Origin of the sequence: Runella salmonicolor (genome assembly GCF_024158025.1) — a bacterium.
GTDB classification, from domain to species: Bacteria; Bacteroidota; Bacteroidia; order Cytophagales; family Spirosomataceae; genus Runella; species Runella salmonicolor.
On the sequence record NZ_JAMZEL010000001.1, the window covers coordinates 819,229 to 876,899 of the forward strand.

50 protein-coding genes (2 of these 50 only partly in view) are annotated in these 57,671 nt (G+C 45.6%); 29 read left to right on the plus strand and 21 right to left on the minus strand.

The window, feature by feature from the left end:
* Positions 1–546 carry the 5' portion of a BamJ family beta-barrel-assembly machinery protein gene (gene bamJ, locus NCI00_RS03405; RefSeq protein ID WP_253525014.1) on the minus strand. Its footprint begins 225 nt before the window's first position, so the window shows 546 of its 771 coding nt (coding positions 1–546); it begins with the start codon at positions 544–546; its stop codon lies off the left edge, out of view.
* Between the two features lie 147 nt (positions 547–693).
* Here bamJ and NCI00_RS03410 point away from each other — a divergent pair, with 147 nt between their 5' ends.
* The 10 genes from NCI00_RS03410 to NCI00_RS03455 all read left to right on the plus strand — a co-directional run bounded on the left by NCI00_RS03410 (position 694) and on the right by NCI00_RS03455 (position 7,740).
* Positions 694–1,590: an alpha/beta hydrolase gene (locus NCI00_RS03410; RefSeq protein ID WP_374758829.1), complete on the plus strand. Its 897-nt coding sequence runs from the start codon at positions 694–696 to the stop codon at positions 1,588–1,590.
* Between the two features lie 136 nt (positions 1,591–1,726).
* Positions 1,727–2,188, plus strand: a complete 462-nt coding sequence (locus NCI00_RS03415) for a YHS domain-containing (seleno)protein (protein ID WP_253525018.1) — start codon at positions 1,727–1,729, stop codon at positions 2,186–2,188.
* Between the two features lie 40 nt (positions 2,189–2,228).
* Positions 2,229–2,630 (plus strand): DoxX family protein, encoded by a 402-nt coding sequence (locus NCI00_RS03420; protein WP_253525020.1) that lies wholly within the window; start codon positions 2,229–2,231, stop codon positions 2,628–2,630.
* 72 nt (positions 2,631–2,702) lie between these two features.
* The gene (locus NCI00_RS03425; protein WP_253525023.1) at positions 2,703–3,746 is read left to right on the plus strand and encodes an ATP-grasp domain-containing protein; all 1,044 of its coding nucleotides are present in this window, start codon (positions 2,703–2,705) and stop codon (positions 3,744–3,746) included.
* 74 nt (positions 3,747–3,820) lie between these two features.
* A complete protein-coding gene (locus NCI00_RS03430; protein ID WP_253525025.1) occupies positions 3,821–4,522 on the plus strand; it encodes a Crp/Fnr family transcriptional regulator in 702 nt (233 codons plus the stop codon).
* An 80-nt stretch (positions 4,523–4,602) separates the two neighbouring features.
* Entirely contained in the window at positions 4,603–5,064 is a 462-nt protein-coding gene (locus NCI00_RS03435) for a DM13 domain-containing protein (protein ID WP_253525027.1), read from the plus strand.
* A gap of 77 nt (positions 5,065–5,141) precedes the next feature.
* Entirely contained in the window at positions 5,142–5,858 is a 717-nt protein-coding gene (locus NCI00_RS03440; protein ID WP_253525029.1) for a hypothetical protein, read from the plus strand.
* A gap of 23 nt (positions 5,859–5,881) precedes the next feature.
* The gene (locus tag NCI00_RS03445) at positions 5,882–6,415 is read left to right on the plus strand and encodes a YceI family protein (protein ID WP_253525032.1); all 534 of its coding nucleotides are present in this window, start codon (positions 5,882–5,884) and stop codon (positions 6,413–6,415) included.
* Positions 6,412–6,918 carry a hypothetical protein gene (locus NCI00_RS03450; RefSeq protein ID WP_253525034.1) on the plus strand — a complete coding sequence of 169 codons (507 nt, stop codon included), beginning with the start codon at positions 6,412–6,414 and terminating at the stop codon, positions 6,916–6,918. The genes NCI00_RS03445 and NCI00_RS03450 overlap by 4 nt, the downstream gene beginning before the upstream one ends.
* Positions 6,919–7,005: 87 nt before the next feature.
* Positions 7,006–7,740, plus strand: a complete 735-nt coding sequence (locus NCI00_RS03455; RefSeq protein ID WP_253525036.1) for an NRDE family protein — start codon at positions 7,006–7,008, stop codon at positions 7,738–7,740.
* Here the strand turns inward: NCI00_RS03455 and NCI00_RS03460 are convergent.
* A complete protein-coding gene (locus NCI00_RS03460) occupies positions 7,727–9,640 on the minus strand; it encodes a tetratricopeptide repeat-containing sensor histidine kinase (RefSeq protein ID WP_253525038.1) in 1,914 nt (637 codons plus the stop codon). The two genes, NCI00_RS03455 and NCI00_RS03460, sit on opposite strands and share 14 nt — an antisense overlap.
* Before the next feature lie 180 nt (positions 9,641–9,820).
* Here NCI00_RS03460 and NCI00_RS03465 point away from each other — a divergent pair, with 180 nt between their 5' ends.
* The 4 genes from NCI00_RS03465 to NCI00_RS03480 all read left to right on the plus strand — a co-directional run bounded on the left by NCI00_RS03465 (position 9,821) and on the right by NCI00_RS03480 (position 14,289).
* Positions 9,821–11,197, plus strand: a complete 1,377-nt coding sequence (locus tag NCI00_RS03465; RefSeq protein WP_253525040.1) for a hypothetical protein — start codon at positions 9,821–9,823, stop codon at positions 11,195–11,197.
* 311 nt (positions 11,198–11,508) lie between these two features.
* On the plus strand, positions 11,509–11,862 hold the full coding sequence (locus NCI00_RS03470; protein ID WP_253525042.1) for a c-type cytochrome: 354 nt from the start codon (positions 11,509–11,511) through the stop codon (positions 11,860–11,862).
* 108 nt (positions 11,863–11,970) lie between these two features.
* On the plus strand, positions 11,971–12,702 hold the full coding sequence (locus NCI00_RS03475) for a GDSL-type esterase/lipase family protein (protein WP_253525044.1): 732 nt from the start codon (positions 11,971–11,973) through the stop codon (positions 12,700–12,702).
* Between the two features lie 3 nt (positions 12,703–12,705).
* Positions 12,706–14,289, plus strand: a complete 1,584-nt coding sequence (locus tag NCI00_RS03480; protein ID WP_253525046.1) for a serine hydrolase domain-containing protein — start codon at positions 12,706–12,708, stop codon at positions 14,287–14,289.
* A 103-nt stretch (positions 14,290–14,392) separates the two neighbouring features.
* On the opposite strand, the gene NCI00_RS03485 is transcribed toward NCI00_RS03480, so the two are convergent.
* From NCI00_RS03485 to NCI00_RS03505, 5 genes are all read right to left on the minus strand, one after another.
* Positions 14,393–15,874, minus strand: a complete 1,482-nt coding sequence (locus NCI00_RS03485) for a RagB/SusD family nutrient uptake outer membrane protein (RefSeq protein WP_253525048.1) — start codon at positions 15,872–15,874, stop codon at positions 14,393–14,395.
* 13 nt (positions 15,875–15,887) lie between these two features.
* A complete protein-coding gene (locus NCI00_RS03490) occupies positions 15,888–19,037 on the minus strand; it encodes a SusC/RagA family TonB-linked outer membrane protein (protein ID WP_253525050.1) in 3,150 nt (1,049 codons plus the stop codon).
* Between the two features lie 267 nt (positions 19,038–19,304).
* Entirely contained in the window at positions 19,305–20,156 is an 852-nt protein-coding gene (locus tag NCI00_RS03495; RefSeq protein WP_253525052.1) for a flavin reductase family protein, read from the minus strand.
* Between the two features lie 11 nt (positions 20,157–20,167).
* Positions 20,168–21,409: a fumarylacetoacetase gene (gene fahA, locus NCI00_RS03500; RefSeq protein WP_253525054.1), complete on the minus strand. Its 1,242-nt coding sequence runs from the start codon at positions 21,407–21,409 to the stop codon at positions 20,168–20,170.
* Between the two features lie 48 nt (positions 21,410–21,457).
* A complete protein-coding gene (locus NCI00_RS03505) occupies positions 21,458–22,615 on the minus strand; it encodes a homogentisate 1,2-dioxygenase (protein WP_253525056.1) in 1,158 nt (385 codons plus the stop codon).
* A 318-nt stretch (positions 22,616–22,933) separates the two neighbouring features.
* Between NCI00_RS03505 and NCI00_RS03510 the strand changes: the two genes are divergently transcribed.
* Positions 22,934–25,429, plus strand: a complete 2,496-nt coding sequence (locus NCI00_RS03510) for a glutaminase family protein (protein WP_253525058.1) — start codon at positions 22,934–22,936, stop codon at positions 25,427–25,429.
* Positions 25,430–25,546: 117 nt separating this feature from the next.
* Here NCI00_RS03510 and NCI00_RS03515 read toward each other — a convergent pair whose 3' ends face one another.
* Positions 25,547–27,355, minus strand: coding sequence for a hypothetical protein (locus NCI00_RS03515; protein WP_253525061.1), 1,809 nt, complete (start codon positions 27,353–27,355; stop codon positions 25,547–25,549).
* Positions 27,356–27,601: 246 nt separating this feature from the next.
* Here NCI00_RS03515 and NCI00_RS03520 point away from each other — a divergent pair, with 246 nt between their 5' ends.
* Positions 27,602–28,429 (plus strand): DUF2911 domain-containing protein, encoded by an 828-nt coding sequence (locus NCI00_RS03520; protein ID WP_166557185.1) that lies wholly within the window; start codon positions 27,602–27,604, stop codon positions 28,427–28,429.
* Between the two features lie 141 nt (positions 28,430–28,570).
* Here the strand turns inward: NCI00_RS03520 and NCI00_RS03525 are convergent, their stop codons facing one another.
* From NCI00_RS03525 to NCI00_RS03560, 8 genes are all read right to left on the minus strand, one after another.
* Positions 28,571–30,499 (minus strand): histidinol-phosphatase, encoded by a 1,929-nt coding sequence (locus tag NCI00_RS03525; RefSeq protein ID WP_253525063.1) that lies wholly within the window; start codon positions 30,497–30,499, stop codon positions 28,571–28,573.
* 99 nt (positions 30,500–30,598) lie between these two features.
* Positions 30,599–31,510, minus strand: a complete 912-nt coding sequence (locus NCI00_RS03530) for a universal stress protein (RefSeq protein ID WP_253525065.1) — start codon at positions 31,508–31,510, stop codon at positions 30,599–30,601.
* A gap of 201 nt (positions 31,511–31,711) precedes the next feature.
* Positions 31,712–32,755 (minus strand): MlaD family protein, encoded by a 1,044-nt coding sequence (locus tag NCI00_RS03535; protein WP_253525067.1) that lies wholly within the window; start codon positions 32,753–32,755, stop codon positions 31,712–31,714.
* 1 nt (position 32,756) lies between these two features.
* Positions 32,757–33,515 (minus strand): ABC transporter ATP-binding protein, encoded by a 759-nt coding sequence (locus NCI00_RS03540; RefSeq protein WP_253525070.1) that lies wholly within the window; start codon positions 33,513–33,515, stop codon positions 32,757–32,759.
* Positions 33,516–33,529: 14 nt separating this feature from the next.
* Positions 33,530–34,315, minus strand: coding sequence for an MlaE family ABC transporter permease (locus tag NCI00_RS03545; RefSeq protein ID WP_114067032.1), 786 nt, complete (start codon positions 34,313–34,315; stop codon positions 33,530–33,532).
* Positions 34,316–34,646: 331 nt separating this feature from the next.
* Entirely contained in the window at positions 34,647–35,051 is a 405-nt protein-coding gene (locus tag NCI00_RS03550; RefSeq protein WP_253525071.1) for a GNAT family N-acetyltransferase, read from the minus strand.
* Between the two features lie 85 nt (positions 35,052–35,136).
* Positions 35,137–35,907 carry a tetratricopeptide repeat protein gene (locus tag NCI00_RS03555; RefSeq protein ID WP_253525073.1) on the minus strand — a complete coding sequence of 257 codons (771 nt, stop codon included), beginning with the start codon at positions 35,905–35,907 and terminating at the stop codon, positions 35,137–35,139.
* 62 nt (positions 35,908–35,969) lie between these two features.
* Positions 35,970–37,304, minus strand: coding sequence for a DEAD/DEAH box helicase (locus tag NCI00_RS03560; RefSeq protein WP_253525075.1), 1,335 nt, complete (start codon positions 37,302–37,304; stop codon positions 35,970–35,972).
* A gap of 204 nt (positions 37,305–37,508) precedes the next feature.
* On the opposite strand from NCI00_RS03560, the gene NCI00_RS03565 reads away from it, so the two are divergent.
* Positions 37,509–39,149: a M20/M25/M40 family metallo-hydrolase gene (locus NCI00_RS03565; protein WP_253525077.1), complete on the plus strand. Its 1,641-nt coding sequence runs from the start codon at positions 37,509–37,511 to the stop codon at positions 39,147–39,149.
* Between the two features lie 70 nt (positions 39,150–39,219).
* Entirely contained in the window at positions 39,220–39,576 is a 357-nt protein-coding gene (locus NCI00_RS03570) for a hypothetical protein (protein ID WP_253525079.1), read from the plus strand.
* A 20-nt stretch (positions 39,577–39,596) separates the two neighbouring features.
* On the opposite strand, the gene NCI00_RS03575 is transcribed toward NCI00_RS03570, so the two are convergent.
* Together NCI00_RS03575 and NCI00_RS03580 are read right to left on the minus strand one after the other, a co-directional pair.
* Positions 39,597–40,853 carry an aminotransferase class V-fold PLP-dependent enzyme gene (locus tag NCI00_RS03575; RefSeq protein ID WP_253525081.1) on the minus strand — a complete coding sequence of 419 codons (1,257 nt, stop codon included), beginning with the start codon at positions 40,851–40,853 and terminating at the stop codon, positions 39,597–39,599.
* Between the two features lie 166 nt (positions 40,854–41,019).
* Positions 41,020–41,538, minus strand: a complete 519-nt coding sequence (locus NCI00_RS03580) for a fasciclin domain-containing protein (RefSeq protein WP_253525083.1) — start codon at positions 41,536–41,538, stop codon at positions 41,020–41,022.
* Positions 41,539–41,857: 319 nt separating this feature from the next.
* Between NCI00_RS03580 and NCI00_RS03585 the strand changes: the two genes are divergently transcribed.
* The 9 genes from NCI00_RS03585 (at position 41,858) to NCI00_RS03625 (ending at position 52,932) form a co-directional block, all read left to right on the plus strand.
* The gene (locus NCI00_RS03585; protein WP_253525085.1) at positions 41,858–42,154 is read left to right on the plus strand and encodes a hypothetical protein; all 297 of its coding nucleotides are present in this window, start codon (positions 41,858–41,860) and stop codon (positions 42,152–42,154) included.
* A gap of 87 nt (positions 42,155–42,241) precedes the next feature.
* A complete protein-coding gene (locus NCI00_RS03590) occupies positions 42,242–46,588 on the plus strand; it encodes a CusA/CzcA family heavy metal efflux RND transporter (RefSeq protein WP_253525087.1) in 4,347 nt (1,448 codons plus the stop codon).
* A 9-nt stretch (positions 46,589–46,597) separates the two neighbouring features.
* Positions 46,598–47,725: an efflux RND transporter periplasmic adaptor subunit gene (locus tag NCI00_RS03595; protein ID WP_253525089.1), complete on the plus strand. Its 1,128-nt coding sequence runs from the start codon at positions 46,598–46,600 to the stop codon at positions 47,723–47,725.
* Between the two features lie 218 nt (positions 47,726–47,943).
* Positions 47,944–48,504 carry an RNA polymerase sigma factor gene (locus tag NCI00_RS03600; protein WP_253525091.1) on the plus strand — a complete coding sequence of 187 codons (561 nt, stop codon included), beginning with the start codon at positions 47,944–47,946 and terminating at the stop codon, positions 48,502–48,504.
* The gene (locus NCI00_RS03605; protein ID WP_253525093.1) at positions 48,501–50,078 is read left to right on the plus strand and encodes a putative outer membrane beta-barrel protein; all 1,578 of its coding nucleotides are present in this window, start codon (positions 48,501–48,503) and stop codon (positions 50,076–50,078) included. The genes NCI00_RS03600 and NCI00_RS03605 overlap by 4 nt, the downstream gene beginning before the upstream one ends.
* 130 nt (positions 50,079–50,208) lie before the next feature.
* On the plus strand, positions 50,209–50,655 hold the full coding sequence (locus NCI00_RS03610; RefSeq protein ID WP_253525095.1) for a QcrA and Rieske domain-containing protein: 447 nt from the start codon (positions 50,209–50,211) through the stop codon (positions 50,653–50,655).
* 44 nt (positions 50,656–50,699) lie between these two features.
* A complete protein-coding gene (locus NCI00_RS03615; protein WP_253525097.1) occupies positions 50,700–51,611 on the plus strand; it encodes a DUF5777 family beta-barrel protein in 912 nt (303 codons plus the stop codon).
* 24 nt (positions 51,612–51,635) lie between these two features.
* On the plus strand, positions 51,636–52,184 hold the full coding sequence (locus tag NCI00_RS03620; RefSeq protein WP_253525099.1) for a YceI family protein: 549 nt from the start codon (positions 51,636–51,638) through the stop codon (positions 52,182–52,184).
* A gap of 4 nt (positions 52,185–52,188) precedes the next feature.
* Entirely contained in the window at positions 52,189–52,932 is a 744-nt protein-coding gene (locus NCI00_RS03625; RefSeq protein WP_253525101.1) for a hypothetical protein, read from the plus strand.
* A gap of 38 nt (positions 52,933–52,970) precedes the next feature.
* On the opposite strand, the gene NCI00_RS03630 is transcribed toward NCI00_RS03625, so the two are convergent.
* On the minus strand, positions 52,971–54,713 hold the full coding sequence (locus NCI00_RS03630; protein ID WP_253525104.1) for a GMC oxidoreductase: 1,743 nt from the start codon (positions 54,711–54,713) through the stop codon (positions 52,971–52,973).
* Between the two features lie 342 nt (positions 54,714–55,055).
* Between NCI00_RS03630 and NCI00_RS03635 the strand changes: the two genes are divergently transcribed.
* The gene (locus NCI00_RS03635) at positions 55,056–55,283 is read left to right on the plus strand and encodes a PspC domain-containing protein (RefSeq protein ID WP_166557162.1); all 228 of its coding nucleotides are present in this window, start codon (positions 55,056–55,058) and stop codon (positions 55,281–55,283) included.
* A gap of 118 nt (positions 55,284–55,401) precedes the next feature.
* On the opposite strand, the gene NCI00_RS03640 is transcribed toward NCI00_RS03635, so the two are convergent.
* The gene (locus NCI00_RS03640) at positions 55,402–56,619 is read right to left on the minus strand and encodes an MDR family MFS transporter (RefSeq protein WP_253525106.1); all 1,218 of its coding nucleotides are present in this window, start codon (positions 56,617–56,619) and stop codon (positions 55,402–55,404) included.
* A 241-nt stretch (positions 56,620–56,860) separates the two neighbouring features.
* Here NCI00_RS03640 and NCI00_RS03645 point away from each other — a divergent pair, with 241 nt between their 5' ends.
* Positions 56,861–57,502 (plus strand): hypothetical protein, encoded by a 642-nt coding sequence (locus tag NCI00_RS03645; protein WP_253525108.1) that lies wholly within the window; start codon positions 56,861–56,863, stop codon positions 57,500–57,502.
* A 57-nt stretch (positions 57,503–57,559) separates the two neighbouring features.
* Here NCI00_RS03645 and NCI00_RS03650 read toward each other — a convergent pair whose 3' ends face one another.
* On the minus strand, positions 57,560–57,671 hold the end of the coding sequence (locus NCI00_RS03650; RefSeq protein ID WP_253525110.1) for a UxaA family hydrolase. The gene runs 1,553 nt beyond the window's last position; only the last 112 of its 1,665 coding nucleotides appear in the window; its start codon lies beyond the right edge, outside the window; its stop codon occupies positions 57,560–57,562.

Consider the following 57,671-nt stretch of genomic DNA (forward strand, 5'->3'; position numbering starts at 1 on the left):
ATCCACCAATGTTCCATGATAATGGGTCTTTACCGTATTATTGATGGTAGGTTTGGGGCCTTCTCCCGCTTTCATGACCTCGTACTGCAAGCCGCTGGGTAAAGTAACGATACCAGCCTTCTTCTTATTCTCTGCAAGGAATTTTTCTCCATCCAATTTGTTTCCTTCAAACTTCTTGGCATCTTCTGATTGGCGCTGGGTTTGGAGCTTATTAAAATAATTTCCTAAAATCATTTGCGCCTGGTTGTCATCCAAATCTGATTTGCCACCTTTCAATACATCCTGAATTCCTTTGGCCAGTAAGTTAACATTGATTTTGTCGAGGCCTTGTCCTTTTAGGTTTTGGGCTATGTTCATCCCGATGCTGTACGCTACCGAGTCTAATTCATTGGTCATTTTGGAGGCAACAGCTGGTTTGGCTGGCGTTGCTTTGACAGGGGCTGGTTTGGCGGCAGTCGCGGGTTTAGCGGGTACTTTTTTAGTTTGTGAAAATGTAACAACCGTTGAAATCAACAATACAGATACAGTGCAAGCTAGATACTTCATTAGATAAACAAATTTGGATTGGTTTTAGTAGATTCTTTGAAAATCAGGGTCGCTTTCACAATTAAAACTAAGCAGAATTCAAAAAATCAAAAGTTTCTTTAAACTTTCGTAAATAAACGTAAAATTGATAGAAAAAAGTTTGGAAAAATGAATTATTTGAAATTTATACCCCAATATGGGTTATTTGTATTTTTGTTTCCTACTAACACTTTTACCTTATTGAAACACATTGACTCCCTCTCCGAAATGACCGTTTTGCACGACACCAAGTTTCACTCAACCCATCTGCATCGGCAAGTATCTCTTGACATTCTTCTGCCCGAAGGCTACACCCACACAAATCGTGCGTATAAAGTACTCTACATGAACGACGGGCAGGACTTGGAGCGCTTACAAATGCAACAAGTCATCCAAAAAACGGCGCCTTCCATTGAGCCATTTATCCTTGTAGCCATTCATTGCGGCGAACGAATTCAGGAATACGGAACCGCCTCTCAACCAGATTATAAACAACGCGGCGCGAAGGCCAGTTCCTACACCTTATTTATGTTGGAAGAACTCATGCCTTACATCCAACAACACTACCGCGTCCTCACTGGCCCCCAAAACACGGTTATCTGCGGTTTTTCACTGAGTGGGCTGTCGGCGTTTGATATTACTTGGCACCACCCTGAGCGCTTCGGCAAGGCAGGCGTATTTTCGGGTTCGTTTTGGTGGCGACAACGCGCTTACGAAAACCATTACGACGACCACAACGACCGAATCATGCACCGTTTGGTACGCGAAACCGCCTCTACTTCCATACAACCTCCGCAATTTTGGTTACAGACAGGCTCAGAAGACGAACGAGACGACCGCAACAACAACGGCGTCATTGATTCCATTGAAGACACTCTTGATTTGATTGCCGAACTCGAACGCAAAGGCTACCGTTGGGGCAAAGACGTTTGCTACGCCGAAGTCAAAGGCGGGCACCACGACCAAGCAACGTGGTCGGCGGCCATGCCCGATTTTCTAAAATGGGCTTTCGGCAAACCTCAGTAAACTAGCGACTTGGGATTGAACCGCATTTTATTTTTTAACAAATAACTATTTTCAAGGTTTTGTCATTTGGCCGACATTCGGTTAAGACTTGATGTGTCATTTTTGCATCATCAAACTATCAATTCCGAATAAAGTCATGAAAACAATCTTTTTGGCCACGCTTCTTCTCCTGACCGAAATTATTTTTGCGCAGTCCCCCGCGCTCCGTCAAAAACAGTTTAATTTAGAAAAAGGCCTCGCGCTCTCTGGCTACGACCCCGTCAGTTATTTCCAAAAAAATCCCACCAAAGGCTCAAAGACGTATGTAGTCGTATATGAGGGAGTTACGTATCAATTTTCTTCCGGGGCCAATGCCGAAACGTTTAAAAAAAATCCCGCCGCTTACGAGCCTCAATACGGCGGTTGGTGTGCCTACGCAATGGGCGCAGCCAACGGTGAAAAAGTTGAGATAAATCCCGAAACCTACAAAATCATCAACGGCAAGTTGTACCTTTTTTACAACAAACTGTTCAACAATACTTTATCGGATTGGAACAAAGATGAGGCCCATTTGAAAATAAAAGCCGACAAAAATTGGCAACGTGTTTCTGCTCAATAATATACCCTACATCCTTCCTCACTGAAAAATACCTCAATCCATGAAAACCAAAACCATCCTCTCTTGGCTCGTTCAAATCGTAGCGGCGGTCATTTTGTTACAAACACTTTTTTTTAAATTTACGGGGGCCGAAGAAAGTGTCTACATTTTCTCCAAACTTGGCGTTGAGCCTTACGGCCGAATTGGCTCGGGCGTTATTGAATTAATCGCGGGTATACTTTTGCTCACACCGCGTTATTGCTGGATTGGCGCTATCTTGGGGCTGGGCACCATGGCAGGCGCTATTTTGTCGCACCTTACGATACTGGGGATTGATGTACTAGGCGATGGGGGGCAGTTGTTTGCTTTGGCACTGATAACCTTCAAATGCTGTGCACTCGTCGTAATATTACATTGGTCAAAAGTCATTTCAACCCTTCGTGGATTACTTCCTGCGCATTGAGCCACGCCTTTTTTTTATTGAACATTTGTCCTTTTAACTTGCTTTTAGTGTTAATATTCTCTTATTCCTCGTATGTTCTCAACCCTTCGTTCCCCACTTTGGCTCGTTAAATTAGTGAATTATGAATATTGGACTTGGTGGGTGTTTTTTCTGCCACTTACACCCTATTGGCTCTATTTAGCCCTCCGAAACCGCTCGCTTACGTATTTTACTACTGTTAATACTTGTATTCCCGACGGCGGAGTTTTCGGTGAATCTAAGAACGATATTCTCGCTCAAATTAGCCCTCAATTTTTACCAGCGGGGACGTTTATTCCACAGGGAGAAGCATGGGAAATGGTGGAAGAAAAGCTAAAGAAAGCGAGCATTGCGTTCCCGCTCATCGTCAAACCCGACGTAGGAGGTCGGGGATTTAGGGTGCACAAAATCGAGGATTCCGACCAACTTCAACGCTACTTAAAAGAGACGCCGCAACCCGTTATTATTCAAGAATACGTTGATTATGAATTGGAATTTGGGGTGATGTATGCCCGTTTGCCCGAAGAGTCTAAAGGCAAAATCACCTCTATCACGCAAAAGGAATTTTTGAGCGTAGTCGGCGATGGTCATTCTACGGTGGGCCAACTACTAACCCAAAACACCCGCGCCCGTTTTGCAATGCAGGAATTGCAGGAACGCGTAAAAAACGACTGGAATAGCGTAGTACCGAAAGGTGAGCACCGCTACATTCAGCCCATTGGCAATCATTGTTTGGGGACGAAGTTTTTGAATGCTAATCACCTCATTAATCAACGGCTAGAAAGCGTTTTTGACCAAATTGCCTTGCCGATTGAAGGATTTTATTACGGGCGTTTTGACCTCAAAGTAAGCAACTTAGAAGACTTCTACGCGGGCCGTAACATCAAAATCATGGAACTAAACGGAGCCACATCGGAGCCTGGACACGTGTATGACCCTAGCTATACGCTATGGAAAGCCTATCGGGATATTATGCACAATATGCGAATCGTGGCCGACATCAGCGCCGCTAATATCCGCTTGGGGGTAAAACCTACGCCGTTGGGTAAACTCTTACAAACATCCCGCGAATTTTTTGCCATGAGCGGTCAACTTTGAGCTGCATCTATTTGAGTAAATAGTTCGTATATTTACTGGTATTAATGCCTGATTTACTCTAATCACCTTGTAGGATGACCCCGCAATTTCCCCTCGAAACCCGCTACTGGTACCTCCGCGACCATCAGCTATTCAGGCACCTCGACTCCGCAGAACTCAGGCAAATCTGCCTGATTACCAACTTTAAATCAGCCAAGAAAAGCGAGATTATCTATTTTGCACACGACGAGACCAACCGGGTTTATCTTCTCAAAAAAGGCGTTATCAAGATTGTAGAACTTGATGCCGAAGGCAACGAAACGGTCAAAGAAGTGATTCAAAAAGGAGACCTTTTTGGCCAGATAACCCTTGATGCAACCGACATCGACGAGTTTGCGGTGGCATTATCTGACTACGTGACAGTGTGCAGTTTCAAAATCGAAGATTTTGAAAAAGTCATCCAACAAAACCCTAGCCTCGCCGTCAAATTCACTAAACTGATTGGGTTGCGTTTTCGCCGATTGGAGAACCGTTACGCCAATCTGATGTTTAAAGACGTCCGTACGCGCCTTCTGCTTTTTTTGGAAGAATGGGCCGAAAAAGAAGGCACTCCTACCCCCGAGGGTATTACGCTCAAAAACTACCTGACCCACCAAGACTTGGCCAGTCTGATTTGCAGCACGCGCCAAACCGTAACACAACTTTTCAGTGAATTGAAGCATAGCGGGCTCATTGATTACAACCGCAGCAGTATTGTTATTCCTGATGTGAAGCAACTTCGAAAATTAACCGTATAAAAATTCAAGGAATGTCAGCAAGCCGACATTCCGTTGTGACAAATTCAAACACCTTTGTCATAGAAACAAACTTTAAATCTATGAAAAAGGCACTGTTAATGATTTGTTTGACGCTGGGAGGAATCGCCTGTCAAAAGAATGAAGAGCTCCAACCCGTTTCTCCTGTTTCCCCTACGGGCAATGTAGGCCCTGGAATCAACAAGCCCATTACGTCATTTGATTCTACTGGACAAAAACTAGTGGCGCAGGGGATGTTTATGTCCAACGTCCATCCGACTTCTGGTGGGGTAAAGCTGTACCAAAAAGGGGATAAATATTCCCTTGTTTTCAACGACTTCAAAACCGACAGCGGGCCAGATTTGCGGATTTATCTCTCCGAAGACCGCGTTGCTTCTCGGTTTGTGGAAATTAGCAAAGGCGTAAATCTCGGTAATTTTTTCATTGAATTGCCTTCAGCTCCCGATCTCAAAACCCAAAAGTACATCCTGATTTGGTGCAAACCATTCTCCGTGTTGTTTGGCAATGCAGAACTCAAGCAATGATATTTCTTTCCCAAAAATCAGCCTTGAATCTGGCCATTCAAAAATTCTTTTCTTAACAATTACACCCTATTGATTCCATGAAAAAAGCATTGTTGGTAGTGCTCGCGTTAGCGGCTTTTACGGGCAGTCACGCCCAATTCAGTTACCCAAAAAAAATAACTACGGCCGACGTGGCCCTGTCGGCCATCGGAGGGTTTTCGGGGGCGCTTTCGTACCAACAGCTCTACGGCATCGGCAAAGCCAAGCGATTCAAAGTGGGTTGGGGCGTTCGGTTAACATCGTTTGTGGGGAAAGACATAGACTACATTACCGCCCCCGCCCGCCTCACTTCGGGAGAAACGGGCCCGCAGGTGTTGTTTGTCGAAAATGTACTGTCCAACCTCGATACGCTCAAACTACCGCGCTCCCAAACCAACGCCCTCAATTTGGCCATTCACTTAGAATACAGTTTTCGCAAACTAGACGTAGGCTTCAATATCGACGCCATCGGCGCTACTTTTGGAGCCGAGCAAACAGGAACATTTTTGGCCAAATCTACCGACTCACGTTTGAGCGGTACGCAACAATCTGCCAAGCCAACGGTTTTCAATTTATTGTTGGTCAGCGACAACGACTTGGGCAGTTTAAATTCTGAGTTGTATGCGCGCTATTGGTTCAGTCCCAAAACAGGGATACGACTCGGGGCAAGTTTTCAGTTTACGGAATATACCACTTCCCAAAATCTAACTTTTGAAAACGACCGCTTCCGCAACAAGATTCTGATGCCTTTTGTGGCAATTTCTTTCAAATTATAACTGCGAAATGCTATTTCGGCCCTATGAAAAAAATCTTAATTTTAGTACTTTGCGTAAGTGTCTCGGTAACTGCTGTGAGTCAAGTCTGGCAACCCGTTTCATCTGTTATTGGTTTTTCTGTAAAGATGTTGGGAGTAACAGTGAATGGTTCATTTAAAGGATTGGCCGCAACCTTGAAATTCAACCCTGAAACCCCCACCATGAGCAGCATTGCCGCCAGCGTTGATGCGGCAACGATTGAAACCGAAAATACGCTTCGGAATCGCCATTTACGCGAAAAAGAAGACTTTTTTGAGGTTGCTAAGTACCCAAAAATCAGCCTAAAATCCACTAAAATCGAAAAAGGAACCAACGGCTACATCGGCTACTTTGACATGACCATCAAAGCCATCACTAAAAATGTCAAAGTACCGTTTACATTTTCAGAAACCAATAATAAAGCTACTTTCAGCGGAACCTTTAAAATCAACCGTAAGGATTGGGCCATCGGAGGCAACACCTTCGGCATGTCTGATGATGTTACTATCCGTCTAACTGTTAACGCCATTTCAAAATGACCTTGCTCCAACGAACCAATCTGGACGTTTTATTACAACTGAAAGATTTGCTCAAAATTATTTCTCCAGCGGCGTATTCCGACCCATTGCCCCTACTGCACGGAAGCAGCGTAGGCCAACACGTGAGGCATACCTTGGAGTTTTACCAATGTCTTTTTGAACAGGCACCGCACGGTTTTGTGGACTATGATGCCCGCCAGCGAGACCTACGGTTGGAAAATGACCCTGCCTTTAGCATAACCAAGGTGGAGCAATTGGTCGAAGCCTTAAAAGAACCGATTCCCACCACTCAGATTATCCTAAAGGCTTCGTTTTTGGAAAACGATACCGAAGAAATTCAAACGACTTGGGCCCGCGAGCTGGTATATATGGCTGAGCACGCCATTCACCATTTTGCCATCATAAAGATTGCGCTAAGAGAGCAATTCCCCGAAATAGCCGTACCAATACATTTTGGCGTGGCGTATTCAACCATCAAGTACCGGGAAGTCGTGCTGGCCTGATACGCGCCTCGCCAAGGCGTTGGGTGAAAATCATCAAATAATCTTTCAATTCGTCTTCTGTTTCGGCAGAACATAAACCGGCAAACCATGTGCTTTGTAACCTATATTCCACACCAACAAGGCTTTATCTTGACTTCTAACCGCGATGAGAGCGTAGGTCGCCCAAAAGCTTTACCGCCCAAGAAATACCTCATTGATTCCACGCCCGTCTTTTATCCACAAGACGGACTGGCAGGAGGCACTTGGATTGCGGCTTCGCCCAAGGCGACCGTTTGCTTGCTCAACGGAGCTTTTGTAATACATCATCATAAACCTCCCTATCGGATGAGTCGGGGAAAAGTAGTCCTTGATTTTTTTACGTATGCGCACCTAGCCGATTTTGTCAGCCAATACGATTTTACGGGCATTGAGCCATTTACGCTGGTAGTAGTGGAGGAAGGTAGTGAGCCTGCGCTTTCGGAGCTTCGCTGGGATGGGGCACAATTGCACCTCAAAGCACTGAATGCGGGGCAGTCTTACGCTTGGTCGTCGGTGACGCTTTATTCAGACGCCGTCGTTCGGGAGCGGGAACGTTGGTGGCAGGATTGGCAACAACAGCACCCCATTTTTGAAGCAAAAGATGTGCTTGAGTTTCACAACTTGGGCGGAAATGGCGACAAAGCAAACGATTTGGTGATGAACCGAAACGGTCAATTGCGAACCGTCAGTACTACCCAAATTCAGAAAACGCCCACTCAGTTTTTGATGAACTACCGCGACAGGCTCAGCGGCCATCACTTTAAGTATCGAATTTTTGAAGCCGAAAAAATTAGTTGTCTGTAACAACCTCAGAAGCAAGGAATTGCCTTGTTTCTTCATACGGAATATTAATAATGATAACGGTACCGCCGTTGGGTTGACTTTCGATGGAGAGCGTGCCGCGAATATCCAACGTCCGCTGGCGGATATTTTGTAAGCCCATTCCTTCTTCCACTCGTTGAGTTGGAATGCCCTTTCCGTTGTCGGCTACGGTCAAAACCACCCGATTGCCCTGTCGTTGCAGCGTCACAAAGGTTTTGGTAGCTTTGGCGTGTTTCAGCACGTTATTACACAATTCAAAACCAATCAAATAGAGATTAAACTCGATTTCAGGCGTGAGTCGCGCTGGCAAATCCCCCCCCGTTTGGAGGCTAAACTGGGTCGTTCCCGCAGAGTTTAGTTTGTAAATCAAGCGGTCAAATACGGGCAAAAGTCCTTCACGTTCCAAATCTTCTGGGAGCATATTGTGCGAGAGCGTGCGCACCTGACGGCACGCATCAATCATCATTTCTACCACATTGTCATAAATCTCACGTTCATGGCGGTCAAGTTGCGAAGGGTCAAGAATTTGTAAGCTGAGCTTGGCCGCCGACAGAAGCCCCCCCAAATTATCGTGCAACTCCGAAGCTACGCGTTTTCGTTCCGTTGTTTGCCCTTTCAGAAAAGCTTGTTCTATTTCCCGTTTTTTACGGGCCAGTTCATAGTTTTTCTGACGCAATGTCCGGCTGTGAAAAATCAGTCCTATCCCGATTGCACTCAGAAGAAGTACCACAACGAGCAGGAAATTACGTGTCCGGTTTTGCAACGCAATCTGCTGTTCTAGCCGGGTACCATCTACCTCATACGCCCGACGCATATCGGCCAATGCCACCAACCGACGCGCAATACCCAGGCTGTCGCGCAGGGTGGCCTCCTGCCGGTAGGCACGCAGGGAAGCCATTTCGTTGCCAAGTTTATCGTAGGCTTCAGTGAGGGTATGATACGCAAAAGGCTTGAGAGAGGCATAATTGTACTGATTGGCCATGGCCAGCGCTTTTTCAGCGTAGCTTTGCGCTTTGGTATAATCCTTCAACGCTAAAAAAGATTCTCCGAGGCTGTTGGTGACCGAGGCAATACCACGGGTATGGTTTACTTCTTCAAAAAGAGCATACGCTTTACTCAACAACGGCAATGCCTTACCCGCTCGCCCAATTTTGTTGTAATAATCGCCCATCTCTTCGTAGGTACCAGCCAACGAAATCTTATTGTTCAGCTCCTGGGCTACGGCAAGTTGGCGATTAAACATTTCGAGGACCAACTTATCCTTCCCCCACTGTTGATAAAGGGTACTGAGCATACTGTAGAGCCCCAAGATGTGTTTAAGTTTGAGCGGCCTATCGTCATCGGGCGTGCTTTCCAACTGCGCCAAGGCCGTTTTAAAATATTTTTCAGCTTTTGGATTATCAGAAGAATGCAGAAAACTTAACCCCAAATTTTGCTGAATCATCCACGCCTTACGACAGTTACCCCCCAACGCGTCGCAAAGTTTGAGCGCTTCAAGACTGATTTCAAGCGACCTCACATAATCATGTCCGCGTCGATACTTCACCTCCCGGCGCAGCAGCGCATCAATCATCATTTCTTTATCGTCCTGTTGTTTGGCCAACTCAAAAAGGCGGTCATTGTAGGCCATACTCGTATCGAGGTCTTTATAATCCCCTTCCAGATACAAAGTTCCCAGCAGGTTAAGTACCTGCATTTTTTTTCGAAGCTGTTTGGAATCTCCCGACGGCCTCTCAACTTCTGCCAATAGTTTTTTTGCAACAGTTTTTAGGCTGTCTTTATAGACTCGGTTATAATTTCGAGTATGGTCAATACGCGGCACCTGTCCTGCTGTTTTGAACAGCGGTAAAAAGAGAATCCATAAAATGAGCGAGTTTTTCATGCCCAAAACGCTAAAAGTAGGGGGTAAACCGTTGATTTTGTGGGATTTTGAAAACACTAATTTAGAATAAACTTAGGGAAGTGAAAAATAAAAGAATGCTTTAACTGCTTTTTAATTTGTTTTTTAAGCGGTATTAATCTTTTAAACGGTGCTTTGTGTCGAAAAAAATAAGTTCGCACCATGAAGCACCTCAGTTGGATTTTTTTAGTAAGCGCCCTCACTTCCCAAGCGCAAGATTCCCTCAAAACAATTCCCGAAAAAACCGAATTGAAGTACAATCTCAATGCTTCAGGGTCCCATTTTTTTAAAGCTACATTTTTGAATCAAACGTGGTTTCGTTTCAACAACAGCAATCCCGGCACCACTGTACTCGGCGAAGCCGCCCCCCAAACGCTGGATTTGGGCCTCCGTCGTACGCGCATCCAATTGTTCGGACAAATCACCAACCGTACTTTTGTTTATTTTCAGTTGGGGATGAACAATTTTAATTTTTTAAACGGTTTCCCCGCCTTGGGCAATGCTCAGGGAGTGCCTTCTAATCGTAAAATTGCCTTTTTTGTTCACGATGCAGTGGTCGAATATTCAGCATTTGCCCATAAAGACTGGCTCAAAATAGGTGGTGGACTGACCATCCTCAACGGTCTTTCTCGCTTTAGCCAACCCAGCGTATCCAGCATTATGACCATGGACGTGCCCGTTTTTGCTCAGGCAACCGTTGATCAAACCGATGAATTTTCGCGTAAACTCACGCTTTATGCGCGCGGTCAAGTGGGCAAATGGGACTACCGTTTGGGATTAACCGACCCGTTCCCTATCGGCACGAGCGGAAACCCCGTTCCCGCCATTTCTGCCAATTCTACTTTTGCCGCCAAAGGCCATCATAAGCAATACCAAGGCTTTTTGATTTATAATTTCTTTGATAAAGAAGCCCACCAAACCCCCTATATGACGGGTACTTATTTGGGCAAAAAGAAGGTACTGAACATCGAAGGCGGCTTCATCAGCCAAAAAGCAGCCACGTGGCGTACCCAAAACTCAGGCCGCGATACAGTGTACAATGCCGTGAATTTGTGGTCGTTGGCGATGTTTGCCGATATGCCCGTCAATAAAGCCAAAGGAACTGCTATCTCGGCTTATTTGGGCTATTTCCATACCGATTATGGCGCCAACTACTTGCGTTTCAATGGCATCATGAACCCCGCCAACGGAACCACCCAGTCGCTTTCGGGTGTATCAGGAATCCAGGGAAATGCCTTCCCGATGTTTGGCACTGGAAGTGTGATTTACAGTCAATTCGGGTATCTGTGCGCGGCTGATTTATTAGGCAAAAATGGTACAGTTATGCCTTATGCTTCCGCCCAATTGGCCGACTATCAACGCCTCACCAAAGTCGCGGGGATTTATAACGTAGGACTTAACTGGTTACTTAAAGCCCATAACTCCAAAATATCGTTGGATTTCCAAAATCGCCCAGTCTATCAGAATGCCTCCGACGGCCTTTTAAAATCCAACGGACGACGCGGCGCCGTGACCATCCAATATCAAGTGTTTATTTAGTTTGTACTTACAGTAATAGAGAAAAGGTTTAGGTATAGCAAGAATCCAGCCTCTCATTGGGAGACTGGATTTTGACTATTTGTTATGTTGTATTGCGTAAATGTTTTAAAACGCTGCATAACGTCCCCCAATTTCATCTTTGTGCGCAACGAAGAAAAAAAGATTATCAAAGTAAGCGTAGAGTATCAGGGAATGGTATTTGAAGGAAAAAAAGAATAAAAAAAAGAAGTTGACGCAACCTTCAAGGAAAAAACTACGTGTGTATAAGTGAACTCTCTAACAGCTTTATTTCACTTAAACTCCTGATTTCCATGAATGTAAAACGTCTCCTCCTCCATCTGGGGGTAGCAAGCATTGCTATGTCTTTTCTAATCAGTTGTAACAAAACTGATGACACTCCAGAGCCCGTAAAAGTTACGTACAACAAAGACATTAAGGCTATTTTTGCCACCAATTGTACACCCTGCCACTTAGCAGGTGGGGCAAATCCAAACAAGTGGGATGATTACGCTACCGCCAAATCTAAAATCACTAACATCCTTGACCGTACACAACGGACGCCAGGGACAACAGGATTTATGCCACGTAACGGTACCGCTCAACTACCCGCTGCGACCATTGCCCTACTAAAGCAATGGCAAGCCGATGGATTGTTGGAAAACTAGCCAAGCTTCTTTTAATAAAAAAGGTTGCCCTCACAAGGCAACCTTTTTTATTGTCCTATAAAGCCGTAAATTTTGTACGTATTTTACTTTGAAGAGAAACAACTTCTTATGATGAAACACTCTACCCCTACAACTACCTTACTTCTGGTGATAGCATTGCTTGGAGCCTCTTTTTCCTGTAAACGCAGCAATGTAAACTATCAGCCCATTGCGGAAGCCTTCGAACCTGATTATCAACTTAATCGCTTTGAAAATGAGATTAAAAATTTTGAGAAAGAAGACACCGAAAAAGGCATAAAAAAAGGCGATATCTTGTTTTATGGTAGTTCCAGTTGGCGAATTTGGAAAGATATGAAATCCGATTTGGCTCCTTTGCCCGTATTGAATCGTGGCTTTGGTGGCTCAACCATTCCAGAACTCATTCACTATACAGAACGTGTGGTGTTTCCCCACGAACCCAAAGTACTGGTCATTTATGGTGGAGAAAATGATTTGACGGGTAAAAAGTATAAATCTGCCGAGCAAATGTTTGATTCTTATCGACAGTTTGTTTCAATCATTCAGAATCGTTTACCCAAAACCAAGATTTGTTTTGTCTCCATGAAACTCTCCCCTTCGCGTCGTAAACATTGGGAAACGGTCAAAAAAGGCAACGCCATGGTAAAATCTTTCAGTACGGGCAAATACCTGTCGTATGTAGACATCAACCCCGTACTTTTCAACCCTAACGGCACCGTCAAAGGTGAGCTGTATACCCAAGACAGCCTGCACCTCAACGCACAGGGCTACCGCGAATATACCAAAGTCCTTCTCCCATTTCTAACGAAAAAATATAAATAATCCATGCAAACCACTCGTCGCCAGTTTATTCAGCAATTGGGCTTTGCTAGTACGGGAATCGCCCTTGGGGCCGGTATCCCTTTTGATTCGTTTGCAAAATCAAAACTAAGCCTGCCGCGAAGCACCCCCGAAGCTCAGGGCGTAGACTCTGCTGGGATTACCGCCTTTATGAATGCCGTAGCTCAAAGCAAGCATGAGTTTCATAGCTTGATGATTCTCCGGCACGGGCAGGTAGTAGCTGAAGGTTGGTGGGCACCTTACCGACATGACTTGAAGCATACGCTATATTCGATGAGCAAGAGTTTTACTTCCACGGCGGTGGGTTTTGCCGTTGCCGAAGGGAAACTTAAAACAAGTGATTTGGTGGTGTCATTTTTCCCCAATGACTTGCCAGCTACAATCAGCGAGAACTTGGCCAAGCTGACCGTAAAAGACCTACTCAGTATGTCGGTGGGTCAGGAGACGGAGCCAATGGTAAGAAACGAAGACAATTGGGCCAAGGCATTTTTGGCCACCCCCATCAAATACAAACCCGGCAGCGTATTTTTGTACAACAGCATCGCTACGTATATGTGCTCGGCCATTGTGCAGAAAGTAACGGGACAGAAAATCATCGACTACCTCAAACCGCGTCTTTTTGACCCGCTGGGAATTGAAGGCGCCGATTGGGAAGAAGATTCGCAAGGCATTAACACAGGCGGCTGGGGCCTTCGTGTAAGAACCGAAGACTTAGCGAAATTTGGTCAATTATACTTGCAAAAAGGGGTGTGGAACGGCAAACAACTGATTCCGAAAGCGTGGGTGGAAGAGGCAACAACCTTTAAAATCCAGCAACCAGCACCCGCCAATCCAACCCGCCCAAATAACCAAAACGACTGGTTACAAGGGTATTGTTACCAGTTTTGGCGCTGTCGACACAATGCCTATCGGGGCGACGGTGCCTACGGCCAATACACTATTGTAATGCCTGACCAAGATGCCGTTATTGCCATCACCAGTGAGACCTCCAACATGCAGGGAATCTTAGATTTGGTTTGGGAGCATTTGTTGCCCGCCATGAAACCACAGGCCCTACCCGCCAATACCACGGCCAATAAAGCATTAAAACAACAAATGGCCGCCTTGGCGCTGCTGCCTCCAAAGGGAGGAGAATTGCGTACCAATGCCGCCAAAATCTCAGGAAAATTATTTCAGATTGAACCCAATTCACTCAACGTCGAAAGTATTTCGCTGGCGTACCGTGAGGGTGATAGCTACCAATTTATGCTCAAAGACCAAGAGGGTGTTCATAGGGTAATATGCGGACTCGAAAAATGGGCTTTTGGAGAAACTGACCTTGCCCGGCCTAATTTGGTTAATTCTCAAAAATTAAAATTTGAGCGCATCGCTAAGATTGCCGCCGCGGGTACGTGGAAAGACCCCAATACGTTCGAAATAACGCTTCGATACTACGAATCGCCGCACCGCAATTACATTATTTGTCATTTTGAGGGAGACACTGTCAAAGTAAATTTTGACAACAGCATCAATCGCATGACGGGAGCCAAAGACAAACGCCCAGTGTTGCAGGGAAAAACGGCCGTTTGACCCTAGGATTTCCAATTCTGAAAATAAACCTGAAAAGCCTTACCTAAAAAAACGCCCTCCAAATTTCTTTTGGAAGGCGTTTTTTTAGGTAATAATCAAGCAATTAGAGCGGGTTTTGTACCATTGCTTTGTTGGCATCCAATTCTCTTCTTGGAAGCAAAAACTCCCACTGCTTATCACCCGCTGGCATATCAAAAAGCACAGCGATGGAAGCAATATGATTGGTTCCGTTCCGGTTGAGGGGTTGATTCAATCGTTTCAAATCTAAAAATCTAAAACCTTCACCCCATAATTCGATTCTTCGGTTGAAGTATATTTCGTCTAGCAGCTTGGCCCCAGTGCTGGTTGAAAGTGTATAAGAAGCGTCTCTTTTGCTCACCAAATCAAACAAAACCTTAGCGGCATCGGCATCGTTGCCCAATTTAGCTTTGGCTTCTGCCTCAATCAGGTACATTTCTGCGGCTCTCATGTAGGGAGTGTCTCCCATCGCACTGGTCGAAGGAGTTCCTGGCAGCCTGAATTTCTGGTTGATGTAAGGTACTCTAACTCCACCGGGAGGAACGATAGAATTTGCGGCAGTAGGTGCTTTCACCCACATTTTGGCTCTTATATCAGTGGCAGGAATCTTATCATAAAGCAAATTATTAATCGCTTTGGGATACGTTCTGATAACCGTTGAATTATAATTGCAGGAAATGTAAGAATGGTATCCACCAAAAAACTCAGACTGGTCTTCAAGGTGGTCAAAACCCCACATCCACTCAGGGTTGCTGATGTCCTGAAACCCATCCTGATATTGTGTTTGTGACATCAGCGTAAAGCCCGCTCTGGCTTCTGCTGCGTACTTGGCGGCATCAGCCCAATTTTGCTGGGTAAGCGCTACTCTCGCCAATATTCCTTTTGCTACTGCCGAATTGATATGCGATTTGAAACTTCTGGCTACCGGAAGCAACGCCGCCGCATCCGTCAAATCTTTGTTGATTTGGGTATATACTTCTTCAACGGTTGCTCTTGGCAGGCCTTCGGTGGTGGGCGTCAATACCAACGCAACCCCTGGCTGGCTGTTTGGCTTAGCGGTTGCGTCATAACGCTTTCCGTAAAGCTGCACCAAATTAAAATAAGCCCATCCGCGAAGCGCCAATGCCTCTCCCTTCAACCGGTCTTTGTCGGCCTGTGGGCCTACTGCTTTATCAATGTTGGCAATGGCGATGTTGGCGTTACCAATGACCCGATAATACATTTGATAAGGGAAGCGAGTCACCGTGTTGACATCAGAACGGTGAGCGGTCCAGCGGGTTTCTCCAACGTGCCAGCTGGCCGCGGTTGTTCCAATGACCATATCTTCACCCATGTGATCCAAGATTATCATCATGGCAGGATGGCCCGAATGTCCTTGAGAATCAAGGTATCTAACAATAAGCGCCCGATAGATGCCATTAACGGCCGCAGCGGCGTTTTTGGTGGTGGCATACGCCGAGGCCGCATCAACGCTGGCCGTGGGAGCAGTGTCTAAATAGGTGTTTTCGCACGATGTAGCAAACATGCTGAAAACGGCTACTAATACGATTAAAAATCTATTTTTCATGAGTGTGTTGATGTTAAATTGAGAATGAAATACCCATTACCAGCGATTTTGCCGTACTATAAACGTTGCTGGTAGTACCGCCAAAGTTCTGTTGAACGTTCATACCGCTACGGCGAGATCTAATAAAGAAGTTTTCGCCGCTCACATAAACCTGCGCGTTTTGAATATACAGTTTCTGGGCAAACAGTTTGGGGATAGTGTAAGAAAGCGTTACCGAACGGATGTTGAGGTAACTGGCATCAATCAACCACCGACTAGAAGCGGCGTTAAAATCAACGGTACGACCAGCGTCCATTCTTGGAACATCAGTCACATCGCCTGGATTCTGCCATCTTTTCAAAATGTCAACGTGTTTGGCATTATGATAACCCGAACCCATCAAACTAGCATAGGCATCGTCGTAGATTTTACCACCGATTTGATACACCACCAACGCTGACAGCGAAAAGCCTTTGTATCTGATTGTATTTGTAAAACCACCCGTCAGTTTAGGAATAGAAGTACCAAAGTAGCCAAAGCGTGCATTGTTTACGTTGGTCGTCACGGTGTCACCTTTTTCTGTAATGCTAGAGTTGGCCGCCTGGAAACTTACCGCTCTGTAAAGGGCTTCGCCAGTGGTCGAATTCACACCCATGTACTCTCTCAACCAGAAATCATAAAGTGATTTTCCTTCTTTGAGTTTCTTCGTACCGTCAATGATTTCGGGGCTTTCGGTTGGCATCTTCGTGATTTGGTTTTTCAGGCTAGTGGCGTTCAGATCAATCGTCCATGAAAAATCTTTGCTTCTGAAAGGAACCAAGCTCAATTCTACCTCAATACCTTTGTTGTACATGGTACCGATGTTTCTGGTTACGGTTGTAATACCCGACGATAAAGGCAACGGCACATCAAAAATTAGGTTAGAAGAACGGCGGTCAAAGTACTCAATGGTACCCGAAATACGGTTTTTCAACAAGCCGAACTCTAAAGCTACGTCAAATGCATTGCTAGATTCCCACTCAAGTTGGGTATTGCCTAAGCTTGACTGCAGAATCCCCGCCTCGGTTGCGTTGTTCCAACCAAGTGCATATAGGGGCTGCCATGCGTAGTTGCTAATCCCCCCATCGTTACCTGTTTGGCCATACGACCCTCTCAACTTGAGCATACTCAACGCTGGAATAGCCTTGATAAAATCTTCTTGGTCTAAGCGCCATGCACCACTAACTGAATAAAAAGTACCCCAGCGAACATCCTTATAAAACTTACTAGAACCGTCTCTCCGGGCCGAAACCGACAAGAAATACTTTTGGTTATAGTCGTAATTTACCCTTGAGAAAAAGCCTTCAACTCTACGAATGTTATACTGTGAGTTCAGGTTGGTAGTAGTGGTAAAGTTTACGAGTTCATAATTACCATCCAAAATTTGCTGCGAACGTGAACCTGTCAGGTTGTTGTCGGTTGCGTTGTAGTTTTCGTGTCCTACCAATGCTTCGATGCCGTGGCTTCCAAACGTTTTGGTGTAATTCAACAACTGCGACAGGTTATAGCTCGTAACGTTCTCAAACTCGTGAGTAGCTCTACCCGCAGGGGCACCATCTCCAATTTCAGGGTTTCCAAAAGTTACGTTGTTTCGGTTGGTGATGTCAGCCCCTACATTGGTTGTAAATTTAAAATTTTTCAGGAAAGACAGCTCCGCATACGCCCGGCCACCCAGTACATTGCGACGGAAGTAGTTTTGGTTTAGCAACGTTTCAGAAATGGCGTGACGACCACCGTATTGCGGACGGTTTGGAAGACCCAATGCGCTCAGGTTACCGTAATCCCATCTTCTGTTGCCATTTTCAAGGGTTAAGAAAGACGAAGGATTTGCGGGGTCAAAAGCGTAAATAGGATAAATAGGGGCCATTCCTCTTGAGAAAAAGAAAGGGTTTACAAACGAAGTGTTGCCGTCGGCATCCGCCAAGTTAGACTTGGTAATGGTTGCAGCAAGGTTAGCACCTGTTTTAAACCAAGGCTTCATTTGGTTATTAACGCTCAAACGCGCCGTATAACGCTCATAATCAGAACGAATCAAAAACCCTTTATCGCTCAAATACGACAAAGAAAGGAAGTAGTCTGAAGTAGTACCCGAACCCGAGAAATTAAGGCTTATTTCATCCCGATTTCCTTGGCGCATCAATGGTTTTTCCCAGTTCAAATCATCGGCGCTGTAAATCATCGACGCACTTGGATTGAGTTTTCCGTCTGTACCTACCAATTGTGCAAAGGGTACATTATAAACATTGTACCCAACAACCGCCCCCAAGCCCGAAGAAGCATTGGCACTGGCTGTAGCCATCGGAATAGGGTTAGCAGCCCGATAAGCAAAATTGTTACGGTTTGCTTCCCACATCAGAGGATAGTAATCGGCTGGCCCAACGCGGTCATATTCTGGCAATGCTCTCGTGCTAAAGCCTTTGGTATATTTTACATTGATGGTGTTCTGACCTTTTTGACCTTTTTTGGTTGTAATCATCACCACCCCATTGGCAGCCCGTGCTCCGTAGAGTGCCGTAGAGGCGGCATCTTTGAGGATTGTGATAGTCTCGATATCGTCAGTGCTAATATTGGCAATGTCGGCACTATAAGGAATACCGTCTACAACATAAAGAGGAGCATTGGAAGAAGAAATAGAGCCAAAACCCCGGATACGAATATCAGGTGCTGCACCTGGCTGACCACTACCTGCCGTAGCCTGTACTCCAGCCGACGAACCCGCAAGGGCTTGCCCTACGTTGGTGATGGGCCGAGGTCCCAATTTTTCGGCATCAATTTTAGCAGCCGAACCCGTAAAAGACGTCTTTTTGGCCGTACCGAACGTGGTCACAACCACTTCTTCGAGGTTTGACGCATCGGGCAACAGTTTTACGTTGAGTGTAGTTTGGTTACCGACGATTATCTCCTGTCCAGTAAACCCTACATAGCTGAACAACAAGCGTGCATTGGCAGGAACATTGATTTTAAAGTTCCCTTCAGCATCGGTGTTGGTACCGCGAGTGGTGCCTTTGATAATAACGTTTACGCCCGGCAGAGCGGAACCATCATCGGCAATAACTTTTCCAGTGATTGATTTTTCTTGGGCAATTACAGAAGTGCCCGCTATTCCCCCCCAAAGGAGGAGAAAGAGCAGTAAAGCTTTTCTCATTGTGATTTAGTTAGGTTGATAAAGTGATATTGAATTGGAGTTTCTGGTGTGAAAAACCATGCAATTTTAACTAATAAATTCCAATTGAAGGTACTTTTGTTTACTTTTTTGCCTTTTTAGCGTTCCTAACAAACTTGTGAGTGATTAGTAGTTTAGATAAATGAAAATAAAAATATCTAATATTTATATTATTCAATAACTATTTCATTTTAAGTTAGATAGCTTTGAAGGGGGATTTATCAGAATAATAAATTAAAATTCCCTTCCCTAAGTTTGCATTGCCAATAACGCCAGCCAAGCATCTTTTACTTTACCCTCAAAGAGCATTTTTTTTGCCAATTGGATGAAGTCTTTCTCCAAATTTTCATTTTTAAAACGCTCTATTTCCTCATCCTGCGGTAGTTTTTCAATATTCCCCAAACGCCCCAGTTCATTTCCCGTAAACAATGGATTCGTTTTTATAAAGTCAGGAATTGAATCAACACCAATGCCTCTTTGGGTACTGGGCTTCGGAATCTCAAATAAAGCATCACCCGAAGCACGGGCGTACCAATCGCCGCCCATGCGGGCTACCCAGTCGGTTTTTCGTTGGTCAATACGACCGTTTTCGTCGAGAATATCTTCCGCAAAATGCGCTAAAATCACTTCACAAATAATCAGGTTGGCGGCACCACCTTCTTCGCCCAGCGAAATAATCTGCTTGACTTTACACTCAAAAACGGCTTTCGATTCCCCCACCCGAGGTGGTTTTACCAGTTGGGATGGAACTTCTGTAAAACCCGCTTTCACAAACTCGTTGGTGCCTTTCGGATACTCACAACTCGCTAGCGACATCTGCTCAACCATGGCATAATCTACCATGTTAATCACCACTTCGTCCACTTCTTGTACGTTTTCGAAGGTATGTTTATTGGTGGCGTCGCGCACGCGGCGATTGGGCGAAAAAATAAGCGTAGGGGGCTTGGTGCCAAATAAATTGAAAAAACTAAAGGGACTTAAATTAACGTTTCCGTCTTTATCGACCGTACTGGCAAAAGCAATCGGGCGCGGTGCCACTGCGCCTTGCAAATAATGGTGAATAACGGGGACGGAGACATCTTTCGGATTGATGGTAAGCATGGTGATGAAGGTTATTTTGCTGGCAAGATAGTTGTTTTTACTTCTCCAAACCCTACCCTCATTTCACCTTTTTGTGCAAAACCTCGAATGATAATCGTGTCGTAATCTTCCACAAACTTACGTACCAAACCATTGGGAAGCGTAATCGGATTTTTTCCTCCCCAGGTCAATTCCAACAACGACCCGAAGCTGTCGGGTTCTTTGCCCGAAATCGTGCCCGAAGCAAGCATATCTCCCACGTTGAGGTTACAGCCATTAACGGTATGGTGCGCAATCTGCTGCGCTACAGTCCAGTACATATTTTTGAAATTGGAACGGCAAAGCAAAAACTCGGCTTGCCCTTTATCCTCTGCTGGTTGAATATACACCTCCAGTATTACATCAAAATTTTGGAGATGTTGTCCTTTTAAATATGGCAAAACAGCAGGAATTTGCGCAGGTGTAGGCACCCGAAAAGGAGCTAGAGCTTCCATCGTAACGACCCAAGGGGAAACCGAAGAAAAAAAGTTTTTTGCCAAAAACGGCCCCAGTGGCACATACTCCCATTTCTGAATATCGCGCGCCGACCAGTCGTTGAATAACAAAAAGCCAAAAACGTGTTCTTCTGCTTCATCGACCGAAATACAGTCACCGATTTCATTACCCATACCAATAATGGTAGCCATTTCCAATTCAATATCAAGGCGTTTGGTCGGACCGAAAATCGGCGGTTGGGTCTCGTCGGGGCAAGTTTGTCCCTTAGGACGGTGGAAGTTAGTCCCTGACACAAAAATCGACGACGCCCGACCGTGGTACGCTACTGGCAAATGTTTCCAATTGGGCAATAACGCATTTTGGGGGTCGCGAAACATGGCCCCGACGTTGAAGGCATGTTGCTCACTTGAATAGAAATCAGTGTAATCACCCACTTTGACGGGCATGTGCAACACCGCGTCTTTTTGAGGAACCAAAAAATCGGAGGCAAAACCTTTGAAAGGGCTACATGGGTCTTCAAAAATTTGCTGCAACACCTGCCGCACTCCCACCCGAACGGCTTTGCCTGCCGCCATAAAGTCGTTGAGAAACTCCTTTTGAAAGAAGTTTTTATCAAAATCAATACCACCAAAAGCGCCCAAATCGGCCAGTTTGGTCATGTCAATAATCCACGAGCCAAGCGCCACCCCGACTCTTTTGGGTGTTTTGGGCGTTGAGAAAATACCGAAAGGTAAATTATGAATCGAAAAATCGGAGTTTTTATCAATAGAGAGCCACATAAAATTGATGGTCTTGAAAGGGTGAATAAGGATAAAAATGGCAAAAATCTAGGCTAACCAACTCTGGTAATACTTTCCATCATCAATTTTAAGGGCTTCTTCGGTCACCATCAACGGCCTGAAGGTATCAATCATAACGGCGAGCTCGATGGTTTCTTTTTTGCCAATGCTCCGCTCATACGCACCCGGCGCGGGGCCGTGCGGAATACCACCCGGATGGAGTGTGATATGCCCCTGCTCAATGTTGTTTCGACTCATAAAATCACCATCTACGTAGTAAATCACCTCATCGGAGTCGATATTCGAGTGATTGTAGGGTGCTGGAATTGCCTTAGGATGATAGTCATACAGGCGCGGACAAAACGAGCACACCACAAACGCGCTCGTCTCAAAGGTCTGGTGTACAGGCGGCGGTTGATGAATACGCCCCGTAATAGGCTCAAAATTATGAATCGAAAAGCCATACGGGAAATTGTACCCATCCCACCCAACCACGTCAAACGGGTGCGTAGGGTAAAGCATTTCGTAAATTTTGCCTTGTTTTTTGATTTTTATCACAAAATCTCCCGCTTCATCGTGGGTTTCGAGTTCTTCGGGAAGTTTGTAATCACGCTCACAATAGGGCGAATGTTCGAGCAATTGTCCAAACCAATTTCGGTACCGCTTGGGCGTATAAATCGGATGAAACGACTCCGTAATCAGCAGCCGATTATCTTCAGAATCAAACTCGATTTGATAAATAATACCCCTTGGAATGACCAGATAATCACCGTATTCAAACGGAATATTTCCGAGCTGGGTGCGCAGTTTTCCTGAACCACGATGGACAAACAACAACTCGTCGGCGTCGGCATTTTTGTAGAAATACGAGGTCAACGATTGACGCGGTGCCGCCAGACTAATGTGCACATCACTGTTGACCAAAAGCCGAGTTCTGCTTTCTAAAAAATCTTCTTTCGGCGGTACGTCAAAGCCTTTCAGCAGCCGCGCTTTAATTCCCTTTTCGACGGCGATTTTAGGCGAAACATCCGTTTCTGACAAAATCTCTTTAACCATCGTAGGCCGATGCACATGATACATCAACGACGCCATGCCGTCGAAGCCGACGGTGCCAAACAGTTGTTCGTAGTATAGTCCTCCGTCAGGCTTCTCAAATTGAATGTGCCGTTTGGAAGGAATTTTGCCGAGTTTATGATAAATAGGCATAACCTTTCTTAATAAGATACAATAAAGTATGCGCTAAATTACAAAATAAAAATGTTAAGGCAATAGTTGCTTTAACAAATAAACACAAATCGTTGTATCTAGCCAATTACGAAAACACATTTCTTTAGAACACAACCATGAAAATTGAAGACTTGATTTACGATTTTCTGGGTTGCGTATCATTATTTACTCCAAGATGCTCGCAAAATCTTAGCACTACTATAAAGGCCGCTCATTTTAAATTGAGTATAACCATCAAACAAATGTTTTTATAATCTAACGCCATATCTTAAGAATCCAAAAAGCAACCCAAAACCCATGCAACAACGAATTTATGCTAATGCCGCATTTGGCTATTCGCTCTGCCTCATTGCGCTTTTCTCCCTCACCCTCCAAGCCCAAACCCTCCGCCCACCAGCCTACCCACTCATTACCCACGACCCTTATTTCAGCATTTGGTCGGAGGGCGACCGCCTGACGGATGTGGCTACCACGCACTGGACAAGCAAGCCGCAGTCAATAGAAGGAATTGTGCGCGTGGATGGCAAAGCCTATCAATTTATGGGTGCAACGCCCATCCAGTATAAATCAGTCTTACCTACGGGAGCCGACGCCAACGTTTCGGTCAGATATACCTTTGAGAAGCCCAGCGAAAGCTGGAAAGAAAGCAATTTTGACGAATCTAAATGGCAAACGGGGCGGCTTCCGTTTGGTTCACACACCGACCGCAGCCACCTTTCTTGGACCAAAGGCGGGGTTTGGATTCGGCGCACGTTTGATTGGGACGGCCAAACCGACCCAAGCGCCCTTCGACTTATGCTGGCTTACAACGACGAAGTGGAAGTATTTCTCAACGGGATTCCCCTCTTTGAACACCACAGTGTAGCCGAAGATTATCGGCCGTACCGCATTCCTGCCAAAGCATTGCAAACATTGAAAAAGGGGCAAAATCTGTTAACAATCTATGCGTTGCACACCAGCGGAAATGCCTTTATTGACGCAGGCCTTGCCCAAGAAATTAAAGCCGAGCCGCTTCCGTTGGCCGAGCAAACCAAGGCCGAACTTACCGCCACCAAAACAACGTATAGCTTCAGGGCGGGAGGTATAAATCTGACGGTCAGCTTTTTGTCTCCTCTTTTATTGAACGACCTTGAAGTTACCGCGCGGCCCGTCAGCTACATCACTTATTCGGTTCAATCCAACGACGCCAAACCCCACGATGTACAATTATTTACGGGAATAGCGGGCACCGTTGCTACCAACTTACCCAATCAAGAAGTAGTGACCAGCAACGGTAAAGCAACCAACCTAGACTGGCTGTCTATCGGAACCAAAGAGCAACCGTTGCTCAAGAAAAAAGGTGATGATTTACGCATTGACTGGGGCTATGCCTACTTAGCGGTTCCTCAAAACGCCCAAACCCAACTCGCAAGCGGTGCATTTAGGACGTTGAAAGAAAACTTTGTTAGCAATCAAACCTCATCGACGGCGGTTGCTGCGGGTACGGCTGCCGACATGGCCATAAGCGCGGTTGTTAACGTTGGAAAAGTAGAAAACACGCTTAAAACAAGTCATTTGCTCGTAGCATACGATGACGTATACTCGGTTCAGTATTTTGGCACAAACTTGCGCCCGTGGTGGAATCGGACGGGTAAAGTGACCATCGAACAACTCTTGACACTGGCCGAAAAAGAGTACCCCGCTATTCAAATAAAATGTGCCGCATTCGATAAAACCATTGAAAACGACGCCTTCAAAGTGGGCGGCAAACAATACGTTGAACTTTGTAACCTAGCCTATCGTCAAGCCATCGCCGCCCACAAAATAGTGGCCAAACCCAACGGGGAGCTGCTGTTTTTCTCAAAAGAAAACTTCTCCAACGGCTCTATCGGCACCGTAGATGTGACTTATCCCTCGGCTCCGTTGTTTTTGGCGTACAATATCGAGTTGATGAAAGGAATGTTGCGCCCCATCTTTGATTACAGCGAAAGCGGCCAATGGACCAAACCCTTCCCCGCACACGACGTAGGAACCTATCCACTAGCCAACGGACAAACTTACCCCGAAGACATGCCCGTGGAAGAAGGTGGCAATATGCTCCTGCTCACGGCCGCCGTCGCCGCCGCCGAAGGGAACGCAGATTTTGCCAAACAACATTGGAAAACGCTCTCTACTTGGGTGGAATTTCTAGAAAGGGATGGTTTCGACCCCGCCAATCAGCTTTGTACCGACGATTTTGCGGGACATTTGGCCCGTAATGCCAACCTTTCCATCAAAGCTATTTTGGGGATTGCCGCTTACGGACAGCTTGCTCAGAAAATCGGAGACGCGGCTACTGGCAAGAAATACCTCGACTTGGCCCGCAGCCTAGCCACCCGTTGGCAAACGATGGCCGATGTGGGCGACCACTACGCCTTGACGTTCGACAAGGGCAATACATGGTCACAGAAGTACAATTTAGTTTGGGACAAGCTGTTGAAATTTAACGTTTTCCCGCCATCGGTAGCGGAGAAAGAAATCAAATATTACCTCAAAATACAGCAACCCTACGGCCTACCGCTCGACAGTCGCAAGACCTATACCAAATCCGACTGGATTTTGTGGACGGCCGTACTGGCGCAATCGCCTGCTGATTTTCAATCCCTGATGCAGCCGGTGTGGAAGTTTGCCAACGAAACCCAACCCCGAACACCTCTTACCGATTGGCACGAAACCCCCAACGCCAAGCGTGTAGGTTTTACCGCCCGCTCGGTCGTGGGAGGATATTATATGAAAGTGTTAGAAGAAAAACTGGCTAAGAAGCAGAAGAAGTAAACTAATCTTTGGGGCTGTGTAGACACAGCTTTTTTCTACAGTTTTAAACAAAAAAGTGGTCAGCAAAACTTGCTGACCACTAGAAACAATTAAACCCACTAAAAAAATATCCTACGTTTAGGCACTTACTGGAACGGGCACCGTCTTATTTCTTATCGTGTTTTCAAACTGATTTAACTCCTCCTTCATCTCTTCCAGATAGCGTTCCGCTTCGTTTTTCAGTGAGGGAATGAGTTCTTTGTAGTAAGCAACGCCTTGCAAAAGATTGTTTTGAAATAGTTGCAGATAGCGTACCTTCTTGGTGGTTAGATTGTCCGCACTTTTCTTCAACTCATCATCAAAGTATTTTACGTACATTCTTAATTCATTCACAAACAGGTTGGAACGCTTCACGGAGTTGAGCAAATTCAGGCGACCATAAATGTGGTCAACCATCTGCTGCAACGTAAACACCCCCGAGAAATACGCCAAATTGGGACCCGGACAAATCGTCACTGCGTTGAGGTTGTGCGCCGGTTTGAGCCCTTCACTCAACAGCGCCGACGCGCCCAGTCCTTCGCAAAGGCAATCCTTTTCCGTTACTTCAGCCAACTGCGCCTCATAGGCTTCGGACGGAAGGTTTTGTTCTTTCAACTGATTGATTTTCAGATGTTGGTATTGGCGCGAAGCCGCACAAATCGGAATCTCGGTAAACTCGGTATTGGCCACCAAAAACTTTTTATAGCAAGGACTTCCAGGGCGGTTTTTGGCAATACGTGCCGCCAACTGATGTTGGGCGGTACTTTTCCGAAAATTATTGAACGGAATCCCCAGCGGCGAGGCATGACTCAAATAATAATCATCAGGCTTGGCGGTAGCCAGTGCTTGAAGCGTGTTTTCGTCGACACTCGTGGCTTCGGGCACCAACAAAAATGGACTGCCCCAACCCGTGGCATCGGCCTGATAATAGTCGAGCAAAAAAGCATTTTCGTTGGCCGTACCGATCCCTCCCTGCACCGTGACACGTAACACGGGTTGGGTTTCAAACGTAGGTACGCCTTTGGCCGTTAAGGCTTGGTTGCACATCGTCCACAGCTCCGCGGCCAATGCTTCTCGATTGGCTTTAAATTCCTCCATGATTGGCCCCAACAACAAGCCATCGGTCGCAAACGCGTGGCCGCCGCAGTTCAATCCCGATTCAATTCTGAATTCTGACACCCACAAACCCTTCTTAGCCAATATTTTGCCTTGGGTCAAAGCCGAGCGATAATCGCTTACTTTCAATACAATCTTCTTTTTTAGGTAGCCTTTTTCATCGGGGAAAAAGTCACTGAAAGTGTCAATATATGCGTACAAACGCGGGTTGTATCCCGCCGAGAAAACCACTGAAGATTCCAAATCACTTTGGGCGAACCCCCTTAAACTGGAAAGGGCGTCCGAAAACTCTTTGGGCAACATTTCTCCTTCTTTGGTGTAATTATTTCGGTCTACCTTCGCCATGATGTTGACATCAATCGCCCCCGGTTTGATTTCTCCCCGTAGTTTTTCTTGCAACTGTGCTTTGGCTTCGCCTTCCTCCAACGACATCATGTTTTGATAAAGCGCCTTGACCGAAGAATCGTCGGGGAGGAGTTCGAAGTATTTTACAATTTCGGTCCCCATCACAAACGGCAGATTTCGGAGTTTTTCTACCTGTTGCGTCACAATCCTGTTGACCAGATTGAGATAGGCCTGAATTCGTTTTGCGCGCCAATCCTCCACCTGCTCAGTGATCGGAACAAAAGTCTCATTTACCCATGGGCTGTACAACTCGCGGAGGCGTTCCATCAGTTCGTCTTCAATGATAGAAATAACCGACGAAATCCCAAATCTCGCCACTTTAATGGGCGATTCCATCGTAAATCCCAGCCCCATGACGGGAATATGAAATGTATGTTGTGTTGACATGTGGAAAACAGTGTTTTAATAAATGATTCGACGAAGGGATATAAACTCATTCCCAACCTTTCAAAAATCGACATTTCTCCGCATGAAAATGATGATATAAATCAGTACTCACTTGCGTTATTCACGCAAATGCTTCACTTTAACTTCATTTTTTTGAATTATTTGGCTGATAATTGAGTTTACACTTCTGCCAACAGTCGATAGACTACGCACATTACTTATCAAAACAAAACCCTCAAAAATCAAATGAAAAAAGTTGTTGTACTTCTTTTTGTCCTATTTTCAGTAGGCGCATCGGCCCAGGGAATCAAGACACCCGCTCCCAGTCCAACCCAAACCCTCAAGCAGGACTTTGCGCTTTCTTCCATCGAAATCACTTATTCTCGCCCCGCCGCAAAAGGCCGTAAAATTTTTGGTGATTTGGTGCCTTTTGGTAAAATCTGGAGAACAGGTGCCAACGCCGCCACCAAAGTGACCTTCGGAGAAGACGTAAAAGTGGGTGGAGTGCCCGTAAAAGCAGGTTCGTACGCTATCTATTCCGTACCGACTGCCAACGAATGGGAAATTATCATCAACAAAGGTGCCAACAACAGTGGTTTAACGGGCTATAAAACTGAAGATGATGTAGCTCGCTTTAAAGTAGAGTCGATGCAATTACCGATGATGATTGAGAATTTTACCATCATTTTGGGTAACCTCACCGCCTCTTCGGCCGACATTCAAATCCTGTGGGAAAATACCGCCGTACAGATACCTGTAGTGGCTGATATTGACGCTAAAATCATGGCACAAATCAACACCGCCATGACCGTAGATAGCCGCCCGTATTTCCAAGCCGCCAGCTATTATTTTGACAACGGCAAAGACATCAACAAAGCGCTGGAATGGGCCAACAAAGCCGTTGAAGCACAACCTACGGCGTATTGGGTAATGCACCTGAAAGCCAAAGTACAGGCTAAAGCGGGCGACAAAGCAGGCGCAAAAGCCACCGCCATGAAGTCGATGGAAATGGCTAAACAAGCCAAAAACGACGATTACGTGGTTCTTAACCAAAAGCTGATTGCGGGATTATAATTTAAAATTCGTCAATGAATATAGAAAAGCCCTTCCCAATAATTGGGAAGGGCTTTTCTATATTCCTCTATGGGCTACCCTTTTTTATATTTTGTAAGAGCCATGGCGGCAAAGTCCGCGATGATTAAATAACCAAAACCTTCAAGGCTTCATCAACAAAAACTCTTTCACCAATTCTAGTTGGTCAGTACTGAGAAAATCAGCGCCTGCTGCGCGGAGTTTTTTCCACACGACCGGGTCTTCGGGGCAAGCCCAGAGACGGAGTTTTTTGCCTTCGGCGTGTACCTTTTTTACCAATTGACTCAATTTTTGAAACTGCTCTTCGGGCATTTCGCCCTTGCCACGCCACGAAAGATGGTTTGCGTAATTATCACTCACCACGGGCATCAATTGAGCGCTCAGTTTCTTACCCAAATCAGCAGGTCGCCCATCCAATGACGCCAATCGCTCTTTTGATTTTTTCAATGTTTCAATGGGGCGATTACCCGAAATAAACAACGTTACAGCTCCCGCTTTAGGGCTGTTGCCTTTATAAGAAGTAAGAATAGAACGATAATTTTGGAGCAATTTGTCTAAGGCTTTGTAGGTACTTTCGGCTTCGGTTTTGAAGTCAATCATAAGATAAACGGGGCCTTTATAGCCCGCATAAACTTGATTTCCGTTTTGGGCAATGCGCTCAGCCAATGGCTTTAAGTATAAATTTTCCAAGGTATGCGCAGGATTGTTGAAGGTCGGGCGCTCGTGCGCCACAAACAGCGTGTCGTTGATTAAATAGACGTCGGCTTCTACACTCGTAAATCCTTGGTCTAGCGCATCCCACAACGGCCGCGATTGCTCGTAATCGTTGTGCGCGTGGGCGTTGGGAAGCGGCACTACGCCGGGTTTTACGGGCGGGGTTTGGAGCTTTGCAATGGGCTGAATCCAAGCCGTTTCTACGTCTCCCGCACTAAACGGATTGTATTTTGGTTTATTGGAAATAATTTTGGCCCGCACCATCAAATCATCTTCGGCCAAGGTATAGCTCGCTTCACTAGCTTTGATTTCTTTAAAAATTTCCGTCTTTTCTTTGCCCTTCTTCAATCCAATCCATTGAATGGTATAATTGACACTAGGCTCCGCTTTAATCTTAAAAGAAATACTGGACGGTGTTTGAACAAGTTTCTCCAATTCTACGCCCGACGTGGCATAAAACCGCCCCGCTTCCAGCGACTCAATCAGGGAGCGCGGCGACAAATCGGCGGCATTGACCATGACCCAACCACGGCCAGTGTTGCTGTATTCTAAGCCAAAAAACTGATAGTTGTGGCTGTCGTCGGTGGCCAAACCGTACATAAGCGGGCGCCCCTGCTGCACAAAATGCACATTGATTTTATCCCACATCACCTCGGTGCCATCGCGCTTGTCGTCACCGTAATTATTGACCATCGGGTGGCCATTAAAAACTTCAAAGAAACGCTCGTACCGTAGTTGCATCAGGTCCTGCGCGGTGATAGCATAGTAAAAATTGGGGTGATTGATGTGCGGAAACATGGGCTGTCCCGTTTGGCGGCGCTGCGCTACCACCATGTCAATATTGTTTTGCATTACCTCGGCTACGCTGTTGCCTCGCTGCGGACGAATGAGGTTTTGCACGTTGGTCATGTTGATGTGAATCGGCTTGCTGTCGTAGCTTGTTGAAACCTCTTCGCTTTTGATAATGAGAAACTTACCTGGGTCATCAAAATAACTGCGGTATTCCTGCAAGTTTTTCAGGCGTACTTTCAGTGAATCGTTAGGCCCTTTTTTATACGTGACCCAATCAGGCCCAAACGTGCGTAAGTAACGCTCAAATGTACGCCGACGCTCGGGCACACGCGGAACATTGACCCATTTTTCTCCTTCCTGAAACGTATTATGGTCTGATAACCCGACAAAATTATAACCGTTGGCTTTATACCAATCCATAATCATTTCGGGATAATCATCGCCGTCACTCCAGAGCGAATGCGTGTGCAGATTGCCTTTGTACCAGTTTTGGGCATAAGCAGAGGAAAGTGAAATAAGCAGTAAAAAAAAGGAAAATAATCTCATGTTGGGTGAGCGATTTGAGTTCAGTAGGATAAGGCATCCACCGTGAATTTCTAATACTACCTTCTCTCCCACCGAAGAGACTATCTTATCGTCCTGAATTTATGCCACAACCGAAAATGCTGGTATTGCGCCAATTGGCTGCATCTGAACCACCCTAACGGGCGCAGGTCTGATAGACAAAACAGGAACTTTTGACTGGTTTATAATTTGTTCTGTATAGGGACTCTCAAAAAAACTTCCGCTTGTTTCACTCTCATCAGCCGTTATTATAATCAAGTCGACGTCTAGCTGACGGGATTTGAACAAGACAAGTTCGGCACCTTCTTCCGTATCTGCCAACTCAATACTAGCCCTAATTCGGTCGTATTTAAGTTGAATTTCCAACTTGGAGAGCATCTCGGTAAGAGCGTCAGAAAGCTGCGGTGTGTCTTCATTATATAGACCTAAAACTGTCATCTCAGCCTTATTATGCCTAATCATTTCCTTGGCTAAATCATACTTTTCTAGCGCCGTAGCCACTGGCCGAACGGGAAACAAAATCTTTTTGAATACCGTCCATGCTCGATGATTCGGAACGGTAAGTACTGGACAGGGCGCTGTTTTGACAACATCATAGGCCACTGAACCGACAAAATGCGACACAAACCCTGATGTTACCTGTGTACCCATTACAATCAAATCACTTTCGTGTTCAAGCGCCGCCTCAACGACGGCCGTCGACAGGTCATTGGCGATACGACATTCAACCACGTAAGCAGTCTGGCCATCAATCAATTCGTTAGCTAACTTTTGTAACCTTTTAAGCTCAGCGGCTTTGATAGACTCCTTGGAAAAATCAATTATTAACCCGTTTTCGGAAATAGATATGCATTGATATTGCTCCACCACATACAGCAAATGAAGGGAGGCTTGGTGCTGGCGGCTTATTTCCAATGCCAAGGCAAGCGCATTGCGGGAGGTTTCACTGTAATCGACGGGTACGGTTATTTTCTTAATTAGGGTACTTTCCATGATTAATATGTTTAAGGTGGCCAGGTTTGAACTTTGGTGTCTTTCGAGAAACTTTTAAAACTATTTCTTTCAGAATGACACAACAAAGCTCTAACCTCAACCTTAACGGGGGCTTAATGCAGGATTAGAAGTACATAAGAAAAGCGCTAAACTAGCCCAATTTGTAAGCTACCTTAACTAAAATTAAGAACCTCTCAGGAATCAAGGCATTTTTTCGAGGGTTGTCACTTGGGTGGAGGTATCAGCCTTGACTTCCTCTTTCTCTTTCTTGCGGAAATACCTTCTAAGCAGTATGTTATGTTGCAACGCCTCCATATTTTCGTCCAATTTGGCCGAACTGCTTTCCAGATTTTTTAGCGTATTTCTTACGTTATTGGCCGTTTTGGGGTCGTGCAAAAGTACTCCCAAAGTACTGGTTTTATCATTGGCAATTTTATGGGTTGTCTGCTGCAAATCGGCCACCATACTCTTGGCTGAAGTGGAGGTTTCCTTCAAGTTTCGCGAGGTTTCTCCCAACGTACTGACCGTTTGTTTCAAATCGCCGTACATCTGTTTGTCGGTCAGCAAGTCATTAACAAAATTACCCTGCGTGTTCAAGTTTTTGGAAAACTGCGCCAACGACACCGTCGTGGCCTTGGCGTTGAGCGTGGCGGCTTCCAATCCCGTGAGGGTTGAATTTAATTTTTGGTATAAATCATCTTTGGTCAACAACTTCCCGACTGTACCTTCTCCGCCTTTGATGCCACGAACCAATTCTTTGAAATCAGCCGTAATGGCCAGTAAATTTTTGTTATTCTCCTGCAATGTTTTCAGCATATCCTGTTGAGAATCCTCTTTTAGAACCCTAAATTGATACCCGTCTTCCACGATTTCGGCTTCTGGCGAACCACCCGAAATCACAATGATGGTGTTGCCAATCAAACCGTCGGTACTGACTTTTACGTTGGCGTCTTTTTTGATAAATTTTTGGGAAGATTCTTCAATACCGAAAGTCACTTTTACTTTGGAATTTTCGACGAAAGCAACGTGCTTCACGGTGCCGACCTTGACACCCGAAAACCACACATTACTGCCTTTGGTAAGGCCATTTACGTCGTCTAAGATAGCATAGGCGTCGATTTTACTCACGAAGGTTTTGCGCAAAGTGCCCACCATAAGAATCCCCGCGACCAGAATCATAATCCCAAGTACCACAAAAATGCCCACTTTTACTTTATAGCTTTCCGACCTTGACGTTGATTTCATATTAATTCTGAAGTTTTGGTTCGATAAAATTGTAATCATAAAAACTACGAATGCGGGGGTCGGGATTGCCGAAAACTTCCTCAAACGTGCCTTGATACGCAAACTTGCCATCAAACAAAATCGCCACCCGGTCACCCGTTTCTTTGGCGCAGGTTAAATCGTGCGTGATGATGATGGAACTAGTACGGTATTTTTCTTTTACCTGATTCATTAAATCATTGATTTCTTGGCACGTAATGGGGTCGAGGCCCGCGGTTGGCTCATCGTAGAGCATTATCTTCGGGTTCATGATGAGGGTACGGGCTATTCCAATCCGTTTGCGCTGCCCACCCGAAAGTTGCGACGGCATTTGGTCCAACGTTTTTTTCAACCCTACGGCTTCGATGACCTCATCAACGGCTTTGTCTATTTCTTTGCGGGTCATGTTTTTTAGATTTCTGACCAGTGGAAACTCCAAGTTTTCCCGCACCGTCATGCTGTCGTACAACGCACTACTCTGAAACGAAAAACCAATCTTCAACCGCAACTCATTGAGTTCTTTAGCTGTCAAATCAGCAACCGATTGCCCAAATACTTTTACTTCTCCACGGTCGGGAGTGAGTAGCCCCGCAATGATTTTAATCAATACCGACTTTCCCGTTCCTGACCGCCCCAATACCACTACATTTTCATTTTCATGCACATCCAGATCTACCCCCGACAATACGTGCAGACTCCCGAACGATTTATATAAATTCTTTATCTCAATCGTTTTCTCCATGATTGCGTGCGGATTTAGCGAAACCAATTAGCTACTTGAACAATAAATAATTCTTCAATAAAAATCAGAAACATGGATAAGACCACCGACGAATTGGCGGCTTGTCCTACCCCTTGGGTGCCATTGGTGGCATTGAAACCTTTGTAGCAACCAATCATGCCGATGGTAAACCCAAAAGAGGTAGCTTTAACCACCGCCGTAATTATATCCAAGAAAACGATACTGTCGAATCCATGCTCCAGAAAGGCCAGTACGTTGGTTTCTTCGTTGACCGTCACGTTGAGAAAAGCACCCGCCAACGCCACCAACGCGCAGTAAAAAGATAAAATGGGAATAGTAATGGTGGCTGCTGCCACGCGCGTAACCACCAAAAAACGAATCGGATTGACCGCTGACACTTCCATGGCGTCTATTTGCTCGGTCACTTTCATCGAACCCAGCTCCGCGCCAATGCCCGATCCTATTTTTCCCGAGCAAATCAGCGACGTAACCAGCGGTGCCAACGCCCGCACGATGGCGATGGTCACCAACGACGGCAACCACGAAGTAGCGCCAAATTCCATCAGCGAAGGACGTGATTGTTTGGTAAAAACGTATCCCGTAACAAATCCCGTCAACGAAATCAACGGCAGGGACTTGAGACCGATAGAATAACATTGCCGAACAAATTCGGTAAACTCAAAGCCCCCAGAAAATGCCTCTCTAAAAACCAACTTTACAAACTCGAAGGCGTCATAAAAACCCATTAACCAATCATCCACTTTTTCGGAGAAGACATGTTTCGCAGATTCGCTGTTCATCATTATTAAGTGCGCACGCACTGGTTAATCGTTGTCGCAGTTGGAGCTGTACGAGCCCTCCCGTTAATCATTTTTTTTCAACCCATTGACATTCAGGCAATCCACCAAAAATTACCCTTTTGGCCAAAACCACTTAAACGGGGACGAAAGACGTACAAGTATATGTATGGCAAATTATCAAAAAAAGTATTCCACAGTAAATTGTAGAAAAAAATTCCCAGAAGCCTTATACATGGCAAAAAAAAGAGTCTATTACCCCAAAATGAGCAACAAGAACGCAATAATCAATCTTGTAAGCACCCATTTGGGGAAACCATTGCCAGTATTCTTCTCAAAAATTGAGGTTCATTTTTACATAAGGAATGTTTCCTTTGAAGAAAGTATCGCCTTCCTGTGTCATACCGAAACGCTCATAAAAAGGCTTAGCGTCGAGCCGAGCATCGCACCAAATACGCGTCGCCTGAAGTTCGATGGCGCGTTCAAATACAATTTCGAGAAGGGCGCTTCCCAGCCCTTGGCGCTGGAAATCAGGGTGAGTGGCAAATTTTCGGAAGCGGGCTACGCGGAGGTCATCCACAAAAAGAGAAATCACCGATACAAGCTGATAATCGACAAAATAGCCAAAATGAAGCCCTTTTTCATCTTCGGGTACTTTGACAAAATCAAGGGGTTGGTCGGGCCACAAAACTTGGTGGCGAAGGCAATACGTATCAGCAGCTGTGATGGAGCGAATCATTGTTAATGTGCCATTCTTCCTAGCCGTCCCCCCCGTCCGACGGTTTAAAACCGTCGGACGGGGGGGGTAGAGGGGATAAAATGCCTTAATTGGGCGTACTAAAAATACCAAGCGGGTCGCATTTTTTGGCGAGGAGTTCTTTCATAAAATCATAATCCAGCAGCTCAATATCCAGTACTCGGGTTTTGTGTAAGTTGTCCCAAGAAGCGTCATAATTACCTTTATGGAATTCCAACACCGACTTTTTGAGGTAAGCCGTAGCAAAGGTGGAATCCAGACGAATGGCGCGATTGAGTATTTGTTCGGCCTCCATCAACTCCCATTTATCGCTACTTTCTTTAAAATGTATCAAATCAACGGTAGCCAAATCAACCAGCAACCCTACGTTGGTTGAGTCAAGGTCAACGCCTTTGCGAAGCATACGCTCGGCGTCGGTGATGTGACCCTGTTGGAAACATACCACGCCCAAGCCCCAGTAAGTGTCGGCATTTTGTGGATTGAGCAAATAGGCCAGATTAAAACGATAACAGGCCGTATCGAGGTCGCCTTCGTCCAAATATTCCCAACCACGCGCCGAAAAAAACTCACTGGCTTCCTTGCGTGTAGGAAAGTTTTGGTCACAATCGTTCAGAAAATTAATTTCAAATTCAATTTGCTCGCCACTTTTGGCAACTTCGCCAAACAGGGGTAACAGGTGAAGATTTTTCACCACTGTAGCCTCGGAAGCGGCCCCGGTTGCTTTGTTACTGGTATCAGCCGGGCGGCTGCTCGTAACAAACTGCATTGTTTGTGCCTTAGTTTCCAGCACAATTAACAATCCGAGTACCAAATAACTGAATGCCTGTATTTTTTTCATCGCTACCAACTCATCAGAACGTCTTACTAAAACGATGCTTTCAAAGGGTTATTATGCCAAATTTACTTTTTTCGTCTCTTAAAAGAATTTTTCGCTGATGTGGATGCCCTCTTTTGCGGGTTCGCATTTTTAGGTTTCGAATTTACAACTTTTTTATTTTTCTTTTCATGAAATGCCCCCTTAAAAGTTGGGTCATCTTTGCGTCGCTGCTCGTCTAACTCGCGCAACAGGGCCTGTTGCTCTTCGAAAGGCGTTTCTGGCACTTCCAACGCTTCAGGCAAAGGCTGGCGGGGGATGGTCATTCGGATGATTTTTTCAATTTTAGCAATGTGATAATCATCCGCAATGGTCACAAACGTAATGGCATTCCCTTCCTGATTGGCCCGACCCGTACGCCCAATGCGGTGTACATAATCTTCGTAAATCAGGGGTACATCAAAGTTGACAACGTGACTCACCTGCGTTACATCAATGCCCCGGGCGGCCACATCGGTGGCAATCAAAATCCGCACTTTTCCTTCTTTAAAAGCCTCCATCGCGTTGATTCGCGTGTTTTGGCCTTTGTTGGCGTGAATGACCCGTACTTCATCTTCGGTCACCACCTTTCGCTTTAGAAATTTATAGATGTTTTCGGCATTTTCGCGAGAGCGAACAAAAACCATACCGCGTTCAAAAACTGTGGCATTCTGCACCAACAATTCGAGCAGGTTAATTTTTGTTCTAAAATTGGGAACTTCATAAATGATTTGGTCAACGCGTGCGGCAGTAGTGGCCTGCGGCGTCACTTCCACGCGAATAGGGCCCTCCAAAAAGTTTTCTGAAAGTCGTTCTACTTTTTCAGGAAACGTCGCTGAAAACAGCAAATTTTGACGTTTTCGGGGAATTACTTCCAAAATTCGGTTGATTTGAGGCATGAAGCCCATGTCCATCATCTTGTCGGCTTCGTCCATCACAAGCGTGGTCAACTGCTTCACCACAATCTCCCCGCGCAGGTACAAATCCAAGAAACGCCCCGGCGTAGCCACCACAATATCCACACCTTTTTGCAGAGCTTCAATTTGGGTTTTGGGGCCCAAACCGCCATAAATGGCGATGTGCCGCAGGTCGGTATATTTTGCCAATTCGCCAAGGGCCTTACCTATCTGCATCACCAATTCACGCGTTGGTGCCAGAATCAGCGCCCGGGGGTGCATCCCCTGCGCGTACTTGATGCGCATCAATAGCGGCAATACATACGCGGCAGTCTTTCCCGTTCCAGTCTGCGCAATTCCGAGCACATCGTGGCCCTCCAAAACGAGCGGAATGGCCTGTTCCTGAATGGGCGACGGCACCTCATACCCCGCATCGGCAATGGCATTGAGCAGTTGGCGATTGAGGTTAAAATCTTCAAAATTCATCTGAATTCAATAAATCAATGGTTGATTGCGAAGCCTACGCCAAGGGCGGTTTTTGCTTCGCTACTTACGCAAAGTACATCAATTGTACGTAAAGCCCAAGTCTAAGGGTAGCAAATTATCCCGCCGGAAGGTTCATTAAGGCGGGGATTTTCATGAGTTAGTCGGCAAATAGTCTATTTTTGCAGGCTGACAAATTACCAAAAAATGAAAAAACTGTTACTTTTTATACTTCTCCCATTATTCGTTCATTCACAAGGAGTTATCAACAGAAAGCTTAAAAAAGCGCTTAATCAACTTGATTCCAATCAAATCAAAGCCCATGTAGCGTATTTGGCCGATGATAAATTAAAAGGGCGTATGCCAGGGCAAGAAGGCTACCAACTTGCGGTGGATTATGTAATCAACCAATTCAAAACCATCGGGCTACCGCCCGCGGGAGAAGAGAATGGATATACCCAAAAAGTGATTCTGCGGAAGTCCATTCTACAAAAGGAAGGTTTAGCATTGCGTATGAACCTGAAAACTGGCGAGACAAAAACCTTAGATTACGGCACTGAATTTTTGATTTTTCCGCATCCCGAAAAAACTTCGGTCGAGATTTCAGCCCCGATGGTGTTTGTCGGTGCGGGGTTTGATAGACCAGAAATGGGTTTTAAGGACTATGAAAACATTGACGTAAAGGGAAAAATAGTGGTGGTCATGAAAAAAGTGCCCGATAGCCTCGCCGCTAATGTAAAGCTACACCTCAACTACGCCGCCACCACCCAAGAATATGCGATAAAAAACGGAGCAATCGGCATTCTGACTTGCAACTACGCCACAAGCGCGGTACAATTCAAAGCCCAAAGCAGCACCCTGATTTCTGCTGGGCAAACCGCCTCTATGGATAATCAAGGAAAAGTGGTGGGCTCTATTTCGCACCGTGGATTGCCATTGCAAATTGCGGGAGCTATTTCGGTAAAAATGTTGAGCGACCTATTAAAGGCCGAAGGGCTAGATTTTGAAAAAATTGGACAACGGATGGAACGCGGCGAAAACGTGAGCACGCCTCTTACCTCCACCCTTCAATCAAGCTATACCACTCAACACCAAGACTTCACTAGCTACAATATCATTGGAAAGATAGAAGGCAGCGACGCCGAACTTAAAAATGAATACGTGGTTCACACCGCCCACTTAGACCACCTTGGCATCGGAAAAGCGGTCAACGGGGATTCCATTTATAACGGTGCGCACGACAATGCCTCGGGCGTGGCGTGTAGCCTGGAAATGGCGCGGATATACGCCAATTTGAAGGAAAAGCCCAAGCGGTCGGTGCTTTTTGTGATTGTCACGGCCGAAGAAATGGGGCTGCTCGGCTCGGCTTATTTTGCCGCCCATCCCACGGTACCCAAAGGGACGATGGTCGCGAATGTAAATACCGATATGCCAACCATCATTGCCCCGTTGGAATCTATTTCGGCCTTAGGTGCGGAGCACAGCAGCTTATCGACGGTGGTAGCTCAGGCTGCAAAAGCCCTCAAATTGGGCGTTGAGCCCGATTTAGAGCCCAAAGAGGGGCGTTTTGTGCGCAGTGACCAATACAGTTTCGTACGGGCGGGGATTCCAGCGTTGCACGTCAAATACGGTAGTAAAACTTCATTGCCAAACTTTAATTTGCTAGAATCGGTCAAAAAATGGCGAGAAGCCACGTACCATAAAACCGCCGACAACTTCAATGGAGGCATGTTTTACTGGTCGGCAGGCCGTAAATACGCCCAACTTAATTTTTTGATTGGGTATCTGATTGCCCAAAATCCCGCGCGCCCAGCTTGGAAAAAGGGGGACTTTTTTGAGGTGAAGTAGGGCTGTTAAAATTTGTACACAAGATAGTGTGGCTGCTTCTTTACAATATTGGCTTTAAAATCAAGATGATATGAAAAAGAATGAAATTGAAAACCACGTTAAATATGGATTAGAGGCTATTGATGACACTCTCACCATAGAGGTTAATCTGAAAAAACTGCTATTAATGTACAAGACGTTTGAAGAGTTGATAAGTTTCTTTCATCAACCGAGGCATTATACTAAAATAGAAGATATTGAAGAATTTATGGGGAATAAGAAGACAGGGATGTTTTCGATTTTATGTCAAATTTACTACAAAGACTTTGACGAGATTTTGACCCAAAATATAAAAGACATTTTAGAAAGTGATGAATTTCATAATCCTATAAAACAGTATTACAAGACTAAGTCGGGTCTTCATTCTTCTGATTCAGACCCGATTTGACTCATCAACTGATTATTTATTTACGCCAATTCCTTCAACACCTTCACAAACGTATCCAATTCCTCGGTAGTGGTAAACACGTGCGGGGTTACGCGTACACCGTGGACATTGGCGTAGTCAATGGCGACGGTCCAAATTTTGTATTTTTCCATGAGGGTTTTGGCGAGGTCGGCGGGTTTGAGCTTGGTCACGCCCACGTTGGCAATGGCTCCGTGGCGTTTGGGGTCGGCGGGGGTATTGACCACAATGCCCGGATGGTTTCTCACCTGTGCCGTCCAGTAGCTTTGCAGATAGCGTAACCGTGCTTCTTTACGTTGAATACCGATTTTTTGGTGGAACTTGATGGCATCCGCCAATGCTAAGTCTGTATGGACAGGGTGCGTACCAGTGTGATTGAGCTTACGAATATCGTCATCGGCATAGCCTGTTTCGCCAATGAGCGGCCAAATCTGCTTGATTTTGTCTTTTTTGACGTACAACAAACCCGCGCCCAGCGGACACCCCAGCCATTTGTGCAGACTGCTGCCGTAATAATCGCAGTGCAGGTCGGGAATTTTGAAATCAAAATGACCTACGGCGTGGGCACCGTCTACCAATACCTCAACGCCTTTGGCGTGAGCCATGTCGGCGATTTTTTGCACTGGTAAAATCTGTCCTGTAATGTTAATGATATGGCACACCATCAACAGGCGAGTTTTGGACGTAATGGCCTGCGCGTATAGTTCCACAATCTCTTCATCCGATTTGGGGTGATTGGGCACCGAAATGATTTTGTTGACAATGCCATAGCGGCGCGCCTGTTGTTTGAACATATCCAACATGGCACCGTAATCCTGTAACGCCATCACGACTTCATCGCCCGCTTTCCAGTCGATTCCCGAAATAATGGTATCCAATGACTCAGTGGTATTTCGGGTAATAATCACTTCTTCGTGCGACGCACCGACCAATTCCGCCAATTGTTTCCGCACCGCCAATTTATCATCAAATTGCCGCGTCCGCATGTAATAAGACGAAATGGGATTAATGTCTCGAATATGCTGAATATACGATTCCAAAACCTCATTGGAGGCCAACACATAATAGCCATTTTCGAGGTGAATAAAGTCTTTTGTTACGGTAAAACCTTTTCGTAATTCTGACCAAAATTCCTCGTTTTGAGCCACTTGCTCAGGTGTTTGGGAAGCAATGGCAGGCAACAGCGCATCAATGGTGATGGAAGGCAAGGCCGCCAGCCCGGTCAGCGATTGAAGAAATTGGCGTTTGTTAAGAAGCATGAGGAAGCAGAAATTCGTTGATGAAAGAGTCAATGGTAAAAATAGAAAAATAAGACGAAAATACACCTATTACACCACAAACCGACCCTAACAAAAACGGGCGACATTCACGGGTAAATTACCCATGCCTGTCGCCCAGTGATGTGGAGTGTTAGTCTGTGTTTGTTTACTTAGGCATTACTACCGTATCAATCACGTGAATCACGCCGTTACTGCCTTTCAAATCAGTGGCCGTTACGGTTGCTTTTCCGCCTTTTTCGTCGGTCAAAATCACTTTTCCACCCACAATCGAAGCAGTCAATTTACCGCCTGCTACGGTTGTCAATACGACTTTTCCCATACCTTCTTTGATAGCTGCCATTACTTTGGTAGCATCGAGGTTTCCAGCTACTACGTGGTAGGTAAGAATTCCCGCCAAAGTTGCTTTGTTTTCAGGCTTCAGCAGGGTTTCTACCGTGCCAGCAGGCAACTTAGCAAATGCCGCGTTGGTTGGTGCAAATACGGTAAAAGGCCCCGCGCCCTTCAATGTGGCTACCAAATCAGCAGCTTTTACGGCGGCTACCAGCGTGGTATGGTCAGCTGAGCCAATGGCAATGTCAACGATGTCTTTTTTGTTCTGCGCCATAGCACTTACGGCAATCAGACTTACTACAAAAGCGAAAATGGTGTTTTTAACTGATTTCATTGTTGGTTTTTAGTTTTGTCAATAGTATAAAATGATACTACGACTGATGAACAGGTTGTTCGCACAATTGTTTTGTTAAATTTTTCTCTGCAATACTACCCAACGATTATCCCGAAAACGCATCTGTGAGAGGAAATCGGTCTCATATGCTTCTCTATACTCATTATGACTTAAGTCATTTTCTGGCGTTAGCACAAAAACTATCTTTATAAAATGCTACTTTTGCACCGTGAAAATGCTTATTTCAAGATTTTTGTTAATCATCTACCTCTTTTCAGCAACAGAATTCAGCCAGTTGTTGAAACTGCCAGTACTTGTGATGCATTTTCAAGAACATCAACAAAAGAACCCCTCCATCTCTTTCGCTCAATTTCTGCACCATCACTACGCCGTTAATCACAAAGATGATGGAGACTCCAACAGAGACCGTCAGTTACCCTTCCAATCACACGATAACTGTAGTTCGTTTCAAGTTCCTTTTTACTTGTTTCTAACTTTTACGCCTTTATCACCAAGCATTACGATTATCAAAGAAGAAAATCCTTCTTATTACACCTCTGCACACATTTTGGCCGCTCACCTTTCTACCATTTGGCAGCCACCTCGATTCATTTAATGAAACATTTTTGAGATGTATGTCTCCTTATTTATCCTTCATCAAGTGCGATGAGGGTGTTCTGTTGTTTCCTTAAATTCTATTTTTATGTTAAATTCAATCATTGAGTTTTCCGTCAGGAATAAGCTCATCATCGGGCTATTTGTCCTAACCCTCCTCGGCTACGGCACTTATGAAGTCACTAAACTACCCATCGACGCCGTCCCTGATATTACCAACAATCAGGTTCAAGTCATTACCATTGCTCCGTCTTTTGGGGCTACCGACATCGAACGCCTCGTTACATTTCCCATCGAACAAGCCAACAGCAACATATCGGGAATGCAGGAAATCCGAAGTTTTTCCCGATTTGGGTTGTCGCTTGTTACCATTGTTTTTGACGACGCAACCGATATTTACTGGGCACGCCAACAGGTAGCCGAGCGTTTGCAAAAAGTGCAATCCGTTATTCCACAGGGTGTTGGTGTGCCTGAATTGGGCCCCGTTACGACGGGTTTGGGTGAAATTTATCAATACGTGGTGCGTCCCAAAGACGGCTACGAAGGCAAATACAACGAAACCGACCTGCGCACCATTCAGGATTGGATTGTGCGTCGGCAACTGTTGGGGGTAAAAGGCGTGGCCGAAGTCAGCAGTTTTGGCGGAAAACTCAAACAGTATTCTATCGAGGTGGACCCTGCCAAATTACAGGCCAACAACATTACCATCAACGACGTTTTCAAAGCCCTCGAAAACAACAACCAAAACACGGGCGGCTCGTATATCGAAAAAGCCTCCACCGTTTTGTACATCCGTAGTGAAGGCTTGGTCGGTGGCATGGACGACATCAAAAACATTTCCATCAAAAGCCTCAGCGGCGGAACGCCCCTGTTTATCGGCGACGTGGCCGACGTAAAAATCGGCTTTGCGACTCGTTTCGGGGCCATGACCTACAACGACCAAGGCGAAGTAGCGGGTGCGGTGGTGATGATGCTCAAAGGGGCAAACAGCAGCGAGGTCATCAAATTGGTAAAAGAGCGCATTGCCCAAATTCAGAAAACCCTGCCCGAAGGCGTGGTCATTGAGCCGTTTTTGGACAGAACCAAAATGGTGAATAATGCCATTGGCACCGTAGAAAAAAACCTCTTGGAAGGGGCGTTGATTGTCATTTTTGTGTTGGTGCTGTTTTTGGGAAATTTCCGAGCAGGGCTTTTGGTGGCATCGGTGATTCCGTTGGCGATGTTGTTTGCCATTATTATGATGAACCTCTTCGGCGTCAGCGGCAATTTGATGAGCTTAGGGGCGCTGGATTTTGGATTGATTGTGGATGGGGCCGTAATTATTGTCGAAGCCGTAATGCACCAACTATCTCACAATAAGAAATTTAGCGGCATTGCGCAACTCAGTCAGCCGCAGATGGATGCCGAGGTAAATCAATCAGCGGGTAAGATGATGAACAGTGCCGTGTTTGGTCAAATCATCATTTTGGTGGTGTATTTGCCCATTTTTACCCTGCAAGGTATCGAAGGGAAAATGTTCAAACCTATGGCGCAGACGGTGGCGTTTGCGTTGTTGGGGGCGTTTATCCTGTCGCTTACCTACATCCCGATGATGAGTTCGGTGTTTCTGAGTAAGAAAATCAAACACGACCTTAACTTCTCGGACCGACTCATGGCTAAGGTGGAAAATGCGTATCAAAACGCGCTCAACAAAGTCGTTGATTTTCCCAAAACGGTCTTAATCGCCACCATTTCCCTATTTGTTTTTGCACTTTTTGTTTTTTCAACCCTGGGCGGCGAATTCATTCCAGCCCTCGAAGAAGGTGATTTTGCGGTGGACACACGGGTGCTGACGGGAAGTAACTTAACGACGACGATTGCCAATACCCAAAAAGCAGCACATATTCTCAAAAGCCGTTTTCCTGAAGTAGAAAAAGTGGTGACAAAAATAGGCAGCGGCGAAGTCCCGACCGACCCCATGCCCATGGAAGCCAGCGATATGATGGTGATTTTGAAGGACAAAAGCGAATGGACTTCGGCCAAAACCTTTAACGAATTGGCCGAAAAAATGGGAACAGCTTTGGCCGAAATCCCGGGCGTAACGGCAGGTTTCCAGTACCCCGTTCAGATGCGTTTCAATGAGTTGATGACGGGGGCGCGGCAAGATGTGGTTTGTAAGATTTTTGGGGAAGATTTGGATACCTTGGCGGCTTATGCCCATAAACTGGGCGGTCTCATCAACACCGTGGAAGGGGCAAAAAACCTGTATGTAGAGGCGGTATCGGGAATGCCACAAATCATTATTCAGTACAACCGAAATGCCATTGCCCAATACAATCTCAACATTGCCGACATCAACCGGGTGGTCAATACGGCTTTTGCGGGGCAAAGCAGCGGAATGGTTTTTGAAGGTGAAAAACGCTTTGATTTGGTGGTGCGCCTCGGCGGTGAACAAAAAAAGGACGTGACCGCCGTTCAAAACCTGTTGATTCCCACGCCACAAGGCACACAAATTCCGCTGTATCAACTGGCGGATGTTCAAATCAAGGAAGGCCCCAATCAAATCCAACGCGAAGATGCCAAACGTAGAATTGTGGTGGGCTTCAACGTTCGCGGTCGGGATGTTCAAACGATTGTGACCGAGTTGCAAGCCAAAGTAGATAAACAAATTCGCTTTCCCGCGGGCTATTACGTGACCTACGGCGGGGCATTTGAAAACCTCAACGCGGCCAAAGAACGCCTGATGATTGCCGTGCCCGTGTCGTTGATATTGATATTTTTATTGCTCTTTTTTGCCTTCAATTCGGTCAAACAAGGCTTGCTGATTTACTCGGCTATTCCGCTGTCGGCCATTGGCGGTATTCTGTTTTTGGCGATGCGTGGAATGCCGTTTAGCATCAGCGCGGGGGTAGGATTTATTGCGCTGTTTGGCGTGGCGGTTTTGAACGGCATTGTGCTGATTGCAGAATTTAATCGTCTCAAAGCGAGTGGGTTGAATGATACAAAAAGTATTGTTTTGAACGGTACAAAAGTGCGCCTTCGTCCCGTTTTGATGACGGCTTTTGTGGCCTCTTTGGGCTTTTTGCCCATGGCCATCAGCAACGGCGCAGGGGCCGAAGTGCAGCGCCCCTTGGCCACGGTCGTGATTGGCGGTCTGCTCATTGCTACATTTCTAACGCTGTTTGTGCTGCCCGTTTTGTACATGGTTTTTGAAAAAGTGGGTGTTAAATCTTCCAAAATAACAACGGCAGCAACGCTTCTGCTTTTGGCATTTCCTTTTTTGGGAAGACCTGCACAAGCTCAAATGCCCATCACCTTGCAGGCGGCCATTGATACAGCCCTGAAAAACAACCTGTTAGTAAAAAATGAAAAACTAATTTCGACCTATCAACAGGCATTGCTCAAAACGGCCAAAAATTTACCGCAGGCCACCGCCACCGCCGAAATCGGACAGATCAACAGTGCGTACGTGGACTCAAAAATCGGCATCGGGCAGGCGTTCACTTTTCCGAAAGTTTATACCACCCAAAAAAATCTGTTGAACGAAGAATGGAAACGAAGCCTTTTGGCGGTCAACGTTCGGGAAGGGTTGTTGAAAAAACAGGTGACACAGGTTTTTTACGGGCTACTTTATTTACAGCAAAAGCGGCAATTACTGCAATTTGCCGACACGCTTTACACCGATTTTTTCAAAAGAGCCGAATTACGTCTGTCGAAAGGCGAAAGCAACGTGCTGGAAAAAGCCACTGCCGAAACCCAGTTGGGACAAATTACGACGCAACTGAATCAGCTTTTGCAGGATATTGACATGCTGCAATTACAGTTTCAGTTGTTGCTCAATACTTCCACCACTTTCACCCCTTCTGCCAATAACTTTAAACTCGCCCGAACGGCCACTGAATTGTCGTTAAGCGAACACCCCTTCATGCAATTATTAAAACAACAGCAAGCTATCGCCGCCGCTAATGTTGAGGTCGAAAAGGCACGATTGCTACCCAATCTTTCGGTGATGTACAACAACGGCAGCATTCGGGGCGTGGGGGCCGACAATAAAACCTATTCGGGTATCCACCGATTCCAGTCGGTGCAGTTGGGGGTGGGAATTCCCATTTTTACGGCGGCACAAAAAGCCCAAATCAACAGTGCCAAAGTGCTGCAACTCGTGGCCGAAAGCAATTATTCGGTGGGGTTGCAATCGCTGGACACAGAGCACAAAACGGCTCAGAATCAGTACGATAAATTCGCCCAAACGGTCGCTTATTTTGAAAACACGGCCTTGGACAATGCCCGTTTGATTACGACTACGGCCAACCAGCAGTTGTTTGCGGGAAACATCAATTACCTCGAATGGGTGCAATTGGTGAACCAAGCCACTACCGTGAGAAACGACTACGTAGAGGCCGTTCGCAACCTGAACGAGGCCGTTATTCAACTCAATTATTTCAACAACAAATAGACAATCACCATGAAAAATACACTCATATTCATCGCAGCCCTTGGCATATTGACCGCCTGCGGCAGCAAAACGACCGAAGAACAAACGGCTACTGCGCCAACCAACGAAAACGCTGTAAAACTCACCGAAATTCAAATCAAAAACGCGGGAATTGTGACGGGCAGTTTAAAGCAAATGCAAATCTCGTCGGTGCTAAAAGTCAATGGAAAGATAGAAGTGCCGCCCCAAAACGTGGTTTCCATCAGTGTTCCGCTGGGCGGCTATTTGAAAAATACGGATTTGTTGGTGGGGATGAACGTACGCAAAGGACAATTGTTGGCCGTGATGGAAGACCAACAATACATCCAATTGCAGCAGGATTATTTGACAGCCAAATCCAGAATCAATTTCTTAGAAAACGAGTACCTGCGCCAAAAAGACCTCAACCAAAGCAAAGCCAGCAGCGACAAGGTCTATCAACAATCGGAAGCCGAATTCAGAGGGCAGCGGGTATTGTTGAGTGCGTTGGCCGAAAAATTGAAATTGGCAGGCATAAATCCAACGAAATTGACCGAAGACAATATTTCGAGAACGGTAAGCATTTATTCGCCCATCAGCGGTTACGTTTCTAAAATCAACAGCAACATTGGCAAGTACGTCTCACCCACCGAAGTGATGTTTGAACTCATCAATCCGACCGATATTCACTTGGCGTTGAAGGTGTTTGAAAAAGACGTGGATAAACTTTTTATTGGGCAAAAAATCCTAACTTTTACCAACAGTCGTCCCGATAAAAAGTATGTTTCGGAAATCATCATGATTGGAAAAGACCTCACTGCCGACCGAGCCACGGAAGTGCAATGTCATTTTAAAAACTACGACAAAGCCCTCATTCCCGGTACATACATGAACGCCGAAGTAGAAGTCAAAAACAACAGCGCCTACGTACTGCCCGAAGACGCCATTGTGCGCTACGAGGGCAAGCACTATGCTTTTATCAAGAAAGCTGCCAATGAATTTGAAATAAAAGAAGTGCAAATCGGCAACACCGAAAATGGCTTTACGGAGCTACTTAATCTCGATAAAACCAACCAAACCTTTGTGGTAAAAGGGGCGTATGCCTTGCTGATGAGCCTTAAAAATAAGTCGGAAGAGTAGTTAAATCCAACTTACTGTCCGTTGGATTTTGCACAAATCGGTGCAAAATCCAACTATATTTTATGGGTCACCCCACCCTTTTGAGCCTTTTATCATCTTGTGGGAGATAGGCGGATTGAGAACAATATTCATTCTTAAATACCGACTCCTATGATAAAAATAAGACTCTCCGAATAGATGATATGTTCATTTGATTTATCACTAAACCTTATAATATTTTGCCGGAAAGTCAGCTCATAAAAGCCTGTTTGCGAGGAGAATCATTTGCTTATGAACGCCTCTATCAACAGTATGCCCCCAAGATGATGGTGGTATGCAAACGGTATGTGAGTGATTACGAAGACGCCAAAGACCTTCTGCAAGAGGGGTTTATGAAAGTTTTTCAGGAATTGCACCGCTTCCGCAATGAGGGTTCGTTTGAAGGTTGGATACGACGCATAATGGTCAATGTTTCACTTGAACATTATAAAAAGAATGTCAAGCTAGGTCATCACTTGGATGACATTTCCGTGTTGAACGACCATTCCCAACCCATTGCCGACGAAGATATTGAAAGCCAGCTTTCAGCCGACGAATTATTACTTTTGGTACAAAGCTTGCCCCCATCCTATCGGATGGTGTTCAATTTATACGTTTTTGAGGGATTTAAACACCAGGAAATCGCTAAGCAATTGGGCATTGGCGAAGGCACCTCTAAATCAAACTTGCAAGATGCCCGCCGACTGCTACAGAAGAAGATTTTGATGATGAACAGAGAAGCTAAAACCCGTTCGATATGAGCGAGCAAGAACCACACAAACTAGACGAAACCTTTCGTTCGATGATTGAACGGATGTCGTTCGAGCCACCCACAACCAATTTGGATACCATGCGGGCCAATGTGCTCCAAATACAGTTGGGCCGACTCCAAACAGAAAATGGCTGGCTTAAAGCCGCCTTGGGCATAGTCATGCTGCTGTTGGGCAGTACGGGCTATGTATTGCTAAAAGGAAACGCCCCCGCACGGCCAGAGTCGGTAGTCCAGCAGACCCTAAAAGTCAAACAAACTGACACCGTTTATATTACCCGAACGGAGCGGGTTTACATTCGGGTGCCCATTCCTGAATCCATCGACGACGGCCCTGATTTAGCTCAAAATAATTACGAAAAACCTGAAAATCAACTTAATACCGACAAAAATATCAAAATTTTACCGCATGAAGAAACTGCTACTTTACATCCTAAAATCGGAATCCATAAAAATAGGGCATTCGATTCAAAAAATATTGTTGAAAATAATGGAGCTGACAACCGTAAACGCAGCATTTTCAATAACCAACCCCTCGCCCAAAATCTAAATCGCCGAAAACAGGCTGGCAAAGTTGAATCTTACGGCCAAAATTTAACAGACAACAAAGCGCTAATCGGGGATAGCATACTTTCCACAGACGGCTTAACAAATACCGCCGAGGAGTTGAATGAAGGGAAACCCGACTTACTTAATCTTGATTTTTTAGAGGCGTTGAATTATTCAATTGTACCGCATCTGAGCATCCCTAAAATTCACTATACGCTAAAAAATCAATCAACTGCAAAACCTAAAAAACCTCATCAGCCTTTCAGTGAGCGGCTTTCGTTATCGGCCTATTATGCCCCAGAGCTCAATAAACTTAATTTAAGAAGAGACAATATTGATGCTTTTGAGTTTGGTCACGAAAATATTACAAGCACCCAAGTGGCTGGTATACGTGTTGGCATTAAACTATCCAGCAACCTAAGCCTGTTAACGGGGCTAGAACACCAAACCATACGCTTTGAACATTCAGGACTGAATAAAGAAACCTTGATTGCCCAGGATATAAACGGTCAGCCCACATTTTTCAAAAAAACGGTCTTTGGCATTGCCCAAATCCCTGGAGATTTCTACACTTCCAACCCAGCGGTAGGCAGTAGCGTAGTCCTTGAAAGTGACGAAGATAATTTTGTGCAATTTTTACGCATTCCGTTGGCATTCAGTTATGACTTTTACCGTCAGAAGCTGCACTGGTTTGAGCAAAGAAACACCAATTTAAAACTCTACACCCTTGTTGGTGGTTATTGGGCCACCCCCACAAAACAGCAAATGAAAGTAGAAATTTATGAACCAGACGGCCACGATTTTTATACAACACTTACCCATTTCCAAAATACAAGTGCACATTTTGGGTTGAATGTTGGGTTAGGAGCAGAAATACGTTATGGCCGAAATTGGAGTGTATTTGGAGAACCCTACTATCAAACCAGCATTAAAAGTATGGTTCAAAATTTGCCTCTTCGGACATTTATCGGCGGATTTGGATGCCATTTTGGGCTAAAATATCAAATGAAGAAATAAGAAATTACCATCTTTTAAAAGTGCCGAACAACGATGTTCGGCACTTTTTTTTGTGGGTCACCCCACCTTTTCTTCAAAATTCCCCTCTTACTGACGAAAACATGCAATCCCACGTAACCAGAATTTTAAAATGATTGACCAAGAAAAAATCAACCGCAATGCATTTTTGAAGAATTTAGGATTAAAAGGGGCCGCCCTCATGGCTGTCTATTGTGCTGGAAATAGCCTCACAAGTTGCCAAAATGATTCAGCCGTAACTCCCTTAGGGGCCGATATTATACTTGACCTAACCGACAGCAAATACTCCGCCCTTAAAGCCAATAATGGCTATGTGGTCCTTCCCGCCCAAAATGTAGTGGTAGCTCGTACGGGTACCAACACTTACGTAGCCGTAACGCTCATCTGTAGCCACGAACAAAAGCGCGAAATCACCTATAGATCAGGGGAGTTTTATTGCACTGCTCACGGAGCCCGTTTCGACAACGCAGGAAAAGGACTGAACACTGAAGGTAAAAAGGGGCTGACGGTTTATACCACCTCACTCAATGGCACCACACTTACGGTAAAAGCCGCTTAACTATCATGCAGGCATTCAGTCTGACACTTCTCTAACGCCTTAAAATGAAAAAATACCCACTTTTTCTACTGATTAGCTTTGTTGCGATTGTTGCACACGCCCAAGACGATTTGTTGGACGAACTCAATAAAATTCAAAAGCCGGTTGTTAACTATGCCTCGGCTACGTTCAAGTCAAGCCGTATCGTATCGGGGCATTCGATAGAAACCGTCGCGGCTAAGCACCTTGACTTCAGAATCTCACACCGATTCGGTGCATTGAATTCGGGGTATCAAGAGTTGTTTGGTCTGGATCAATCTCAAATTCGGTTAGGATTTGAATTTGGCCTTACTGACCGCCTGACCGTTGGCGTTGGACGCAACAGCTACCAAAAAACCTATGATTATTATGCCAAGTACAAACTGTTGCGGCAAGCCTCAGGAGCCAAGGTAATGCCCGTCACCGTGGCATTGTTGGCGGCGGCCTACACCAATACAATGCCCTCTCAGCCAAATGCCCGTTTTTTTAACAATTTAGAACGCCAAACTTATTGTGGGCAATTGTTAATTGCCCGAAAATTTGGGGAGCGGGTTTCGTTGCAGCTTACTCCTTCGATACTGCACCGCAACAAAGTAGAAACCGAAAACGACGCCAATACTCTGTATAGCTTGGGCATGGGCGGCCGCTTCAAATTGACGCGCCGTACGTCGTTCAACATTGAATATTACTACACTCCTACCTCGGCTGGTGAAATTTCCCTACGTGACCCACAGTTTAAAAATGCCCTTTCCATCGGCTTCGACATCGAAACGGGCGGCCACGTATTCCAACTTCATTTCACAAACTCCAAGGGAATGACCGAAAAATACCTCATCGGCCAAACCGAAGGAATGTGGCAAAACGGTGATATCTTCTACGGATTCAATGTATCAAGGGTCTTCAGTTTTGATAAAAGCGCCAAGAAAACACACAAATAATCTTACTCCAAAAATCAAACAATCATGAAAGCACGATTGGTTATTCCATTGATTATCATACACTTTATTGCTTTTCAGGCAAAATCTCAGTTGTTTATGACGCAGGGGGGCGAAACGAGTTTTTTTTCCGAAACTCCTTTAGAGAATATTTCTGCTCTCAATAAACAGGTGGAGGCAATTATCAACACTTCGACCTCGGAAGTGGCCGTGAGAATTCAGAATGTAGCGTTTCACTTTCCCAATAAGCTCATGGAAGAGCACTTCAATGAAAATTACATGGAATCTGAAAAATATCCCAATTCGACGTTTAAAGGGAAGATTCAAGAAGTGATTGATTTCAAAAAAGAAGGGGTATATGATGTATCTGCCAAGGGCATTTTAGAGATGCACGGGGTAAAACAAGAACGAGTCATTAAGGGGAAATTAACGGTTGGAAAAGAGCAATTAACCTTTGTCGGTAACTTCGACGTAAAACTGGCTGACCATAAAATAGAAATTCCGACGCTGGTGATGGCCAAAATCGCCGAGTCGCTGACCGTCAAAAACCATTTTGTCTTTACCAAAAAAAAATAAAGCCATGAAACCACTTAAATTTCTCCTCTTTATTGGCATTATCGGGGTGCTTGTTTCCTGCCTTTACGAAAAACCCACCCCCGAAACCACTTCAACCACTACCCCCGACCCGACCAATCCCTCAAATGGTACAAATACTGCTACGGGTATCTCCCTGACCTGCACGATTGTGCCAAACACGACGGAAGGTGACCAAGTATGTTTTAATACCCAAATCCTTCCGCTGATTGTGAGCAATTGCGCCACCAGCGGCTGCCATGATGCCAAAAGTAAGGAAGACGGGTATGAATTAACGAGCTATAAAACCATCACGAGCAAAGGCATCAATACCACTAAGCCCCTCAGCAGCAAGCTATACCAAGTAATGATTGATACAGGAAAAGACCGAATGCCCCCTTCTGCGCCTCTCTCCAAAGCCCAAACCGACTTGTTTCTTAAATGGATTCAACAAGGCGCTAAGGAAACAATTTGCAATGTAAGCGTGGATACGGCCAATGTAAGCTTTTCAAAATCAGTGAAGCCCATGTTGGACACCTATTGTGTGGGTTGCCACAAAACAGGTGCTGCCTCAGGGAGTGTACTATTAGACAGTTATAATAACGTAAAAATTTACGTTGACAACCAACGACTTTTTGGCACAATGAGCTCGCAACAAGGCTACTCACCCATGCCCCCGACTGGAAAATTGACGGATTGCCAGTTGTTGGTGATTCAAAAATGGATTTTGCAAGGGGCAAAGAATGACTAGAGTGTTTTAGATTCCTCTTTATCCACATTCAAAATTATCTACAAATTTCCTTTCCGCATTTCCTTCACGGCATAGTCAACCGCCCGAGCCGTCAGGGCCATGTAGGTAAGGGATGGATTTTGGGTGGCGGTTGAAGTCATACAACCGCCGTCGGTCACGAATACATTTTTGCAGGCGTGCATCTGATTCCATTTATTGAGCATTGAGGTTTTGGGGTCTTTGCCCATCCGTATACCGCCCATTTCGTGGTTTTCGTTGCCTGGCACGCGTTTCGTGTCCATCGTTTTGATATTGGTGAAGCCTGCTTTGGTGAACATTTCGGTAAATTGCTCGTAAAAATCCTTCACCATTTTCATGTCGTTGTCATCAAAATCGACCGACATACGCAACTGCGGAATTCCCCAATCGTCTTTCAGATTCGGGTCGAGGCGTACATGATTGCTTTCTTTGGTCAACACCTCCCCCATCATATTGGCTCCGATGCTCCAACCTTCTTCGGAAGGTCTGGACAGTTGGTCTTTGAGTTCCTCCCCAAACAACCCATCGGTCGGAACACCGATTTTTGATGAGCCCATCGAAGCGGCATACCCCCGCAAAAAGTCCGTCTCTTGTTTATAGACATTCCTAAAACGCGGTACATAAGCACCGTTGGGCCGTTTGCCTTCGGTGGTGGTATCGTGAAAACCGTCGTACTCGGCCGAAACGCGTCCACGGTAATTGTGAAACCCGATGTATTTTCCTAATACCCCGCTGTCGTTGCCGAAACCATTAGGAAAACGATTGGAGGTAGAATTTAGTAAAATCAGATTGGAATTAAGTGCGGAGGCATTCAGAAAGATGATTTTGGCGTAGTATTCGGTCATCTCCTTCGTGTTGGCATCTATCACACGTACTCCCGTTGCCCGTTGTTTTTGTTCATCATAAATGATTGAATGCACCACCGAATGCGTTTTCAGGGTCATTTTGCCCGTCCGCTCCGCCCACGGCAACGTAGACGCATTGGTGCTAAAATACCCACCGTACGGGCAACCACGCTCACAAAGCACCCGGTGTTGGCACTTGGCTCGGCCTTGTTGGTAGTGAATAGGCTTGGGGTCGGTGAGATTGGCCGTACGGCCGATGATGATATGACGGTCGGTGTAGTTTTTGGCTACCTGCTGACTGAAGTGTTTTTCAACGCAACTCATTTCGTGCGGCGTCAAAAACTCTCCGTCGGGTAAGTTAGGCAACCCGTCTTTGTTGCCCGAAATACCCGCGAATTTTTCAACGTAGCTGTACCAAGGTGCAATGTCAGCGTAACGAATGGGCCAATCAACCGCAAAACCGTCACGTGCGGGGCCTTCAAAATCAAAATCCGACCAGCGCTGTGTTTGCCTCGCCCACAAAAGCGAGCGTCCTCCCACTTGGTAGCCGCGCATCCACGAAAAAGGTTTCTCCTGCACAAACGGATGCTCGAAATCTTTCACCACAAAGTGCAGCGTTGGCTCTTTGAAAATATAGTGTCCACTCGAAGCAGGGCTTTTTTGTTTTAACTCCAACGGGACCTCCCCTAAATGCGGAAATTCCCACGGGTTTTTCATCGCCGTTGGATAATCCGCAATGTGCTTTACATCTCGCCCTCGCTCCAATACCAGCGTGCGTAAGCCTTTTCCAGTCAGCTCTTTAGCGGCCCAGCCACCGCTGATACCCGTGCCAATGACGATGGCGTCAAAACGGTCCGTCGCACGGCGATTCGTCGCACCGGTGCGTTCTTTGATGGAATCTATGTTAAAGTAACTCATGTGGATTCATAGCACCTCGGCGGTGGACCTCCGAAGGTAAAGTTAAGTGGGTTAGGTTCTACACTATAAAAAAGTCGGGTCTATTTTGACTTACTGTCTATTGAACAAAAATAACGGTCTTTTTGCTTTCCTTTTAAAAATTCTTAGAAAGAACCCCCACCCCTGAGGCCTCCTTCATTTTCATCCTGTTTTTCTAACCAACAATATCCTCAAAAACATCCATTCATCAAGCCCCTTTTCCGTTGGTTATAATCCCTTTGGCAAGTTTCAGCAGCACCCCTACATTTGACCCATCAAAACAGCCAAGAATAACCAACAAAGCATTAAAATACTGAAATAGCCATGGAAACAAACAGATTATATCGCATTGCCAATCAATCAGTTATCGGGGGAGTTGCCGCTGGGATGGCGCATCATTTCGGGATAGACCGGGCACTGGTTCGCATCCTGTTTGTGCTGGCGTTCTTCTTTACCGCAGGCTTTCCCACCGTCATGATTTACATCATTTTGTGGGCAGTACTGCCGACCGCCATTAAAGAATCAACGGATACGAGCGTGATTCGTATCTAGGGGTTGAAGTGAAACAGTGTTTGCAAATGAATGCCGACTTTGGAGAGGGTCGGCATTTTTTTTGTGCCAAGGGATGCTCACATCCCGAGCCAAAAGCGGGTTTGAGAACTCGCCCCCACTACTGTTTCTCCTGTTCAATCAATGTCTGCACCCAACGAAAGCCCACAAAGGCCGCCAGCATACATCCAATAATAACACCCCAAAGGGCATAATAGCCATAAGTGGCGGCGATTTGCCCACCCAACACTGGGGCCGCAACCTGCGCAATGGCGTAGCACATAGAGTATAATGCCGAATATTGTCCCCGATTTTGGGGCGTAGAGCGCTCCATCGTGAAAGAGTTCATAAATGGCATGGCCAACATTTCGCTGAGGGTAATGGTAATTACGGCAAGGGGCAAAATCCACACAAAACCCTGAAAAACAATGAAGAGTAAATAGCTAAGTCCGCAAAAAAGCACCCCCCAACTGATAAAGGTAAGTTTAGGACGTAACGGCTCAATGTAGTAAATCAAAATCATTTCAAACGCTGCCACCAACAGTCCGTTTGAGCCGAGCAGTAAACCAATGTAAAATTCGTTGACGTGGAGTTCTGTTTTCCAAAATACGGGTACAATGCTAAAAAACTGCATAAACCCGATGGCAAACAAAATCGTAAACACCACAAATCGCATATAAATACCATCCCGAAAAGCAGATTGTGCTGGCACGACAACCGCATCTTTATCGTATTCTGCACCGTGGGTTTTGTCCCGATTTTTAACCAATACGGCCAGTACCACTGCCGCCGAAATATTGGTAATACCATCGGCAATGAATAAATATTTGTAGCCAATCGTTGCAAAAAAACCACCCAACGCCGGCCCGATGGCCCAACCGATATTGATGGCCAGACGGTTGATGGCATACGCCCGCGTGCGATTTTCGGGGGTGCTGTAAAACGCTATGGAAGTAGAATTTGCGGGCCGAAAAGCTTCACCTACCAGACTCAAACAAAACGTAGAAATACACAAAGTGGGCAACGTACGCATTTGCATCAGCACAAAAAACATCAAGCCGCCCAATGCCAAACTTGCCATTTGGACGTAGTAATGCCCTACTTTATCGGTCAGTTTACCGCCAAAATACGTCCCCAATATCCCACCAGCACCCGCACAACTCACTACCAAACCGGCATTGGGCAAACTGAAATGGAGTGCCTGCGTCAGGTACACGCTCATGAAGGGAATCACCATCGTACCCGAACGATTGATGAACATCACAAAGGCCAGAAGCCAGATTTCGCGGGAGATGCCGCCGTACGCATTTCGATAAAGAGTGGCTGTTTTCTGTAACATAATGCGGCAAAGTTAACAGTCAGCCCGTTTAAAACCGACCGACCGTTAAAAATCTGTTGCTGCTGCCCTGTTTGGTGTTATCACCAAACCGTAAAAATGCAAAGTCGATTAGCGAAGGGATGTTGGTAAAAAACACCAACATCGGCATGAAAAAACACTTTAGTTTAGTTTACGTCCAACTTTTTTCTTTTTCACCGTAAGTACCTATTTTGGCAGTGTCATTAAACAAAATCCATGCGTTATGAAAACGGCTCTATTTCTTTCTCTGATTCTCCTTTTGTCCTGTAACGTTATTGCACAAGTAACCCTCTCTCCTAACGCAGCAAACAAAGTAGATGTATCGGGGGCCATTCGTTCTTCCACTTTGTCAGGCTCCAATCAACGTCCTGTAGTTGCTACACCCGACGGGGTACTTATCCCCCTTTCTCCTGACTCAGTTTCTTATCTCAGCATTCCTCCCTCTGCTTTTCGCCCCTCTTCGAGCAGCGTGTTTTACAGCATAGGCAATTTCAACAGTGTTTATTTAGGCTCAGGGGCAAATGCTGACCTGTCTGCTCCTGTCTATCTTCCGCACCGAGCAAGAATCAAAGAAATCAAAGCCTGTTATTATGATAATAACGCTGATAATAATTTAAATATGATATTGTGGCAATACAATCCGCAGACACTCACGGGCAATGGATATTATTCTCTCACTACTTCGGGTCAATCTGGCACCGTAAGATGTGGTACTTTTAACAATTTCAATCCTGTGGAGAAACCCTACCATACGATTGACAACAAAAACTCATACTATGCCTTGGAAGTGAGAGCAGCACCGCTTACTTGGACAGGCATCGACATGGGTATTATCAGCGTTCACATTACGTATTTTCCTTACTGATTAATTTTCTGTAATTGTTCGACAGTTCAAAACCGTCCGACAATTACAGCGCTCAGTCTACAATGAAACGCCTCGTTTCCAAGGGATAAAATCATCTTGGGCCAAGCGTTGGGCGTGGGTAAGTTTGCCGCTGGCTACTTGGATAATTTCTTCCAACAACGCATCGGCA

Excerpts from the sequence above, each read along its gene's own strand:
- NCI00_RS03540 (WP_253525070.1), bottom strand. The coding sequence starts at position 33,515 with ATGGAGAAAACGATTGAGATAAAGAATTTATATAAATCGTTCGGGAGT.
- NCI00_RS03635 (WP_166557162.1), top strand. The coding sequence starts at position 55,056 with ATGGAAACAAACAGATTATATCGCATTGCCAATCAATCAGTTATCGGG.
- NCI00_RS03595 (WP_253525089.1), top strand. The coding sequence starts at position 46,598 with ATGAAAAATACACTCATATTCATCGCAGCCCTTGGCATATTGACCGCC.
- NCI00_RS03545 (WP_114067032.1), bottom strand. The coding sequence starts at position 34,315 with ATGAACAGCGAATCTGCGAAACATGTCTTCTCCGAAAAAGTGGATGAT.
- NCI00_RS03455 (WP_253525036.1), top strand. The coding sequence starts at position 7,006 with ATGTGCTTTGTAACCTATATTCCACACCAACAAGGCTTTATCTTGACT.
- NCI00_RS03460 (WP_253525038.1), bottom strand. The coding sequence starts at position 9,640 with ATGAAAAACTCGCTCATTTTATGGATTCTCTTTTTACCGCTGTTCAAA.
- NCI00_RS03620 (WP_253525099.1), top strand. The coding sequence starts at position 51,636 with ATGAAAGCACGATTGGTTATTCCATTGATTATCATACACTTTATTGCT.
- NCI00_RS03530 (WP_253525065.1), bottom strand. The coding sequence starts at position 31,510 with ATGGAAAGTACCCTAATTAAGAAAATAACCGTACCCGTCGATTACAGT.
- NCI00_RS03415 (WP_253525018.1), top strand. The coding sequence starts at position 1,727 with ATGAAAACAATCTTTTTGGCCACGCTTCTTCTCCTGACCGAAATTATT.
- NCI00_RS03555 (WP_253525073.1), bottom strand. The coding sequence starts at position 35,907 with ATGAAAAAAATACAGGCATTCAGTTATTTGGTACTCGGATTGTTAATT.
- NCI00_RS03425 (WP_253525023.1), top strand. The coding sequence starts at position 2,703 with ATGTTCTCAACCCTTCGTTCCCCACTTTGGCTCGTTAAATTAGTGAAT.
- NCI00_RS03590 (WP_253525087.1), top strand. The coding sequence starts at position 42,242 with ATGTTAAATTCAATCATTGAGTTTTCCGTCAGGAATAAGCTCATCATC.
- NCI00_RS03435 (WP_253525027.1), top strand. The coding sequence starts at position 4,603 with ATGAAAAAGGCACTGTTAATGATTTGTTTGACGCTGGGAGGAATCGCC.
- NCI00_RS03465 (WP_253525040.1), top strand. The coding sequence starts at position 9,821 with ATGAAGCACCTCAGTTGGATTTTTTTAGTAAGCGCCCTCACTTCCCAA.
- NCI00_RS03525 (WP_253525063.1), bottom strand. The coding sequence starts at position 30,499 with ATGAGATTATTTTCCTTTTTTTTACTGCTTATTTCACTTTCCTCTGCT.
- NCI00_RS03470 (WP_253525042.1), top strand. The coding sequence starts at position 11,509 with ATGAATGTAAAACGTCTCCTCCTCCATCTGGGGGTAGCAAGCATTGCT.
- NCI00_RS03490 (WP_253525050.1), bottom strand. The coding sequence starts at position 19,037 with ATGAGAAAAGCTTTACTGCTCTTTCTCCTCCTTTGGGGGGGAATAGCG.
- NCI00_RS03445 (WP_253525032.1), top strand. The coding sequence starts at position 5,882 with ATGAAAAAAATCTTAATTTTAGTACTTTGCGTAAGTGTCTCGGTAACT.
- NCI00_RS03645 (WP_253525108.1), top strand. The coding sequence starts at position 56,861 with ATGAAAACGGCTCTATTTCTTTCTCTGATTCTCCTTTTGTCCTGTAAC.
- NCI00_RS03410 (WP_374758829.1), top strand. The coding sequence starts at position 694 with ATGAATTATTTGAAATTTATACCCCAATATGGGTTATTTGTATTTTTG.
- NCI00_RS03625 (WP_253525101.1), top strand. The coding sequence starts at position 52,189 with ATGAAACCACTTAAATTTCTCCTCTTTATTGGCATTATCGGGGTGCTT.
- NCI00_RS03605 (WP_253525093.1), top strand. The coding sequence starts at position 48,501 with ATGAGCGAGCAAGAACCACACAAACTAGACGAAACCTTTCGTTCGATG.
- NCI00_RS03575 (WP_253525081.1), bottom strand. The coding sequence starts at position 40,853 with ATGCTTCTTAACAAACGCCAATTTCTTCAATCGCTGACCGGGCTGGCG.
- NCI00_RS03550 (WP_253525071.1), bottom strand. The coding sequence starts at position 35,051 with ATGATTCGCTCCATCACAGCTGCTGATACGTATTGCCTTCGCCACCAA.
- NCI00_RS03610 (WP_253525095.1), top strand. The coding sequence starts at position 50,209 with ATGATTGACCAAGAAAAAATCAACCGCAATGCATTTTTGAAGAATTTA.
- fahA (WP_253525054.1), bottom strand. The coding sequence starts at position 21,409 with ATGTGGCTCTCTATTGATAAAAACTCCGATTTTTCGATTCATAATTTA.
- NCI00_RS03505 (WP_253525056.1), bottom strand. The coding sequence starts at position 22,615 with ATGCCTATTTATCATAAACTCGGCAAAATTCCTTCCAAACGGCACATT.
- NCI00_RS03520 (WP_166557185.1), top strand. The coding sequence starts at position 27,602 with ATGAAAAAAGTTGTTGTACTTCTTTTTGTCCTATTTTCAGTAGGCGCA.
- NCI00_RS03630 (WP_253525104.1), bottom strand. The coding sequence starts at position 54,713 with ATGAGTTACTTTAACATAGATTCCATCAAAGAACGCACCGGTGCGACG.
- NCI00_RS03480 (WP_253525046.1), top strand. The coding sequence starts at position 12,706 with ATGCAAACCACTCGTCGCCAGTTTATTCAGCAATTGGGCTTTGCTAGT.
- NCI00_RS03450 (WP_253525034.1), top strand. The coding sequence starts at position 6,412 with ATGACCTTGCTCCAACGAACCAATCTGGACGTTTTATTACAACTGAAA.
- NCI00_RS03495 (WP_253525052.1), bottom strand. The coding sequence starts at position 20,156 with ATGCTTACCATCAATCCGAAAGATGTCTCCGTCCCCGTTATTCACCAT.
- NCI00_RS03475 (WP_253525044.1), top strand. The coding sequence starts at position 11,971 with ATGATGAAACACTCTACCCCTACAACTACCTTACTTCTGGTGATAGCA.
- NCI00_RS03585 (WP_253525085.1), top strand. The coding sequence starts at position 41,858 with ATGCATTTTCAAGAACATCAACAAAAGAACCCCTCCATCTCTTTCGCT.
- NCI00_RS03565 (WP_253525077.1), top strand. The coding sequence starts at position 37,509 with ATGAAAAAACTGTTACTTTTTATACTTCTCCCATTATTCGTTCATTCA.
- NCI00_RS03430 (WP_253525025.1), top strand. The coding sequence starts at position 3,821 with ATGACCCCGCAATTTCCCCTCGAAACCCGCTACTGGTACCTCCGCGAC.
- NCI00_RS03510 (WP_253525058.1), top strand. The coding sequence starts at position 22,934 with ATGCAACAACGAATTTATGCTAATGCCGCATTTGGCTATTCGCTCTGC.
- NCI00_RS03640 (WP_253525106.1), bottom strand. The coding sequence starts at position 56,619 with ATGTTACAGAAAACAGCCACTCTTTATCGAAATGCGTACGGCGGCATC.
- NCI00_RS03440 (WP_253525029.1), top strand. The coding sequence starts at position 5,142 with ATGAAAAAAGCATTGTTGGTAGTGCTCGCGTTAGCGGCTTTTACGGGC.
- NCI00_RS03420 (WP_253525020.1), top strand. The coding sequence starts at position 2,229 with ATGAAAACCAAAACCATCCTCTCTTGGCTCGTTCAAATCGTAGCGGCG.
- NCI00_RS03615 (WP_253525097.1), top strand. The coding sequence starts at position 50,700 with ATGAAAAAATACCCACTTTTTCTACTGATTAGCTTTGTTGCGATTGTT.
- NCI00_RS03485 (WP_253525048.1), bottom strand. The coding sequence starts at position 15,874 with ATGAAAAATAGATTTTTAATCGTATTAGTAGCCGTTTTCAGCATGTTT.
- NCI00_RS03580 (WP_253525083.1), bottom strand. The coding sequence starts at position 41,538 with ATGAAATCAGTTAAAAACACCATTTTCGCTTTTGTAGTAAGTCTGATT.
- NCI00_RS03570 (WP_253525079.1), top strand. The coding sequence starts at position 39,220 with ATGAAAAAGAATGAAATTGAAAACCACGTTAAATATGGATTAGAGGCT.
- NCI00_RS03515 (WP_253525061.1), bottom strand. The coding sequence starts at position 27,355 with ATGTCAACACAACATACATTTCATATTCCCGTCATGGGGCTGGGATTT.
- NCI00_RS03560 (WP_253525075.1), bottom strand. The coding sequence starts at position 37,304 with ATGAATTTTGAAGATTTTAACCTCAATCGCCAACTGCTCAATGCCATT.
- NCI00_RS03535 (WP_253525067.1), bottom strand. The coding sequence starts at position 32,755 with ATGAAATCAACGTCAAGGTCGGAAAGCTATAAAGTAAAAGTGGGCATT.